This is a genomic window from Caballeronia cordobensis, from assembly GCF_001544575.2.
In the GTDB taxonomy this organism is placed as follows: domain Bacteria; phylum Pseudomonadota; class Gammaproteobacteria; order Burkholderiales; family Burkholderiaceae; genus Caballeronia; species Caballeronia cordobensis.
Genome location: NZ_FCNY02000033.1, coordinates 1 through 54,911 on the forward strand (window position 1 = coordinate 1; position 54,911 = coordinate 54,911).

The following is a 54,911-nucleotide window of genomic DNA, read 5'->3' on the forward strand; positions in this document are numbered from 1 at the left end:
TCGCCTAAAGAGTGCCCCCATAGGCCCAATCGGGCTTGGATCGCGCACGGTCCGTCACATCGCACCACACAACAAACAGGTACAGCCATTTCAAGTTCCAGCCCGCTTCGCGGCCGACCGGTCAATCAGCTTTGCGCGCGGCTTCCCTCGCATACCCAGCGGCAGCGCGCAGCGCTGTGCCGAAGCTATTTCGTGCTGAACCAGTGCCTTCTACGTACTAGCTTGTCAGACCGTGCGCGATCCAAGCCCGGTTGTTTCCTTGAGGGCACTCTTTAGGCGAGGGCCGTTCCCGGAGGAGAAGAGTGGCCAACGTGCGTGTGACCGCGGGCGGTGACAAAGCTGCTTTCTTTGGTGACTTTCTTTGCAGCAGCAAAGAAAGTTACCCCCGCCCCGGGGAGGGGCAGTGCTAATAGACCAACAAGAAATCAGGCAATCCACGAAAAACCCGAAGCAAAAACCCTCACCGCCCCAAATAAGACTCGATAACCGCATCATCCCGCTTGACCTCATCCAACGAGCCTTCAGCAAGCACCCGCCCCTCCGCCATCACAGTAACCTTCCCGGAAACACCAGCAAGCGCAGCAACAAACTCCATATCATGCTCGACAACCATCATCGAACACGAGCCGCGCAGCTTGTTCAGCAACTCCGCAAGCTCCATCGTTTCATGATCCGTCATCCCGGCGGCGGGCTCATCGAGCAAAAGCAACGCAGGCTGCTGCATCAGCAACATGCCGATTTCAAGCCGCTGCTTCTGTCCATGCGACAACTCGCCCGCAAGCCGCGTCGCCTGATGCTGCAGGCGAATCAACTCCAGCGTTTCTTCGATGCGCGCCTGCGCCTGCGCATCCAGCCTCGCACGCAGCGAAGCGAACCACCGCTTGTCGGTCTTCATCGCCAGTTCGAGGTTCTCCCACACGGGATGATTCTCGAACACGGTAGGCTTCTGAAACTTGCGGCCGATGCCGGTGCGCGCAATCACCGGCTCCGACATGCGCGTGAGATCGAACGTCTGCCCGAGAAACACACGGCCCGCATCAGGCCGCGTCTTGCCCGTGATGACGTCCATCATCGTGGTCTTGCCCGCGCCGTTCGGGCCGATCACGCAGCGCAGTTCGCCGACGTCGATGGACAGCGTGAGCTTGTTCAACGCGCGAAAGCCATCGAAGCTCACGGTGACATCCTCGAGATAGAGAATCGCGCCGTGCGATACATCGATCTCGCCGGGCGCGAGCACATGGCCCATGCCCGCGACGCCGCTCACATTGACACGCTCGTCGAAGGTCGGAAGCGGCGGCAAGTCCACGATCAATGCGTTGTGTGCAGTCATTGCGCTGCGTCTCCTTGAGTCTTCCTGCGCCGCGCGAGATCAATCAGTCCCATGATGCCGTTCGGTAAAAGCAAAGGCACGAGCGTGAAGATGAGGCCAAGGAAGAACAGCCAGTATTCAGCGAAATACGCCGTGAAAAAGCTCTTCGCGCCGTTCACCGCGAACGCGCCCACGATCGGCCCGATCAACGTGCCGCGTCCGCCGACAGCGACCCATATCGCCATTTCGATCGAGTTCGCAGGCGACATCTCGCTCGGATTGATGATGCCGACCTGCGGCACGTACAACGCACCGGCAATGCCGCACAGCACCGCCGACACCGTCCAGATGAAGAGCTTGTACGCAAGCGGGCTGTAGCCGAGAAACATGAGACGCGCTTCGCCGTCGCGCACGCCGGTGACGACGCGCCCGAGCTTCGACGTGACGATCCAGCGCGCCGCGAGGAACGCGAGCACCAGCACCGCGAACGTAATGAGGAAGAGGGCGGTGCGCGTACCCGCATGCGTGATCGGAAACCCCGCGATGCGCTTGAAATCCGTGAAGCCGTTGTTGCCGCCGAAACCTGTTTCGTTGCGATAGAAAAGCAGCATCGCGGCGAAGGTCATCGCCTGCGTGATGATCGACAGATACACGCCCTTCACGCGCGAGCGGAACGTGAAGAACCCGAAGACCCACGCGAGCACGCCAGGCACGAGCACGACGAGCAGCAACGCATACCAGAGATGTTCCGTGCCTTCCCAGTACCAGGGCAGCGCATGCCAGTCGAGGAACACCATGAAGTCGGGCAGATCGCTCTTGTACACGCCTTCCCGGCCGATCGAGCGCATCAGGTACATGCCCATCGCATAGCCGCCGAGCGCGAAGAAGAGCGCATGGCCTAGGCTCAGAATGCCGCAGTAGCCCCACACGAGATCGAGCGCGAGCGCGCCGATCGCGTAGCACATGAGCTTGGCCGTGAGCGTCATCGCGTACGCGGACAGATGGAACGTGCTCGTCTCCGGCAACGCGAGCGCGGAGACCGGCACGCAAATCCCCATCGCGATGACGAGCGCGAGCAGCGCGATCCAGCCGTTACGCGGCAGCAACGCGGCGCGCGGCGCAAGTCCGAGCGCAAAGCCGGCGCGCGCGGCGCTCGCATCGGCTTGCGGCGTGACGTCGAGGTTCGCGGAAAGATTGGTCGATGCGGTCATGACTCAGGCCTCGGCGCTTCGGCCCTTCAGGGCGAACATGCCCTGCGGACGCTTCTGGATGAACAGCACGATCAGCACGAGCACCGCGATCTTCGCGAGCACCGCGCCCCAGAACGGCTCGACCGTCTTGCTGACGAGCCCGAGCCCGAAGCCGCCGATCACCGTGCCCGCGAGCTGGCCGACGCCGCCCAGCACGACCGCCATGAACGAATCGATGATGTAGCTCTGCCCGAGATCCGGACCGACATTGCCGATCTGCGAGAGCGCGCACCCGCCGAGCCCCGCGATGCCCGCGCCGAACGCGAATGCATACGAATCGACGCGCGCCGTCTTCACGCCGACGCACGCGGCCATCCTGCGGTTTTGCGTCACCGCGCGCACGAAGAGACCGAGGCGCGTTTTCGTGAGCACGGCCCACGCGATCAGCACGACGACGAGCGAGAACGCGAGGATCGTCAGCCGGTTGTACGGCAGGATGAGGTTCTGCATCACCGCGACGCCGCCGCTCATCCATGATGGATTCGTCACCTGCACGTTCTGCGCGCCGAAGAGCGTGCGCGTCGCCTGAATGAGGATCAGGCTGATGCCGAAGGTCGTGAGCAGCGTTTCGAGCGGACGTCCATAGAGATGCTTCAGCACGAGCCGCTCCAGTACGATGCCGACGAGCGCCGCCGCGATGAACGACGCGGGCACCGCGAACAGCGGATACCAGTCGAACGCGGCGGGCGCGTAATGCTGCACGAGGTTTTGCACGACATACGTCGCATAGGCGCCGATCATCAGAAACTCGCCGTGCGCCATGTTGATGACGCCGATCAGCCCATACGTGATCGCAAGCCCGAGCGCGGCGAGCAGCAGCACACTGCCGAGTGACAGGCCCGCGAAGATCGTGCCGAAGATCTCGCTGCGGCGCTGAATCGAATCGAGCGCGTACAGACCGTCCTGCGCCGCGCCGCGCACGCGCGCATCGGGCTCGTTGAACACGCCGTCGGCGTTCTTCGCGACGATCGGGCGCAGCAGTTCATACATGTCGAGATCGTGCCGCGCGGCGACGAGTTGCGCGGCTTCGAGGCGCTTGTTCACGTCGGGATCGTGCAGCGCGGTCATCGCCCAGAGCGTGTCGAGGCGCTTCTTCAGATCGGGATCGCGTTCGATGGCGCGGGCGCGATCGATCATCGGCTTCATCGACGGGTCCGGGCTCTTCAATAACGCCGCGATCGCTTCGCGGCGTTTGGCGATATCGGTCGATGCGAGCTGCAGCCCCGACAGCGCGCCCGCCACTTTCGCGCGCAGGATATTCGAGAGCGTGATCTGCTGCGCATCCGGCGCGTCGACGGGTTTGCCCGTCACGGGGTCCTTGTTGCCGTCATCGGTTTGAATCGCGACGCGGCCCGCATCGGTCGCGACGAGCGAGCCGTCGGACAAGGCGTTCAGCACGGCGAGCGAAGGCGCATCGGCGTTGGCGATGAGCTTGTCGATGGCGGCGGACTTCGCTTCGAAATCGTCGCCGGCGAGCGGGGCGAGATCGTCGGCGGTGAGCGCATGCGCCGCAAGCGACGTCAACGCGATGCATAGCGCGAGCAGAACGCGCACGAAGGAACCGGTCATGATGGCTTTTGTTGTATGACTCAAAGGGCCGCGCGTCATCGATCGGCGCGCGGCCATGACTTCATGGCATCAATGCATCACGCCACGCGCACGCGTTGACGGCGCAGGAACGCGGGAATCGAGCTGACGATATCCGGCTTGCCCTGATTGCCCGCGATATACGGACTCCACGGCTGCGCGCGGACTGCGGTCTTGGTCTTCCAAACGACATTGAACTGGCCGTCGCCGCGAATCTCGCCGATCATCACCGGCTTGTGCAGATGATGGTTGCCGTCCATCGTCAGCGTGAAGCCCGAGGGCGCGGCGAAGGTCTGGCCGATCATCGCGGCGCGCACCTTGTCGACGTCGGCGCTCTTTGCCTTTTCGACGGCCTGCTTCCACATGTGGATGCCGACGAAGGTCGCTTCCATCGGATCGTTCGTGACGCGCTTGTCGCCGCCGGGGAGATTCTGCGCCTTGGCGTACGCGAAGAATTCCTTCTCGAACTTCGTGTTGTTCGCGTTCTTCACCGACATGAAGTAGTTCCATGCGGCGAGATGCCCGACGAGCGGTTTCGTATCGATGCCGCGCAGTTCTTCCTCGCCGACCGAGAATGCGACGACGGGCACGTCGGTCGCTTTCAGGCCCTGGTTGCCGAGTTCCTTGTAGAACGGTACGTTCGAATCGCCGTTGATCGTAGAGATGACGGTCGTCTTTCCCCCCTGGGCAAAGGTCTTGATGTTCGCGACGATGGTCTGATAGTCGCTGTGTCCGAACGGTGTGTAGACCTCTTGAATGTCCGCATCCTTGACGCCTTTGGAGTGGAGGAAGGCGCGCAGGATCTTGTTGGTCGTGCGCGGGTACACGTAGTCCGTGCCGAGCAGGAAGAAGCGCTTGGCGCTGCCGCCTTCGGCGCCCATCAGATATTCGACGGCGGGGATGGCCTGCTGATTCGGCGCCGCGCCCGTATAGAACACGTTGCGCGACATCTCTTCGCCTTCGTATTGCACGGGGTAGAAGAGCAGGCCGTTGAGCTCTTCGAACACGGGCAGCACGGACTTGCGCGACACCGACGTCCAGCAGCCGAAGACCACCGCGCACTTGTCCTGCGTGAGAAGCTGGCGCGCTTTCTCGGCGAAGAGCGGCCAGTTGGAAGCTGGATCGACGACCACGGGTTCGATCTTGCGGCCCATCACGCCGCCGTTCTTGTTGATATCGGCGATGGTCATGAGCGCCGTGTCTTTCAGCGACGTCTCGGAGATTGCCATCGTGCCCGAGAGCGAATGCAGGATGCCGACCTTGATAGGGCCGCTGTCGGCGGCGTGGGCTTTGGAGATCGGAAGCTGACCCGCGAGGGCGAGCGCGCCCGACATGGAGCCGAACTTCAGCAGACTGCGTCGTTTCATTTCTGTGTTCCCCTTGCCGGTGTGGTTTGTTTGAGCCTTTACGATTGCTCGGTTCGTTCTGCAAGGGGTATGCCAATTGTTGTGGAATGTACTAGTTGTGCGGGTTTGGGGCGGTTTTGATGGTTTGGTGGCTTGGGATTGCGGTGGGGTTTTGGTGCATGGCGGAGGCGGTGTGCATCGTTGCGGTGCGGGTTTGCTTTTCGCTCGCGCGGGGTTTTTTCGTGGATTGCCTGTTTTCGTGTCGGTCTATTTGCGCTGCCCCTCCCCGGGGCGGGGGTAACTTTCTTTGCTGCTGCAAAGAAAGTCACCAAAGAAAGCAGCTTTGTCACCGCCCGCGGTCACACGCAGTTTGGCCACTATTCTCCTCGGGGAACGGCCCTCGCCTAAAGAGTGCCCTCATAAACCCAATCGGGCTTGGATCGCGCACGGTCCGACAAACCATAACTTTGAACGCGCTGGTTCAGCACGAGATAGCTTCGGCACAGCGCTGCGCGCTGCCGCTGGGTATGCGAGGGAAACCAACGGAAGACGAGCGCGCACGCAAACCCGATTAGCCCATCGGCCGCGAAGCGGGCCGGAGCTTGAAATGGCTGTACCGGTTTGTTGTGTGGCGCGATGTGACGGATCGTGCGCGATCCAAGCCTGATTGGGCTTGTGAGGGCGACACTTAGGCGAGTGCCGCCTTGGGGGAGAAGAGTGGCCAAACTGCGTGTGACCGCGGGCGGTGACAAAGCTGCTTTCTTTGGTGACTTTCTTTGCAGCAGCAAAGAAAGTTACCCCCGCCCCGGGGAGGGGCAGTGCCAATAGACCGACGCGAATTCAGGCAATCCACGCCAAGCCCAAGCGCACCACCCCAACAACAAAAAAACCCCTCAACGATTAACCATCCGCGCCGGCACGCTCAACACCAACACCGCCCCAAGCACAAGAAAACCGGCAAGCATATACATCCCGCTAGAGGTGGAAGCAGTCGCCTGCCTCAACCACCCCACGAGATAAGGGCTAAGAAACCCCGCCAGATTCCCAAGCGAGTTGATCATCGCAATCCCGGCAGCCGCCCCCGTGCCGGCCAGAAACGCCGTCGGCAAGCTCCAGAACAAGGGCAGCGTCGTGAGAATACCCATCGTGGCAAGCGTGAGCCCGACCATCGCAAGCGTCGTGTTCGACGACCAGATCACCGACAACACCAGTCCCACCGCGCCCAGCAAGGCCGGAATCGCAATATGCCAGCGCCGCTCGCCGCTGCGATCCGCACTGCGCGCCGCGTACAACATGCCGATCACCGCCGCGCCATAAGGAATCGCGGACAGCAGGCCGACGTGCAGCGCATTGGATACGCCCATCGACTTGATGATGGTCGGCAGCCAGAAGCTCACGCCATACAGACCCATCACGAACGAGAAGTAGATCAGGCTCATCAGCCAGACCTTCGGGCTCGACAGGATCTGTCCGATCGAATGATCTTCCTTCTCGACGTTATCGGCCGCGATATTGCGCTCCAGCAGATCGCGCTCTTCCGCGGTCAGCCACTTCGCCTTCGCGATGCGGTCATCGAGCTTGATCAGCACGACGAGACCCACGATCACCGACGGAATGCCTTCGAGCAGCAGCAGCCATTGCCAGCCGTGCCAGCCGTTCTTCATGTGGAACGCATCCATGATCCAGCCGCTGATCGGCCCGCCGATCAAACCGGACAGCGCAATCGCGGTCATGAAGAGCGTCGTGATGCGCGCGCGCCGGCGCGCCGGAAACCAGTACGTCAGATAAAGAATGATGCCGGGGAAGAAGCCCGCTTCCGCCGCGCCGAGCAGAAAGCGCATCACGTAGAACATGGTCGGCGTCGTGATGAACATGGTCAGCGCGGAAATGATGCCCCACGTGATCATGATCCGCGCGATCCACACACGCGCGCCGACGCGATGCAGGATGATGTTGCTCGGAATCTCGAAGATGAAATAGCCGAAGAAGAAGATGCCCGCGCCGAAGCCGTACACGGCGTCGGAGAGTTGAAGGTCGGCGGCCATCTGCAATTTGGCGAAGCCGACGTTCACGCGATCCAGATACGCGACGATGTAGCAGATGAGCAGAAGCGGCGCGAGCCGCCAGACGACCTTGCGGTAAGTGGCTTCTTCGAATGCGGGATTGGCGCCTGCGGCGGGGCGTGGCGCCGGGTTGGCGGTGCTGGCCATGTTGCTTGTCTCCTCTAGTTTTAACGCACGAAGCCGAGCGGATGGGCCCGCTCACGATTACGGACGCGTAAGGATTCTAGCCCTTTGGCCACAGCGCCAAACGCTTGTTTTCGCTAGGGAAAGCACCGATGTTTAAGCGCACGCCGCACTCGCCGCGCGGCGTGCGCCCGAGGCTCAGACGCAGCGTCCGCCATCCACTTCGAGCGCGACGCCGGTGATGAATTCGGCCTCGTCGGAGGCGAGATAGAGCGCGGCGTTCGCGACATCCTGCGGCGTCGAGAAGCGGCCGAGCGGGATCGTCGCGAGAAACTTGCGGCGGTTTTCCGGCGTGTCGTCCATGCCCATGAATTCGGAGAGCAGGGCGGTTTCGCCCATCACCGGATTGATGCAGTTCACGCGGATGCGGTCCGCGCCCAGTTCGACCGCAAGCGCCTTGCTCGCGACGATCACCGCCGCCTTGCTGCCGTTGTACCAGACGAGGCCCGGGCGCGGCCGCACGCCCGCCGTCGATGCGATGTTGATGAACGCGCCGCCGCCGCGCTCCCGAAAATACGGCACGAACTGCTCGACGCTCCAGTAGATGCTCTTCACGTTCACCGCATAGACGCGGTCGAACTCGGCCTCGGTCACATCGAGCACGGGCTTGTTGCGATGCGTGGTGCCCGCGTTGTTGACGACGGCCTGCACGCTGCCGAAGTCCTGAATGGCCGCATCGAAGAGCGTTTGCCAGTCCTCGCGCTTCGTCACGTCGCCCGCCACGGCGATCGCGCGTCCATGCTTCACTTCCGGCGACGACGCCAGCGCGATCTCGCTCGCCACGCGCTCGGCGGCCGGCCCGTTCAGATCGTTGACGACGACATTCGCGCCCTCGCGCGCGAACGTCTTCGCGATGCCTTCGCCGAAACCCGAGCCGCCGCCCGTGACGATTACGGTCTTCCCTTGCAGTCGCATGACGTCTCCTTTATCCGTGCTTGATCGCGATGGTCTTGAGCGTCGTGAAGCCGTACAGCGCCTCGAAGCCTTTCTCGCGCCCGTGTCCCGAATGTTTCACGCCGCCGAACGGCAATTCGATGCCGCCGCCCGCGCCATAGTTGTTGATGAACACCTGACCCGAGCGCACGCGGCGCGCAAGACGCATCTGGCGCGCGCCGTCGCGGGTCCAGATGCCCGCCACCAGCCCGTAGTCGGTGCCGTTGGCGAGCTTCAGCGCCTCGGCTTCGTCCTCGAAAGGCATTGCGGCGAGCACCGGGCCGAAGACTTCCTCTCGCGCGAGCCGGTGCGCCGGCGGGACATCGCGCAGGAGCGTCGGCGCCTGATAGAAGCCGGCTTCCGGCGCATCGCCGACGACTTCGCCGTGCGCCGCCATCGGAATGCCGTCGTGCTGCGCATCGGAGAGGAAATCCCACACGCGCTGCTGCTGCTTCGCGCTGATGAGCGGTCCGCAGTCGAGATCGAGCTTGCTCGGGCCGACCTTCAACGCGGCGAACGCGTGCGAGAGACGTTCCAGCAAGGGCTCGTATGCCGCGCGCTCGATCAGCACGCGGCTGCCCGCCGAGCATGTCTGACCCGCGTTCTGCACGATCGCGGCGACGAGCACGGGTAGCGCGGCGTCGAGATCGGCATCGGCGAATACGATTTGCGGCGACTTGCCGCCCAGTTCCAGCGTGACGGGTACGTGGTTGTCGGCGGCCATTTTGGTGACGGCCGCGCCCGTCGCGGGCGAACCCGTAAACGAGATGTGATCGATGCCCGGATGCCGCGCGAGCGCCGCGCCCGCTTCGTGCCCGTAGCCGGTGACGACATTGAGCGCGCCGTCGGGCAAGCCGGCCTCCGCCGCCAGCTCCGCGATGCGCAACAGCGAGAGGCACGCGTCTTCGGCTGGCTTGACCACGCACGCGTTGCCGGTCGCGAGCGCCGCGCCGACACTGCGCCCGAAAATCTGCAGCGGATAGTTCCACGGCACGATGTGGCCGGTCACGCCATGCGCCTCGCGGATCGTCAGCACGGTGTAGCCGGACTGGTAGGGCAGGGTTTCGCCGTGCAGCTTGTCGGCGGCGCCCGCGTAGAACTCGAAATAGCGCGCGATGCCGGTCGCGTCGGCGCGCGCCTGCTTGAGCGGCTTGCCGGTGTCGCGCGCCTCGACCTGCGCGATCTCCTCGTGACACGCGGCGATCAGCATCGACAGGCGCGCGAGGATGCGTCCGCGCTCGGCTGCGCTCGTCGCGCCCCACGGGCCGTCGAAGGCGGCGCGCGCGGCGGCCACCGCGCGGTCGATGTCGCCCGCCGTGCCGCGCGCGATCTCCGCGAAAATCTGGCCGTCCGACGGATCGACGACTGGAATCGTCTCGCCGCCCGACGCCGCGACCCAGCGGTTGCCGATGAAATGCTTTGCGTCTTCCATGCATGTCTCCCGGAATTCGGTCTGGTCTTCCGATTATCGCGCCATAATCGGGCGTGCGCCTTGCGCGCAAAGGCGCGGGGCCCGATTGGCTATAATGACGTGATCACGCAAAAGCGGCGGCGGCGTCTCGCAGACCGTCCGTCCGTGCGATTCCCTCTTCCTTCTCAACTTCTCCAGAGAGTGCTCATGAGCTTCAATAACGTACCTCCCGGCAAGGATCTCCCGCAGGATTTCAACGTCATCATCGAAATTCCCGCGCAGAGCGATCCGGTCAAATACGAAGCCGACAAGGACATGGGCCTGCTCATCGTCGACCGTTTCATCGGTACCGGCATGCGCTATCCGGCCAACTACGGCTTCATTCCGCAGACGCTCTCGGGCGACGGCGACCCGGTCGACGTGCTTGTCATCACGCCGTATCCGCTGCTGGCGGGCTCGGTCGTGCGCGCGCGTGCGCTCGGCATGCTGCAAATGACGGACGAATCGGGCGTGGACGCGAAGCTCGTCGCCGTGGCGCACGACAAGGTCTGCCCGATGACGGCGAACCTCAAGTCGATCGACGACGTGCCGGAGTTCCTGAAGGACCAGATCAAGCACTTCTTCGAGAACTACAAGGCGCTCGAAAAGGGCAAGTGGGTGAAGGTCGAGGGCTGGGCGGGCATCGATGCCGCTCACAAGGAAATTTCGGAAGGCGTGGCGAACTACAAGAAGTAAGCGCGTTTTTCGATTGAGTTTTCGATGAAACGCCGCCGCGTTGACTGAAACGCGGCGGCGTTTTTTATTCTTCCTCGCTTGCCTCGCTCCTGGGCAACACCGATTCCAGCGTTCTTTCCCCCGCGATCAACGCGCGCTTTTGCATCGGCGACAAGCGCTTGACGCGATATTCCGCCCGCAACGCCTCCGATTTCCCCGCCAGTTCGAACGACGCCAGCACGCGCAACGGCTTCCTCGCACGCGTATAGCGCGCGCCCTTGCCGCTCGCATGCGCGCTGAAGCGCGCTTCGACGTCAGTCGCGATGCCCGTGTAGAGGCTGCCGTCGGCGCATTCGATCAGATAGAGGAACCAGGCCATGAGCGTGTGTCGATGATTTGCCGCGCATTATCGCTGAAAGCACCGCGGCGGGGCATCGGCGTGCGCGGGCGAGTTGCGCGAAAATAGCCGCTTTCGGGCGCGCTTCTTGAATGCGTCCATCGATATTTAGCGAGGTAGCCTGTTGAATCGCGAGATCGAAATTCATGTGGTCGATGCGCTCACCGATATCCCCGCCGCCGACTGGAACCGGCTCGCGGGCGACAATCCGTTCGTGCGTCACGCGTTCCTCTCGGCGTTGCAGGAGACGGGCTGCGCGGTGAAGCGCACCGGCTGGCGCGCGCAACATCTGATGCTCAGACGCGGCGGTGAATTCGCCGGGGCGATGCCGCTCTATCTGAAATCGCACTCACGCGGCGAGTACGTGTTCGATCACGCATGGGCCGATGCCTTCGAGCGCCACGGCCTGCGCTATTACCCGAAGGCGCTCTCGGCGGTGCCGTTCTCGCCCGTGACGGGGCCGCGCCTCATCGCCGCGCACCACGAGGATCGCGTACTGCTCGCGCGTGGTGCAATCGAGCTGACGCGCAGGCTCGAACTGTCGTCGCTGCACGTGTTGTTTGCGCATGCGCAGGACATCGAGGCGCTGACGGACGCGGGCTACATGCTGCGCGAAGGCGTGCAGTTCCACTGGGAGAATTTGCCCGGCGACGGCTTCGCGAGCTTCGACGCCTTCCTCGCGACGATGAGTCACGACAAGCGCAAGAAGGTGAAGCAGGACCGGCGGCGCGTGGCGGACGCGGGCGTCACGTACACCTGGCTGCGCGGCGCGCAGATCGACGATCGCGCGCTCGACTTCTTCTACGACTGCTACGAGAACACGTATCGCGAACACTGGAACGCGCCGTATCTCACGCGCGAGTTCTTCGGGCGGATTCACGCCGATGCGCCCGACAGCATCCTGCTCGTGATTGCCGAAGCGGACGGCGAGCGCCTCGCGTGCGCGCTCAACATGATCGGCGGCGACACCATGTACGGCCGCTATTGGGGCACGCGCGAGTTCGTCTCGGGGCTGCACTTCGAGACGTGCTACATGCAGGGCATCGCGTATTGCATCGAGCACGGGCTCGCGCGTTTCGAAGGCGGCGCGCAGGGTGTGCACAAGATGTCGCGCGGTCTCCTGCCGACGCCGACCTGGTCTGCGCACTGGATCGCGGACCAGCGTTTCGCGCACGCGATCGGCGAGTTTCTCGATGCCGAAACCGAAGCGATGGATCAGCATATCGGCGAACTGGAAGCGCATACGCCGTTCAGGAAGAAAGCGTGATGCGATAATCCCGCCGTCATCGCACCCTCAATTTTGCATCGACATGAAAACCCGCATCGCACTCGCCCAGATCAATGTCACCGTCGGCGATTTCGCCGGCAACGCCGCGCGGCTCGTCGATGCCGCGCGCGTCGCGCACGAAAACGGCGCACGGCTCATGATCGCGCCGGAACTGGCGCTGTCGGGTTATCCGCCGGAAGATCTGCTGCTGCGCCCGGCGTTTTATCGTGCGAGCGCGGCGGCGCTCGACGATCTCGCGGCGCAGTTGAAGGCGTTCGATGGTCTGCACGTGCTCGTCGGTCATCCGCATCGCGTGCGCGAAGAAGGCGTCGATCCGGATACGCCGATCGCGCGTGGCGTGCCGCCGCGCGATACGTACAACGCGGCTTCGCTGATCGCTAATGGTGCGATCGTCGGCACCTATCTGAAGCAGGATCTGCCCAACACCGAAGTCTTCGACGAGAAGCGCTACTTCGCCACCGATCCGCGTCCGTTCGTGTTCGAGCTCGACGGCGTGCGCTATGGCGTGGTGATCTGCGAGGATGCTTGGCACGCCTCGGCGGCGCAACTCGCGAAGGCGGCGGGCGCGCAAGTGCTGCTGATTCCGAACGGCTCGCCGTTCCACGTCAACAAGGAGTCGGTGCGCTTCGACATTCTGCGCGCGCGTATCCGCGAGACCGGCATACCGATGGTCTACGTGAATCTCGCGGGTGCGCAGGACGAGCTGATCTTCGACGGCGGCTCCTTCGTGCTCGATGCGCACGGCGCGCTCGTCACGAAGCTGGCCCAGTTCGATGAAACCGTCGGCTTCGTCGATTTCGAGGGCGCCATGCCGGTGCGCGGCGAACTCGCGCCGGACTTGCCGTTCGAGGCGCAGGTGTACAAGGCGCTCGTCGTCGGCGTGCGCGATTACATTGGCAAGAACGGCTTTCCGGGCGCGATCATCGGCTTGTCGGGCGGCGTGGATTCGGCGCTCGTGCTCGCGGTCGCGTGCGATGCGCTCGGGCCGGACCGCGTGCGCGCGGTGATGATGCCCTCGCGCTATACCGCCGACATCTCCACCACCGACGCGCGCGACATGGCGCAACGCGTCGGCGTGAAGTACGACGAGATCGCGATCGCGCCGATGTTCGAGGCGTTCCGCGGCGCGCTCGCCGAAGAGTTCGCGGGCCGCGCGGAAGATGCGACCGAAGAGAACATTCAGGCACGCATTCGGGGCACGCTGCTCATGGCGCTGTCGAACAAGTTCGGCTCGATCGTGCTCACGACGGGCAACAAGAGCGAGATGGCCGTCGGCTATTGCACGCTGTACGGCGACATGGCGGGCGGTTTCGCGGTCATCAAGGACATTGCGAAGACGCTCGTCTACAAGGTCTGCCACTATCGCAACGCGACCGATGCGTACGGACAGCGCGATGTGATTCCCGAGCGCATTCTCACGCGCGCGCCTTCCGCCGAGCTGCGCGAGAACCAGACCGATCAGGACAGCCTGCCGCCCTACGAAGTCCTCGACGCGATCATGCGCATGTACATGGAGGAAGACCGCCCGCTCGCGGAGATCGTCGCGGCGGGCTACCGCGCGGACGATGTGAAGCGCGTCACGCGGCTCATCAAGATCAACGAATACAAGCGGCGGCAGGCACCGATCGGCATTCGCGTCACGCATCGCGCGTTCGGCCGCGACTGGCGTTACCCGATCACTTCGCGCTTCGATGAACCGCTCGCCGAACCACTGGCGCGATGAAACGCGACTAGAATCGAAAGCATCTCTCCGAATCCGTCCATCCGGGACATCCATTCAACTCGAAGCGAGGCACGCCATGAAACGCATCACCGCCATCATCAAACCGTTCAAGCTCGACGAAGTCCGCGAAGCGCTGGCCGAAGTCGGTCTGACCGGGCTGACGGTCACGGAAGTGAAGGGCTTCGGACGCCAGAAAGGGCATACCGAGCTCTATCGTGGTGCAGAGTACGTGGTCGACTTTCTGCCGAAGGTGAAGATCGAAGTTGTTGTCGCGAACGATCAAACCGATCAGGTCATCGACGCGATCATCGGCGCGGCGCGCACGGGCAAGATCGGCGACGGCAAGATTTTCGTGGCCGACGTCGAACGCGTGATCCGCATCCGCACCGGCGAGGAAAACGAAGCGGCGGTCTGAGCGCCCGCGTTCTTCGCTTTTTTGCTCTCGGGCCCGCCGTTCGCGCGGGCCTTTCTTTCTCCCGCATCCGCGTGCACCGGCGCGATGCGCGCCTTTTTTTTCGACGTGACGCCGGCCTGAGCGCAGCATTCCACCGCCGTGCGGTAACATCGAATTCCAGTTAGATCATTGTAAGGAATCGTTTGATGCATCACGCGATCGGCTTCATTCAGGATCTTGCGGTGATCATGGCCATCGCGGGCGTCGTGACGGTGCTGTTTCACCGTTTGCGGCAGCCGGTCGTTCTCGGCTATATCGCCGCGGGCGTGATCATCGGGCCGTACACGCCGCCGTTCAATCTCATCCACGACGAAGTGACCATTCAGACGCTCGGCGAGCTCGGCGTCGTGTTCCTGATGTTCTCGCTCGGGCTCGAATTCAGCCTGCGCAAGCTGTTCCGGGTCGGCGCGACGGCGTTCGTCGCGGCGCTGTCGGAAATCGTGCTGATGATCTGGATCGGCTACGAGATCGGCCGCTGGTTCGACTGGACCGTGATGGACTCGCTTTTTCTCGGCGCGATGCTCGCGATCTCGTCGACGACGATCATCGTGAAGGCGCTCTCCGAGCTCGGCATGAAAGGCGAGCACTTCGCGCAGATCGTGTTCGGCATTCTGATCGTGGAGGACATTCTCGCCATCGCGATGCTCGTGCTGCTGTCCGGCATCGCGCAGACGGGGTCGGTAAGCGCGGGCGTCGCGGTGGTCACGCTCGGCAAGTTGCTGCTCTTCATGACGGTGTCGCTGGTCGTCGGCATTCTCACGGTGCCGCGCGCGCTCAATTACGTGGCGAAGGCGAAAAGCGACGAGATGCTGCTCGTCACCGTGCTCGGCTTCTGCTTCGGATTCTGCCTGCTCGTCGTGAAGCTCGATTATTCGATCGCGCTCGGCGCGTTCCTGATCGGCGCGATCATGGCGGAGTCGAAGCATCTCGCGCGCATCGAGCATCTGATCGCGCCGGTGCGCGACATGTTTTCGGCGATCTTCTTCGTCACCATCGGCCTGCTGCTCAATCCCACGGTGCTCGTCGATTACGCGTGGCCGATCGCCGTCATCACCATCGCGGTCGTGGCCGGCAAGATCGTGTCGTGCGGGCTCGGCACCTTTCTCGCGGGCAAGGACGGGCGCACCGCGATGCGCGTCGGCATGAGCGTCTCGCAGATTGGCGAGTTCTCGTTCATCATCGCCTCGCTCGGGTTGTCGCTGAAAGTGACGAGCCCCTTTCTCTACCCGATCGCGGTCGCCGTATCCGCGCTGACGACGCTGCTCACGCCGTATCTGATCCGCGCCGCCGACCCCGCCACGGTCCGCCTCGCGCGCGCGATGCCCGCGCCGCTCGCGCACACCTTCGGTCTCTATTCGCAGTGGCTCGCGAGCCTCACGCCCGCGTCCGGCGGACCGACGCTCTTTTCGATGACCCGGCGCATCGTGCTGCAGATCGCGGTGAATCTCGCGCTCGTCGCGGCGATTTTCCTAGGCGCGTCCTATGCGGCACCGTTCGCGTCGGGCTATCTCGCGCGCTGGCTCGACACCGACAACGCGCAGCGCGTCGTGCTGTGGAGCGCGGCGCTCCTCGTCGCGTTGCCGTTTCTGGTCGCGGTGTATCGCAAGCTCGAATCGCTCGCGCTGCTGCTCGCCGAAGTGAGCGTGCAGCCCGCGAAGGCGGGGCGCTTCACGCGCGCGATCCGTTCGGCGATTTCCGGGCTGATTCCGATCGTCGCGATGTTCGGCGTCTTTCTGCTCGTGGCCGCCTTGTCGGGCGGCATCCTGCCGCCGTTCGGCCTGATGGTCGGCGTGCTGGTGTGCGTGGCGCTCTTGCTGACGGTGTTGTGGCGCTGGTGCGTGAAAATCCACGCGACGATGCAGATCGCCCTGCGCGAGACGTTCGAGGAGCCGCGCGACCATTGATCCCGCATCGCGGGATAGCCCTGACAGCGGCGCAGCGCCCGATCTCGCGATAATGTGAGCAAATGTGTGCTGGTTTGCCCCGTCCTGACGAGAGGCGGATAATTGGGGCGTGTGCATTCTCCTTATGGCGCGCGAGCGCCTGAATCCGGAATGAGCGATAACAAAACGTCCAACGACGCAAGCAGCACCGACGCGCGCCGAAGCGGCGCCGATTCCTCCGCCGCGGGTCATTCGCAAGACGCGACATCCGCACAAAACGCCCAGCACGCAGCGCGCGGCGCGAATCCGACGGCGCCGCCCGAAGCGGCCGCGGCGGCTTCGGCGCCAGGGCCGCAGGCCAGCGCGACCGAACGGGCATCGACCGACGCGCCTTCGAGCGCGTCGAACGTCGAGGCGGTCGACGAATCGCAGGTCCGGCGCGACGCGGCACAGCAGGCGGCCCGCGAAGCGCGGGCATCGGCGGCGAGCGCGACTGCCGCGCAGGAAGCCTCGGTACGCGAGAGGCAGCGGGCATCGAACCCAAAGGCGAGCCTAGCGGAGAATCTCGAAGCCGCGACCGAAGCGGAGGCCGCGAGCACGGCCAACGCGCAATCCGCCTCGTCCGATTCGCCGACAGGCCGCGCCGCGCCGTCGCCCGCTGTCGGCATGCCGCCCAGCATCAGCGAGGCGCCGGACTTCGGCACGCTCAATCCGCCGCCCTTGCCGTCGCCCGAACAGGCGGCCGCGCCCGCGCCGCCCGCGTATCTCAAGCAGTCGGATTCGGCGTGGTCGGTGTTCGGCCGCATCGTCGCGGCGCGCGCGCGTCAGATTTTCGACCGCGCGGGGCAGCGCATTACGCAGCGCACGTTGCGCATCGGCGTGTCGGCGCGCATCTTTCACCCGGAGCCGGGCGCAAAGGGGCTGCGCGGCAAGACGCTGCAATATCTGGAGGAATCGATCGCGCACTGGGTCATGTCGCGCGACGTGCTCGTTTTCATGATTCCGACTGTCGGCCAGCAGGGGATGCTGCATCCGAGCAATATTCGCCTGCGCGACTACGCGAAGCATCTCGACGGCCTCCTGCTGCAAGGCGGCGCGGACGTTTCTCCGCAGTCTTACGAGGAGCGCACGACGCGGCCGGAATGGCCGGGCGACCGCGTGCGCGACATGTACGAGCTCGAACTGCTGCACGAGTTCGTCGAATCGGGCAAGCCGGTGCTCGGCGTGTGCCGGGGTTGTCAGCTGATCAACGTCGCGTTCGGTGGCACGCTCTACGGCGACATCGCCACGGATGTGCCCACGGCCGGCATTCACGTCAACGAGCATTACGACCAGCATCGGCATTCGATCCGGTTCCCCGAGGGCTCGACGCTCGTCAACATGTTCCCGCACCAGCGCGAGGCGATCGTCAATTCGATTCACCATCAGGCGGTGAAGACGCTCGGTCGCGATCTGAACATCGAGGCCGTGTCGGCGTCGGACGGGATCATCGAGGCGGTGCGGTATCGCAAGTCGCCGTTCGTCGTCGGTGTGCAGTGGCATCCGGAGTTTCATCGCGCGGGCGGGGCCGAGTTGCTCGACTGCACGCCGCTGCTCGATACGTTCCTGCGTGTCGCGCGCGAGACGCGCTTCTGATCGAAAGCGCGTCTCGGCAGGTCGCAAAAACGAGAAGGCCCGCTCGATTCGAGCGGGCCTTCTTGCTTCGGGATGCTTCAGGCGCGTGTGGCCTATATCAACGCAATGGCGCGGTGCTGACCGGCGCGAGTCCGGCTTCCGACTGCCGCTGAAGCTGTTCGACCTGCAATTGCAGCGCGCGCAGCTTGCGTTCGGCTTCGAGCTTGTCCGTCTGCAGGGCTTGCGACTCGGCTTGCAGTTGCTGCTGACGCTGCGTGACCTGCGAATCCTGCTGCTGTGCCAGCGCGAGATCGGCGGAGAGACGGTTTGCGCGGTCCGCCGATTTCGCGATCACGCGATCGAGCAGTTCCTTTTGCGCCTGCAGCTGCATGCGGCGGATTTCGCCATAGGCCAGTTCATAGCTCTTGCGCGAGAACTGCGCGTAGATCGATTCGGCGCGCGCCGCGTCCTGCGTCTTCACGACACGCCACCAGCGCGCATCCTGCGAAAGCGCGACGTAGTACAGCATGTCCTGCGCGAGAAAGAAGAGCTTCGCGCCGTAGCTGCCGTTGCGCGTTGCGCGCAATTCCGTGAGGCTGCCGGCCTGCACGAGATTCTGCAATTCGGCGATGTTGCCTTCGACGCGCGGCGCGTTCGAATCGGCGTTCAGATCGGACAGGTCTTCGGTGGCCGCCTGCGTCTGCGCATCGGTTTGCGCCTTCGCGGGAGCGGCAAACGCGCTCGAGAACGGCGCGAGGATGCCGAAGAGGGACAAGGCGAGCGTGAGCGTCGCGTAACGGATGGAGCGGAGGGGCGTCATGTTGGCATCTTGGCCGGAATGGGTTGATCGGGCGGTTCGTCGTTCAGCGTGCGTTCTGAGCTTGCGCGCCGCCGTGGCTGGATGCGCTGCCTGAATTGCTATCGAGTGTCGGCGAATGCTGGAGCATCGCGTAGAGCGCTTCGGGGCTCATCGGATTGGAAACCTGTGATGCGCGGGGTCCGTGAATGCTGGCCGATAGCGTGCGCATAGGTGCTGCGGGGGCATGGCTCGCGATGCGCTTCTCGGCTGCGGGCGCACGGAGGGCGAGGGCTCGCTGCGGGTGCGGCGACGACACGGTTCTGACGTGGCGGGTGTGCTTGCGGGCGGTCGATTCGGCGACGAGATGCGCGGCGGATGTCTTGTGCTTCGTTGTCGCGCTGGTGTTCGTGCTTGCGATGGTGCGGGTTTTTGCAGCGGCGGGCGTGCTGGCGATGGTGTGGGGCTTTGCAACGGCGGGTGCGCTCGGGATGGCGTCGACCTTTGCAACAGCGGGCGCACGCGGGATGGCATCGGCCTTCGCAACAGCGTCCGCGCGAGCGATGGTGCCGGCCTTCACAACAGCAGGCGCACTCGCGATAGCAATCGCAACCGGGGGCGTCGTCGCCGTTTGAGTCGTCTTCACAGGAGCCGGCTCGACAGCCGCGATCACCGCAGGCTCCGACGCTGGGAGGTCAGGTCGCGCGTTCGCATCGGCCTGAAGGCTTTGCGTGCCGACTTCCGCCGTCGTGGCAGCCGATGAATTGTCCGATGCGCCGGGCTTGTATTCGAACAGCAGCCACGTGATGAGCGCCGCGCATGCCACGGCGGTGAGCGCCATGACGGGCTTGCTGAAGTAGCGCTTGGCCGCGACTTGCGCCGCCGGCGCGACGACATTCAGATGCACGGGCTCAACAGGCTCAACAGGTCCAACGGGTTCAACGCGATCGGCGTGATCGATGGCGGCGGCGTTCGGAGTTTGCTCGCCTTGCATCAAATGCAGCATCGCGCGGGGAACGTACTCCTTCGCGTAGACACCCCAGAGGCTCGTCGCGCGGTAGGGCGAGGTCGTGTCGGACAGGCTCAGGGCGGCGACGTAGGCAGTCTCGAAGCGCGCGGCGAAGAGCGGAACTTCGGACCGGGACTGAACAGGGCGTGTGGCTGCGGACGACCACTCGCTACCGTAGTTCAAGGACGGGTCTGTCAGCGCGCGTTGCGTCGGCAGACGCAGATAGCCTTCCACTACGATCAAGTCTTCGGTCATGAGGATTCCACATGCATGCGTCCGGGCCCGGACAATGAGACAGCGCGCCCGGACCTCCGTGGAGCAGCAGACGGCACCGGGTCGGCGCGAGATGGCCGAAATTGCGACCTGCGATCATACGAAACGCTAACGAGTCCGACGACAAGACAATTCTTATTATTGATTTTTAACAGGAACGAATATTGACAAACTCTGTTTTCTTGCGGTCACTCAAGTGAGAAAACGTAGAGCAACGAAAACAGATCGATACCCGCCATATGGTCCGTTTCGCGCGCAGCGAATGTCCAGCCGCGCGATTCGTAGAACCCGATGGCCGCCGCGTTCTGCTCCAGCACGGAAAGATGCATTCGCCGCGCGCCGCGCGAGCGGGCCCAGCGCGCGGCTTCGTCGAGCATCGCGGTGCCGGTGCCGAGACCGCGATGACCCGGCAGCGCATGCAGATTGTCGACGAGCACGCTGCCCGTCTCGTCCGGCTCGACCAGACACATGAACCCGACCGGCTCGCCCGCATGCTCGGCGATCAGCACGCTTCCCGCGCCGTCGACGATGTCCCTCATGCGCGCTTCCCAAAAGGCGGCGCGCTCGGTCGGCAATGCGTCGAGATAGGTGTCCGGCAGGATGCCGCGATAGGCGGACGCCCAGCTTCGCGCGTGCATCGACGCGACGAGCGCCGTGTCGTTGAGATCCGCGATGCGCAGCGATACTTTTCCTTTCATCGCGGGAGTGTCCGTTAGCTTTAAGTTAGACATATGTAAGTGTATTTTAATCTGAATTGAGCGAAATTAGACGAAGTTCGGTGCAGCCGTCAGTCGGGAAGCGCTAAAATCAAAGGCATTGCAATGAGCGCTCCGATATCGGGAAAGTCATGTCCACGACCCACGCGGCACCCGCCAACGAATCCAAATTCAAGACCGTCTTTCGCGTCGTCAGCGGAAACTTTCTTGAAATGTACGACTTCATGGTCTACGGCTATTACGCTTCAGCGATCGCCAAGACCTATTTCCCGAGCGGCAACGAATTCGCCTCGCTGATGCTCGCGCTGTCCGTGTTCGGCGCGGGCTTCCTGATGCGGCCGGTCGGCGCGATCGTGCTCGGCGCGTATATCGACCATCACGGGCGGCGCAAGGGCCTCATCCTCACGCTCGCGCTGATGGCGGTCGGCACCGCGTGCGTCGCGCTCGTGCCGGGTTACGCGACCATCGGCGCGCTCGCCCCGGTCATCGTGCTGGGCGGGCGTCTTTTGCAAGGCTTTTCGGCGGGCGTCGAACTGGGCGGTGTCTCGGTGTATCTGTCCGAGATCGCGACGAAGGGCAACAAGGGCTTTTATTGTTCCTGGCAGTCCGGCAGCCAGCAAGTCGCGGTGGTGTTCGCGGCGCTCATCGGCGTCGTCATGAACCGCCTGCTGCCGCCCGAGCAGATGACCGCCTGGGGCTGGCGGGTGCCGTTTCTCATCGGCTGCCTGATCGTGCCGTTCCTCTTCATCATCCGCCGGTCGCTGCGTGAGACGGACGAGTTCCTCGCGAAGAAGCATCGGCCGGGCATGGGCGAAATCGCGCGCTCGATCGCGCAGAACTGGGGCATCGTGCTCGCAGGCATGGGCATGGTCATCATGACGACCGTGTCGTTCTACATGATCACCGCGTACACGCCGACTTTCGGCAAGGAAGTGCTGAAGCTCTCGTCCATCGACGCGCTCGTGGTCACGGTCTGCGTCGGCCTCTCGAATCTGGTCTGGCTGCCGCTGATGGGCGCGGTGTCCGATCGCGTCGGGCGTCGCCCGGTGCTGCTCGTGTTCACGATCCTCACCATTCTGACGTCGTATCCGGCGGTGCAGTGGCTCGTCGCGGACCCGTCGTTCGTGCGCCTGCTGATGTGCGAGCTGTGGCTCTCGTTCCTGTACGGCAGCTATAACGGCGCGATGGTGGTTGCGCTCACCGAAGTCATGCCGGCCGACGTGCGCACCACCGGTTTCTCGATGGCCTACAGTCTCGCGACGACGATCGGCGGCTTCACGCCCGCGATCTCGACGTATCTGATCCACACGACTGGAAACAAGGCGGCACCCGGCCTGTGGATGGGGCTGGCGGCGATCTGCGGCCTGATCGCGACGCTCGTCCTGTATCGCTCGCCCGAGGCGCGCAATCAGTACAAGGCGGCCTGACGCGCTTCGCGTGTCTACGCCGGAAGCGAAACCAGCATCGCCGCCGTTTCTTCGATGACTTCGCGCCACTGGCCCGGCGCGCGCTGACGCACGAGCCGCGCGCCGGGATACCAGACGGTTTCGCTCGAATCGGCGCCCCAGCGCCAGTCGGCGGCGAAGGGCAGCATGACCCAGAGCGGTTTGCCGAGCGCGCCCGCGAGATGCGCGACGGACGTATCGACGGACACCACCGCGTCGAGACGGTCGACGATCGCGCCCGTGTCCGCGAAATTCTGCAGGCGTCCGTCGATCAGATGAATCGACTTCGCGTTCGGATACGCGCGCAGCACGTCGCGCTCGCGGTCGGTGACGAACGGCTGAAGCGCCACCCAGTCGATGCCTTCGAGCGCAAAGAGCGGCCCCAGTTCGGTGATCGGTACCGAGCGGGTTTCACCCGGCTGCATGCGCCCCGACCACGTGATGCCGATCTTGCGCCGCGCCTGGCCGCCGATCGAGCCGCGCCATTTGCGCCGATGCTCGGCGGGCACGACGAGATAGGGCGAGCGCGCCGGAATTGCCTCGGGCGACGTCATGCCGAGTGCGAGCGGCAGGCTGAGCAGCGGGCAAAAGGCGTCCGCGGGCGTCGGGACGCCTTCCGACTTGCTCTTCAGTTCGACCCGCGCGGCGTGCGCGGCAGGCGCGAGCAGCGGCACCAGCGCGGGCTGCACTTCCAGAATCAGCTTGCCGACGCGCTTCGCCGCGAAAGGCACGAAGCGCGCGAATTGCAGCGTGTCGCCGAAACCCTGTTCCGCGCGCACGACCAGGGTGCGGCCCGGCATCGGCTCGCCGTTCCAGCGCGGCAGGCGCGGCGCGGGTTCGCTGCCCGGCGTTTGCAGACGCCATTCGTAGGCGGGAAGCCCGCGCGCATAGTCGCCCACGGTCAGCAAGGCGAGGGCGCGGTTCAGGTGCGCGGCAGGCATCTCGGGATCGATGCGCAAGGCCTGATCGAACGCGCGCAGTGCCGCGCGGTGCCCGCCGAGCGCGAGATGCGTATTGCCCAGACAGAGCCACGCGACGCCGTATTTCGGATCGAGCCCCACCGCGCGCTCGAAGTGCGGCACGGCTTCGTCGTGACGGCCGAGCTTGGCGAGCGCGTGCCCGAGCCCGAAATGCCCCGGCGCGAAATGCGGCTGCAGCCCCACGGCCTGACGCAATACGGGCAGCGCGTCGTCGGGGTGGCCGTTTGCGTCGAGCAGATTGCCGAGATTGAAATGCGCGGCGGCGTAGTTCGGTTCGACGTCGAGCGCCGCGCGAAAATGCGCGATCGCGCCGAGGGTGTCGCCGAGCGCGTTGAGCGCCATGCCGAGGTTGTTGTGCGCGCCGGCATGGCCCGGGCGTAGCGCGAGCGTGCGCCTGAATGCGCCCGCGGCATCCTTGAAACGGCGCAGCGCGGAGAGCGCATTGCCGAAATTGTTCCACGCGGCCGGATCGTTGGGCTGCAGGCGCAGCGCCTTCTCGAACGCGTCGGCGGCGTCTTCGTGACGGCCCGCCGCCGTGTACGCGTTGCCGAGGTTGTACTGCGCGAGCGGAAAGCCCGGCGCGAGCGTCAGCGCGTTGCGAAAGCGTTCGATTGCGTCGTCGAGGCGGCCGAGCGCCTTCAGCGCGTTGCCGAGGTTCAGTTGCAGGCCGGCATCAGTCGGACGCAGATCGACGGCGCGGCGCACGAGCTCAGCCGCCTCGGCGTGCTGGCCCTGTTGGTGGCGCAGCACGCCGAGGTAGTGCAGTGCATCGACGTGAAGAGGTTCGGCGGCGAGCGCGGCCTGATAGTCGCGCTCCGCGTCGGTCAGGCGGCCGTCGCGATGGGCCGCGAAACCGCGGGCGAATACGGTGTCCATGACGGAAAAAACTTCTGGCCCGGAAAAGCAAACCCCGCATTTTCCCATACCGGCGCGACCGGTCCTCCGAAAAGCGCGTTCGACCCGTTGCGGCGAAGGCACGCTTCGCGACGATGAAGACATCAACGAGGGCGACGATTCGCGGGCGTACACTAGCGGCGTGACGCTTCAGGGAGGAACGATCGCATGTTCGCGCCAAAGCTGAATCCGAACGACAAGCTGGACGTCGCGCCCGTTCTGATCGCAGGCGCCGGTCCGACGGGCCTCGCCGCCGCGATGAGCCTGGCGCGCGCGCACATTCCGGTCAGGCTCATTGACCGTGCGCGCGAGCCGTCGCCGCATTCGCGCGCAATCGGCATTCAGGCGCGCACGCTCGAACTCTTCGAGCAGCATCGCGTGGTCAAGCCGTTTCTCGAACTCGGACATCGCGCGCGCGTCGCGAATCTCTATTCGAACGGGCAGCGTCTCGCGCGCCTCGACTTCGATCCGCTGCAAACACGCTATCCGTATTTGCTCTTTCTCGAACAATCGCAGACCGAACGCCTGCTCACGGCGCATCTCGCGGGCTATCGCGTGGACGTGGAGCGCGGTGTCGAGCTGGTCGATCTTTCGCAAGGCTCGGCCGGTTTGCAGGCGACGCTGCGCCATCCGAGCGGACGCGACGAACTATTGCGGCCGTCGTATCTGATCGCGGCGGACGGCGCGCATAGCTTCGTGCGGCATCGGCTCGGCATTGGCTTCGACGGCAAGACCTTCGAGCAGACCTTTCTGCTCGCCGATCTCGACGTCGACACCGACTGGCCCGACGACGAATTCCACATCTTCGCGTCGGGCGAAGGCCTGACCGCGCTGTTTCCGATGGGCGGCGACCGCGCGCGCCTGATCGCCGATCTCCCCGCGCCGGTCGCGAGCGCAGTCAATGCGGGCGATGCCAAGAGCGGCCCGACGCTCGACGAATGCCGCGAGCTCGTGGCGCGGCGCGTGCATCACAAGATGGCGTTGTCGAACATGACGTGGTCGTCGTACTTTCATCTCAACAGCCGCATGGTCGACAGGTTGCGCATCGAGCGGGTGTTTCTCGCCGGCGATGCGGCGCATGTGCACAGTCCCGCCGGCGCGCAGGGCATGAACACCGGCATTCAGGAAGCGTTCAATCTGGGCTGGAAGATCGCGCGCATGCTCGCGGGCAGCGCGCCCGAGCGCCTGCTCGATACGTACCATGCGGAGCGGCATCCGATTGAGCGCGACGTGCTCAGGCAATCCAGCATGCTCACGCAGATGGCCGCCGCCGAGCACGGCCCGATGAAGCTGATGCGCGAGCACGTGATGCCCGCGCTCGCGGCGATCGGCCCGCTGCGCGACGCCATGCGGCGCACGGTGAGCGAACTGTCGATCAACTATCGCAAGAGCCCGCTTACGCTGGAGCGCCTGCTCGACGGCGGCCCGCGCGCCGGCGAGCGCGCGCCCGATGCGCGCGTGCATGTCATCGACGGGCCGCTCGGGCGTCTGCCCGGCGTCGGCTGTCTCTTCGATCTGCACGATCCCGGCTGCTTCTCGCTCTTTCTGCTCGAGAACCCGTCGGGCGAAGACGATATCGCGCTCGCACCCGCGACCATCACCGTCGCGCACGCGATCCGCGAGCCGAATCTCGACGGGCTCGCGGCTTCCCTCGATGCGATCATGCCGAACGCCGTGCGCGTGTGGCGCATCACCGATACGCGCGGCGAGGGAGCGAATTCGCTCACCGACAACTACGGCCGCACGCGCCCCGCGTTCTATCTCGTGCGTCCCGATGGCTATATCGCGGCGCGCGGGCGTGCGCCGTCGGACGTGCATGCGCTCCTGCGTCACTGCGAAACGTGGTTCGGCGCGCAGGAAACGAGCACGGAGCGGCACGTCGAACGCGAATATCGCGAAGATTGAAAAAAGCCCCGCGGTGCGGGGCTTCGGTTCAAGGCGATGCGATGAACGACGTCAGGCGTGCGCCGTCTTCGGCTGAAGATCCGCCTTGTGCAGGTTCAGCGCCTCGCGCACGATCGGCTCCATCGACGCGCTCGCTTCCGGATTGTCCAGCGCGGCGAGGATCGCGAGCCGCATGCGCGGCTCCCAGAAGCGGCGGATATGATCCGCGACGCTATCGACGGCTTCGGCGCGGTCCGGCATCGAATCGAAGAATTCGCCGATGCGGTTCGCCATCTCGATCAGGTTATCGACATCCATGAGTTATTTTCCCGAAGAAGTCGTGGCGAGATTGAGCAGTTCGAGCTGCTGCGAATTGAAGCGCGAGTAGTCCTGCTGCCATTGCGACGGCTGTTCGACCGGCATCACCTGCACCGCCGTCACCTTGTACTCCGGACAGTTGGTCGCCCAGTCGGACGAATCCGTCGTGATGACGTTCGCGCCCGATTCCGGGAAGTGGAAGGTCGTGTAGACGACGCCCGGCTGCATGCGCTCCGAAATCTTCGCCCGCAACACGGTTTGCCCCGCGCGCGATTCGATGCCGACCCAGTCGTTCATCTTGATGCCGCGATCTTCCGCGTCCACCGGATGAATCTCCAGCCGGTCTTCGTCGTGCCACTGCGAGTTCTCGGTGCGGCGCGTCTGCGCGCCCACGTTGTACTGCGACAGGATGCGGCCGGTCGTGAGCAGGAGCGGATACTTGCGCGTGACCTTCTCCGGCGTCGCGACGAACTTCGTGATGACGAAGCGTCCCTTGCCGCGCACGAATTCGTCGATGTGCATCGTCGGCGTGCCGTCCGGCGCTTTCTCGTTGCACGGCCACTGAATGCTGCCGAGCTCGTCGATGCGATCGTAGGAGACGCCGTGGAACGTCGGCGTGAGACGCGCGATTTCGTCCATGATTTCCGACGGATTCGCGTAATTCATCTCGTAGCCGAGCGCGCGCGCGAGCTTGATCGTCACTTCCCAGTCGGAAAAGCCCGCGAGCGGCGGCATCACCTTGCGCACGCGCGAGATGCGGCGCTCGGCGTTGGTGAAGGTGCCATCCTTCTCGAGGAAGGTCGAGCCCGGCAGCAGCACGTGCGCGTACTTTGCCGTTTCGTTGAGGAAGATGTCCTGCACGACGATGCATTCCATCGCCGCGAGCGCCGCGCCGACATGCTGCGTGTTCGGGTCCGACTGGACGATGTCCTCGCCCTGGCAGTAGAGGCCCATGAAGCTGCCGTGCAGCGCGGCGTCGAACATGTTCGGAATGCGCAGGCCCGGTTCCGGCTGGAGCTTCACGTCCCACGCTTCTTCGAAGAGCGAGCGCGTGGCGGCATCGCTGATATGGCGATAGCCCGGCAGTTCGTGCGGGAACGAGCCCATGTCGCACGAGCCCTGCACGTTGTTCTGGCCGCGCAGCGGATTCACGCCGACGCCTTCGCGGCCGACGTTGCCGGTGGCCATCGCCAGGTTCGCAATGCCGATGACGGCAGTCGAGCCTTGCGCGTGTTCCGTGACGCCGAGGCCGTAGTAGATCGCGCCGTTGCCGCCCGTCGCATAGACGCGCGCGGCCTCGCGGACCGCCTGCGCGGGCACGCCGGTGGTCGCTTCCATCGCTTCGGGCGAATTTTCTTCGAGCGCGACGAACTCGCGCCATTGACCGAAGGCGCGCGTCTCGCAGCGTTCCGCGATGAAGTCTTCCTTCAGCAAGCCTTCCGTGACGATCACGTGCGCGAGCGAATTGAGCATCGCGACGTTCGTGCCGGGGCGCAGCGGCAGGTGATACTGCGCCTTCACGTGCGGTGTATCGACGATATCGATGCGGCGCGGATCGATCACGATGAGCTTCGCGCCTTCACGCACGCGGCGCTTCAAACGCGAGCCGAAGACCGGATGGCCGTCGGTCGGATTCGCGCCGATCACGATGATGACATCCGACTGCTCGACCGATGCGAAGGTCTGCGTGCCGGCGGATTCGCCGAGCGTCGTCTTGAGGCCGTAACCCGTCGGCGAGTGGCACACGCGCGCGCAGGTATCGACGTTGTTGTTGCCGAACGCGGCGCGCACGAGCTTCTGCACGAGATACGTTTCTTCGTTCGTGCAGCGCGACGACGTGATGCCGCCGATCGAATCGCGTCCGTATTTATCCTGAATGCGGCGGAATTCGCTTGCCGCGTAGTTGATCGCTTCGTCCCACGACACTTCGCGCCACGGGTCGGTGATCTTCGCGCGGATCATCGGCTTCTTGATGCGGTCCTTGTGCGTCGCGTAACCCCATGCGAAGCGGCCCTTCACGCACGCGTGGCCTTCGTTCGCCTGGCCGTTCTTGTTCGGCGTCATGCGCACGACGGTGTTGCCCTTCATCTCGGCCTTGAGCGAGCAGCCGACGCCGCAATAGGCGCAGGTCGTCACGGCCGAATGTTCCGCCTGGCCGAGCATGATGACGGTCTTTTCCTGCAGCGTCGCGGTCGGGCACGCGGCAACGCACGCGCCGCACGACACGCATTCCGATTCCATGAACGGCACGTTCTCGCTCGCCGCCACGCGCGATTCGAAACCGCGTCCGGCGATGGTCAGCGCGAAGGTGCCTTGCGTCTCTTCGCACGCGCGCACGCAGCGGTTGCAGACGATGCACTTGGACGGATCGTAGGTGAAGTACGGATTCGATTCGTCCTTCTTGTCCTTCAGATGGTTCTCGCCTTCATAGCCGTAACGCACTTCGCGCAAGCCGACGACGCCCGCCATATCCTGCAGTTCGCAGTCGCCGTTGGCGGGGCAGGTGAGGCAGTCGAGCGGGTGATCGGAGATGTAGAGCTCCATCACGTTCTTGCGCAATGACTGCAGCTTGTCGCTTTGCGTGCGCACTTTCATGCCCGCTTCGACGGGCGTCGTGCACGAAGCCGGATAGCCGCGCTTGCCTTCGATCTCGACGAGGCACAGGCGGCACGAGCCCCACGGTTCCAGCGAATCGGTGGCGCAGAGCTTCGGCACGTTGACGCCGGCTTCGATCGCGGCGCGCATCACCGACGTGCCCGCGGGCACGGTCACGCTTTCGCCGTCGATCTCGAGCGTCACGTCGATATCGGCGTGGCGCAGCGGCGTGCCGTAGTCGGTATCGTCGAACGGATCGCGGCGCTGCACGGATGCCGCGCTCTTGCACGCGCAGTTGCCGGAGCCGCAGCCGTTGATGGTGTTGGACATTTTTCGTCTCCTTCTATTCTCTTAGGCGGCTTTTTGCGCCGGCGTGCGGGGCAAACCGAAGTCTTCCGGGAAGTGATCGAGCGCTGAGACCACCGGGAACGGCGTCATGCCGCCCATCGCGCACAGCGAGCCCGCGATCATCGTGTCGCACAACTCGCGCAGCAGCGTGATCTGCTTCACCGAGGTATCGCCCTCGCGAATCTTCGCGATGACTTCCTCGCCGCGCGTCGAGCCGATCCGGCACGGCGTGCACTTTCCGCACGATTCGATCGCGCAGAAGTGCATTGCGTATTGCGCGAGTTCGGCGAGATTCGAGGTGTCGTCGTGAATCACGAGACCGCCGTGGCCGACCACCGCGCCGACCTTCGCGTATTCCTCGTAGTCGAGCGGAATGTCCCACTGGCTTTCCGGCAGATACGTGCCGAGCGGGCCGCCCACCTGCACCGCGCGCGCGGGACGTCCGCTCGCGGTGCCGTCGCCATAGGTGTAGATCAGTTCGCGCAGCGTCACGCCGAACGCCAGTTCGACGAGCCCGCCTTGCTTCACGTTGCCCGCGATCTGGAAGGGCAGCGTGCCGCGCGAACGGCCCATGCCGTAGTCGCGATAGAACGCGGCGCCCTTCGCGAAGATCACCGGCACCGTCGCGAGCGTGATGACGTTGTTGATGACCGTGGGCTTGCCATACAGACCGACGAGCGCCGGCACCGGCGGCTTTGCGCGCACGATGCCGCGCTTGCCTTCGAGCGATTCGAGCAGCGCCGTTTCCTCGCCGCACACATATGAGCCCGCGCCCTTGGCGACATAGAGATCGAACGCATGCGACGTGCCGAGCACGCTCGCGCCCAGCCAGCCCGCGTCGCGCGCCTTGTCGATGGCGCGGTTCAACGTGTCGATCGAATGCGGATACTCGCTGCGCACGTAGATGTAGCCCTTGGTCGCGCCCGTCGCCACGCCGGCGATGATCATGCCTTCGATCAGCATGTACGGATCGCTTTCCATCACGAGGCGGTCGGAGAACGTGCCGGAGTCGCCTTCGTCGGCGTTGCAGACGATGTACTTCTGGTCCGCCAGCGCCGCGCGCACGGTCTTCCACTTGATGCCCGCGGGGAACGCCGCGCCGCCGCGGCCGCGCAGGCCGGAATCGAGCAGCGCTTCGCAGACCGCGTCGCCGTTCATCTCGAGCACGTTGCGCAGGCCTTGCAGGCCGCCGAGCGCGGTGTAATCGTCGATGGACAGCGGATCCGTGATGCCGATGCGCGAGAACGTCAGGCGCTGCTGGTTCTTGAGATACGGAATCTCGTCGACCACGCCGACGTTCTTGTCGTGCGGCTTGCCTTCGTGGAAACCGGCGTCGAACAATGCGGCGACGTCTTCCGCTTCGACGTTCGAATAGCCGACGCGTCCGCCGGGCGTCTCGACTTCGACGAGCGGTTCGAGATAGAAGAGACCGCGCGAGCCGTTGCGCACGATCTGCACGTCGAGGCCGCGCTTTTGCGCTTCGCTCGCGACGGCTTCGGCCACGGCGTTGGCGCCGAGCGCGAGCGCCGCGGAATCGATGGGAACGTAAATGCGCGTCATGCCGTCACCTCCGCGACTTTCGTTTGCGCGGCGGCAAAGAGCCGATCAAACTTCGCGGGCGTCACACGCGCGTGAAGTTCACCGTTGATCATCATCGACGGCGACAGGGCGCACTGGCCGAGGCAATACACCGATTCGAGTTCCGTGTCTTCCGCGTGGCCATTGTCGAAGCGGCAGCCCGTGTGCCCTTCGATATGATCCTTCAACGCTTCCGTGCCCATGCTGCGGCACGCTTCCGCGCGGCAAAGCTGCACGGTCACGCGCGCGGGCGGCGCGCTGCGGAAGTGATGGTAGTAGGTGATCACGCCATGCACCTCGGCGCGCGACAGCGAAAGCGTCTGCGCGAGCGGCGCGACGACTTCGGCCGGCACATAGCCGGTTTCGTCCTGGATGGCGTGAAGAATGGACATCAACGTCGCGCCCTGTACCGCGTGGCGACGCACGAGTTCAACGGATGCAGCGGCGGAAAGCTGCGAATGTGTCATGGGGCTCCTCCAACACTCGGCATATGTTTTGGCGGTACATATTTGAGTCGATATAATTACGGGTGCCGAGCCTGTAAAAGAACAATAGGCGTCGTGATATATCTTGGCAATAGGAAGGGGGAGTTCATATGGTAGACGTCGAATGCCGGGCCGAGCTGGTTCTGCGCGACGCCGATGGCCGGGAAACCAGTCTCAGCGCGGTTGTGCCGCTTTTGCAGCTCGTCGCGCAGACGGGCAGCATCGCGAATGCCGCGAGCGCTAAGGGTTTGTCCTATCGGCACGCATGGGGTTTGTTGCGCGAAATCGAAGTGCGTCTGGGCGGCGCGCTCATCACCAAATCGCGCGGGCGCGGCTCGGTGTTGTCCGAGCTGGGTGAGTCGGTGCTGCGCGCGCAGCGCGTCTGTGGCGACCGGCTCGAAGCGCCGCTGCAGGCGGTCGCGAACGATGTCGCCATCGAGTTGAACCGTCGTCTTTCGGGCGGGATTTCGCAGGTGCGGATTCACGCGTCGCACGGATATGCGGTCGCGACGCTCGTGCGCGCGCTCGGCGATCAGCGCGTGCCGGTCGACATCAAGTATCGCGAAAGCGCCGAAGCGGTCAGCGCCCTCGCGCGCGGCGAGTGCGAACTGGCGGGCTTTCACCTGCCGATCGGTGAATTTCGCTCGACCTGCGCGGATATCTACCGGCCGTATCTGGACCGCAACAAGCATCAGCTGATCCGCCTGACGCGCCGCACCCAGGGCCTCTTTTTGCCGAAGGGCAATCCGAAGCACATCTCCGGTTTGCGCGATCTCGCGCGCAGCGACGTGCGCTTCGTCAACCGGCAGCCGGGCTCGGGCACGCGCATGCTGCTCGATCTGTCTCTGCGGCGCGTGGGCGTGGACCCGGACCAGATCAACGGCTATGCGACCACCGAACTCACGCATTCGGCGATCGCCGCGTTCGTCGCGAGCGGCATGGCCGATCTCGGTTTCGGCGTGCAGCCGGCCGCGCAGCATTTCGCACTCGACTTCATTCCGATCATCGACGAGGACTATTTTTTCGCCTGCGAGCGCGCACGGCTCGACGAGGCGCGGCTTGCGTCGGTGCTGCGTATTCTTCGCAGCGCGGGATTTACCGACAGCGTCGCCCATCTGGAGGGCTACGATCCGGCGAGTTGCGGCTCGCTGGTCGATATCGACGAAGGATTGCGGGGGTGAAACGCGCGGTAAGACGGCGGGGAGGGCATAAGACTGCCGTCGGCGGCAATTTGGGATAACCTAACGGTTTGCTGTCGACTTTCTCCGCTCTACGCGCGATATACCGTCATGAAACTTCCGTTGCTCGCTTGTTCTTCCGCCGCGCTCATCGCCGGCGCGATGTATCTGGTTCCTGTCGCTTTCGCCCAGAATTCCCCGGGCATGCCGGGCGGGATTCTGCAGGATCAGTTTCGACTCAACGAACATCCGCAGATGCAGTTCGCCGCGTCCGCGCCGTCGGAAAAATTTCAGAACGGCAAGTCGGCGATGCGTCGCCGAGGCGACGCCGGCGATCCGGACGGCTGCAATCTGAAGTGTCCGAAAGACGGCTCGAACTGATACGTTCGAAAGCGGCAAAAAAAGACCTCGCGTGAAGCGAGGTCAAAGTACTTGGAATGGCGCCTCAACTCGCGGCCAGTTGGCATCGATTCAAAGCGCGATGTCAGATTAGCCCCTCGGGTTGCTCGAAAAAATCGGAGCTTTCTTAGTCGGGCGTTCCAAACGGATCGTTGCAGCCGCAATATGAAGGGCAGTTGATTATTGACATAAGGCAGCGGTATTGGGACCGCTCTGATATGAACGATGATCTGCCCGACCTATTCTCAGACGTGTAGTGGAGGTTGTCTCTGTCCTCGCTACGTCTCTCAAGGATGTTTGCCCCGCCTCGCGCGGGGCTTTTTTTTGCCTGGCGCGTTCGCCAAGAAAAAACCCGCGATGCTTGCGCAATCGCGGGTTCCTGGGGGTGTTTTGGTGGAGGCGGCGGGAATCGAACCCGCGTCCAGAAGCGCTCTACGACCAGTTCTACATACTTAGTTCTGTCATTTGATTTAACCGCAACGACGCGGACGAACACGCTGCGTTACGGCGATTCACTAAATTTTCGACCTCGGCGTCGTGACACCGCAAAGGCTTATCTGACGTATATGACCTCTCGTGGTATTGCTACCCTAACCCGTCAGCGAATTAGTGAGAGGACGGCTAGCCCTTAGGCTGCCAGTGCGAACGTATCGTCGTTTGCAGTTACGTTTTTCCCATTGATTAACGAGGTGACGGGTCCTCGGTATGCCCTGACCGCTTCACAACCCCTGTCGAAACCAGGTCGCCCCCGAAACGGAACTGAAATTATCCCACGAAAATCCAGATGAGGCGAATGGCGCGCTTTTTCAAGGCGCCGCTTCCGCCTCCCGGTTCAGGCGATGTCGCGAAGCAGATGCTGCAGCTCTTCGGTCGAATCGACGACGTGATTGGCGTGCCAGCGGCGCGGCGGAATGTCGTCGCCGCAATAGCCGTAGGCGGCGGCCACGGTGATCATGCCCGCCGCGAAGCCGGCCTGCACGTCGCGCAGATCGTCGCCGACATAGACGATGCGCTCCGGCGCGACATCCAGCAATTCCGCCGCATGCAGCAGCGGCGCCGGATGCGGCTTCGAATGCGGCGTGGTGTCGCCGCAGACGAGACAGCCCGCGCGCGTATCGAGACCAAGCAGGCCGACGAGCGGGGCGGCGAGACGCGTCACCTTGTTCGTGACGATGCCCCAGCGTACGCCGCGCGCATCGAGCTGATCGAGTATCTCGGCGATGCCCGGAAAGAGCGTCGTCTCGATGCACAGATCGGCTTCGTAGTTGGCGAGGAATTCGTCGCGCATCGACGCGAAGTCGTGATGCTCCGGACCGATCTCGAAAGCGCCGCCCAGCAGTCCGCGCGCGCCTGCCGACGCATGCGGCCGCAGCATCTCGAGCGGACGCATTTCCAGGCCGCGGTCATGCCGCATCTTGTTCACCGCGGCGACGAGGTCGGGCGCGGTATCGGCGATCGTGCCGTCCAGATCGAACAGCACCGCCTGACACAGCCCGATGCCGTCGCGCTCGGCCACGCGCTGCGGCAGAGGCGTCGTTTCTTCGGGAAGGGGCTTGGTGTCGAGGGTGCCCGTGGACAAGGGGTCGTCGTTGATCATGGCGTCAGGCTTCGCGGCGGCAAGCCATCATGTAATTGATGCTCGTGTCGTTCGACAGGCCGAAGTGCTTGGAAATCGGCCGATAGGTGATGCCCTTGATATCGACGGGCGAGAGCGACGCCATGCGCGCGAACGTCGCCAGTTCCGATGGCTTGATGAAGCGCGCGTAATCGTGCGTGCCGCGCGGCAGCATGCGCGCGATGTATTCCGCGCCAATGACCGCGAACAGGTAGGCCTTGGCGTTGCGGTTCAGCGTGGAGAAAAACACCCAGCCGCCCGGTTTCACGAGCGCGGCGCACGCGGCGACCGTTCCTGCGGGATTCGGCACGTGTTCGAGCATTTCCATGCACGTCACGACGTCGTACGAGCCGGGCTCGCGCGCGGCGAGCGCTTCGGCGGAAATTTCCTCGTAGGCGACGTCGACGCCGCTCTCGAGGCTATGCAGATCCGCCACGCCAAGGGCGCTCGACGACAGATCGATGCCTTTCACGTCCGCGCCGCGCGTCGCCATCGACTCGGAAAGAATGCCGCCGCCGCAGCCGATGTCGAGCACGCGTTTGGCACTCAAATGCGCATGGGCATCGATCCAGTCGAGCCGCACGGGGTTCAGCTCGTGCAGCGGCTTGAACTCGGCGTTCGGGTCCCACCAGCGATGCGCGAGCTCGCTGAATTTCTGCAGTTCGTGGGGATCGACATTGGTCATGTTCGGAAGTGTGCCTTGTTTGAGTCGTGAATCGATTAGGACCGAGTATATAGGCGCCGCAAAGGGCGGGCAAAAACTGGAATGCGTTGAGGCTACCCGAGGCGTGGTCCGTCAATCGGATGCCGGAAGTGCTTCGGGCATAAAAAAACCCCCGCCGAGGCGGGGGTTCGATCTGCGGCAATCCAACTCGCGATTACTGCTGCGGCTGACGCGTCGTGCCGACAACTTCGACTTCCACGCGACGATCCGGCGCGAGGCAGGCGATGAGTTGCTTGCGGTTCTTCTGCGTGCACTTGCCGCCCGTGACCGGGTCGCGCTTGCCCTTGCCTTCCGTGTAGATACGGTTGGCTTCGATGCCCTTGCTGACCAGGTAAGCCTTCACAGCTTGCGCACGGCGCAGCGACAGACGGTTGTTGTACGCGTCCGAACCGATGCGGTCCGTGTAACCCGTTGCAACCACGACTTCGAGGTTCAGCGCGCCGATCTTCGATGCGAGATCGTCAAGCTTTTCCTTACCAGCCGGCTTCAGGACTGCCTTGTCGAAGTCGAACAGAGCGTCAGCCTGGTACGTGACCTTCTGGCTCGAGATGACCGGCGGCGGCGGAGCGACCGGTGCCGGCGGCGTCGGTGCTTGCGCGACCAGCGCGCCATCGCACTTTGCGTTTGCCGTAGCCGGCGTCCAGAACGCGTCGCGCCAGCACAGTTCGTTCGTGCCGTTCATCCACACGTACTCGCCCGTACCGTTCACCCAGTTGTCATTCACGGCTTGTCGCGAGGCCGGCACCGACTGTGCCGAGGCCGATGCAGCCATAACTGCGGTAGCTGCAATGAACGCGAGCTTTGAAAGTTTATTCATATTTCTCCTCTCGAAATTGAGATTACCGCAGGTTTACTGCGAGCCTGTAGACGAAGACAAGTCATACATTGCTCGGAGTATAACATTCCCGCGGAACAAAACGCGCTGTATAGACTTCGAGCAGTGTCTAACTTTGTGCGTTGGCATTTTGCCATATCGTTCCCTTGCAACGATAAAAATATCCCCGCACGCTGTACGCCCGCAACCTTATGTGGTGCATGCGCAACAAGAAGGGGACAGGAGAAAGTCCGGGCGCAAAGAAGGCGCGAAACGTGCGCACATTGCGTGCCCGAGAGCGATTTCCTGCGTGTTTTTATCGCGGGTACTCTTCGCGTCTGGCAAAACGGCGAGGCGGCATGATAGCCCGGCGAGATGACGAATTGACGGAATGCGTTCCCCGGTTTTTGTAAATAATTGGTACAGCGTTGCGCATTACGAAGTCCGCATGCGCATTCCGGGTCGGCGAAGCTTTGCCGGCGGCTTCATCGGCATGCACTGTATGTATACAGTGTGTGCCGGGCGGGAATGTCGCACATGGTAGAATCTCTTGATGTGTTGCGTTCGCAGCACATGAAAAAGGCATGCGCTGCACATGCAGCGCGCAGCGTACGGCGGCTACGCGCCAGGCCGGCGCATGTCGCGCGGCTGGCGGGCGAATCCCGCCGAATCGCTGCGCGTGTTGCCGTGTCGCCGCTGCAAAGTTCAAGACACGGATAATGGATCAATTCGCCAAAGAGACTCTGCCAATCTCCCTCGAGGAGGAAATGCGCCGCTCGTATCTCGATTACGCGATGAGCGTGATCGTCGGGCGCGCGCTTCCCGATGTCCGCGATGGCCTGAAGCCGGTGCATCGCCGGGCGCTCTACTCGATGCACGAGCTGAACAACGACTGGAACCGCCCGTACAAGAAATCGGCGCGTATCGTCGGCGACGTCATCGGTAAATACCATCCTCACGGCGACGCGTCCGTCTACGAGACGATCGTTCGCATGGCGCAGCCGTTCTCGCTGCGCTACATGCTCGTGGACGGCCAGGGCAACTTCGGTTCGGTCGACGGCGACAACGCCGCAGCCATGCGCTACACCGAAATCCGCATGGCGAAGATCGGTCACGAACTGCTGGCCGACATCGACAAGGAAACCGTCGACTTCGGTCCGAACTACGACGGCAGCGAAAGCGAGCCACTCGTCCTACCGGCGCGCATTCCCAATCTGCTGATCAATGGCTCGGCCGGCATCGCGGTCGGCATGGCGACCAACATTCCGCCGCACAACCTGCGCGAAATCGTCGACGCCTGTCTGCATCTGCTGAACACGCCCGAAGCGACCGTCGACGAACTGATCGAGATCGTGCCGGCGCCGGATTTCCCGACGGCGGGCATCATCTACGGCGTCGCGGGCGTGCGCGACGGCTATCGCACGGGGCGCGGGCGCGTCGTGATGCGCGCGGCCACGCACTTCGAGGAGATCGACCGCGGCCAGCGCATGGCGATCATCGTCGACGAGATTCCGTATCAGGTGAACAAGCGCACGCTGCTCGAGCGCATCGCCGAACTCGTCAACGAGAAGAAGCTGGAAGGCATTTCCGATATCCGCGACGAATCCGACAAGTCGGGCATGCGCGTCGTGATCGAGCTGAAGCGCGGCGAAGTGCCGGAAGTCATTCTGAACAACCTGTACAAGCAGACGCAGCTTCAGGACACGTTCGGCATGAACATGGTCGCGCTCGTCGACGGCCAGCCCAAGCTGCTGAACCTGAAGGAGATGATCGAGTGCTTCCTGTCGCATCGACGGGAAGTGCTCACGCGGCGCACGGTGTACGAACTGCGCAAGGCGCGCGATCGCGGGCACGTGCTCGAAGGTCTCGCCGTCGCGCTCGCGAACATCGACGATTTCATCGCGATCATCAAGGCCGCGCCGACGCCGCCCATCGCCAAGCAGGAGTTGATGGCGAAGCCGTGGGATTCGTCGCTCGTGCGCGAGATGCTGACGCGCGCCGAGACCGAGGCTTCGGGCGGGCGCCTGGCGTATCGTCCGGAAGGGCTGAATCCGGCGTACGGTCTCCAGGCGGACGGCCTGTATAAATTGTCGGACGTCCAGGCGCAGGAAATCCTGCAGATGCGCCTGCAACGCTTGACCGGGCTCGAACAGGACAAGATCGTCAGCGAGTATCGCGACGTGATGGCGCAGATCGCCGACCTGCTCGACATCCTCGCTCGGCCGGAGCGTATCCGCCAGATGATCGTCGAGGAACTCGGCCAGATTCGCGCCGAGTTCGGCGACGACCGCCGCTCGCGCATCGAGATGAACGCGACGGAGCTCAACACCGAAGACCTGATCACGCCGACGGACATGGTCGTGACCATGTCGCACTCCGGCTACGTGAAGTCGCAACCGCTCTCCGAATACCGCGCGCAAAAACGCGGCGGTCGCGGCAAGCAGGCGACGCAGATGAAGGAAGACGACTGGATCGACACGCTCTTCATCGCGAACACGCACGATCACATGCTGTGCTTCTCGAACCGTGGCCGCGTGTACTGGATCAAGGTCTACGAAGTGCCGCAGGGCTCGCGCAATTCGCGCGGCCGCCCCATCGTCAACATGTTCCCGCTGCAGGATGGCGAGAAGATCAACGTCGTGCTGCCGATCAAGGAATTCTCGGCGGACAAATACGTGTTCATGACGACCGCGCTCGGCACGGTCAAGAAGACGCCGCTCGAAGCCTTCAGCCGTCCGATGAAGAAGGGCATCATCGCGGTCGGTCTGGACGAGGGCGATTACCTGATCGGCGCGGCCATCACCGACGGCGAGCACGACGTCATGCTGTTCTCGGACGCGGGCAAGGCCGTGCGCTTCGACGAGAACGACGTGCGCGCGATGGGCCGCGAGGCGCGCGGCGTGCGCGGCATGCAACTCGAAGACGGACAGCAGGTCATCGCGATGCTGGTCGCGGGCGGCGAGAACCAGTCGGTGCTCACGGCCACCGAGAACGGCTATGGCAAGCGCACGCCGATCAACGAGTACACGCGTCACGGCCGCGGCACGAAGGGCATGATCGCGATCCAGACTTCAGAGCGCAACGGCCGCGTGGTCGCGGCGACGCTCGTCGAGCCGGAAAGCGAAATCATGCTGATCACGACCTCGGGCGTGCTCATCCGCACGCGGGTTTCGGAAATCCGCGAGATGGGCCGTGCAACTCAAGGTGTTACACTCATCAGCCTTGACGAGGGAACCAAGTTGTCGGGACTGCAGCATATCGCCGAGGCGGAAGCCGAGGCCGAGCTCGAAGGCGACGCCGGTCCGGACGATACTGCGGGCAAGAACGGTGGCACGGAGAATGGTGAAGGCGGAGAAAGCGCCTGATATTTTTTGTGACACGGGACGCTCGTTATCGCTTTTGAAAGCCTGAATTGGTTAAGCTGCGCGACCTGAGCCCGTAGTTGACGTTCGCACTTCGCAGCAGACGAGGTCTGCACCGGACGGACACGCAAAGCTCGTCGCCAGTGCCGAACTGGATATTTTTTACAGGGAGTAATAATGCAAGGACGTTTCAAGCAGTGGATGTTGCTGGCCGCTTTCGTGCCGACTTTCGCGATGGCTCAGTCGCTTCAGAACCAGGCGCCTGCACAGTCGGCCGCGCCGGCGGCCGCAGCAGCACCGGTTGATCCGGCCAAGCAAGCCGCGATCAAGGATCTGCTCGACGCAATCGACGCGCAGAAGCTGGTCGGTGCGATCGGTAACAGCGCGCAGATGCAGTCGAAGCAACTCGTGCCGGCGATCCTTTCGGACGCGCTGTCCGAGAACAAGACGCTGAACGACAAGCAGAAGCAGGCTGCCGTTCCGGCGCTGCAGAAGAACGCAGTGCCGAAGCTGGTCGATTCCGCTGGCCAGGTTTTCGCGACCGACGCATTCCGCAAGGACGCGATGCAGGCTCAGTACGACGCGTACGCGAAGTACTACTCGACCGACGAGATCAAGGACCTGACTAACTTCTACAAGAGCCCGACCGGCCGCAAGTTCATCCAGGTTCAGGACCAGGTTGGCCGCGACGTCGTGAACGGTCTGATGCAGAAGTACATGCCGCAAGCCATCAAGGCGACGCGCACGCAAGCCGATCAGGAAGTGGCGAGCGTCAAGCCGGGCAAGTAAGCACGGCGCTATCGTCCTGGCGCACATGCGCTGACGGGGCTCGCCGCCCCGTGCATTGGCGGGTTTTCAGGACAGTGCGATAATGGCTGTTTGCGCGCGAGCGCAAGCAGCCATTTCTTTTTCGGGCGTGAAAACGCGGCGATCTTCCATTCGCCGTTCGTTGCGCGCCTGCCAAATCGGAATTCCGGGATCTCCAGATGCGCGTGTTCAATTTCTCCGCCGGCCCCGCCGCCATGCCAGAAGCAGTCCTCAAGCAGGCTGCCGAGGAAATGCTCGACTGGCAAGGCAGCGGCATGAGCGTGATGGAAATGAGCCACCGCGGCGCGGAATTCATGTCGATTCACGAGGCGGCCCTGACCGATCTGCGCGAGCTGCTGAACGTGCCCGCGTCGCATCGCATTCTGTTTTTGCAAGGCGGCGGCATCGGCGAAAACGCCATCGTGCCGATGAACCTGCTCGGCAGGAAGCAAACCGCCGATTTCGTCGTGACCGGTTCGTGGTCGACGAAATCGTTCAAGGAAGCGCAGAAATACGGCACGCCGCATCTCGCGGCGAACGGCAAGACCGAAGCAGGTTTCACGCGCGTGCCGGGCTTCGACGAATGGCAACTGTCGGACGATCCGGCGTATGTGCATCTGTGCTCGAACGAGACCATCGATGGCGTCGAAGCCTTCGAGATTCCCGATCTCGGCGACATCCCGCTCGTCGCGGACGCCTCGTCGCACATCCTCTCGCGCCCGATGGACATCGCCAAATACGGCGTGCTCTTCGGCGGCGCGCAGAAGAACATCGGCATGGCGGGCGTGACCGTGGTGATCGTGCGTGAAGATCTGCTCGACCGCGCGCTGCCCATTTGTCCGTCGGCGTTCGAATGGAAGATCGTCGCCGAGAACAACTCGATGTACAACACGCCGCCCACCTACGCGATCTACATCGCCGGGCTCGTCTTCAAGTGGCTGAAGCAGCAGGGCGGCCTGGAAGCGATCGAGGCGCGCAACGTCGAGAAGGCGAAGCTGCTGTACGACACCATCGATTCCAGCGATTTCTACGTCAACAAGGTCGAGCGGGCAAACCGTTCGCGCATGAACGTGCCGTTCTTCCTTGCCGACGAATCGCGCAATCTGGATTTCCTGGCCGGCGCGAAGGCGCGCGGGCTGTTGCAACTGAAGGGCCACAAGTCCGTCGGCGGCATGCGGGCATCGATCTACAACGCGGTGCCGGTCGAGGGGGTCAAAGCTCTCGTCGAATACATGAAGGAATTCGAGCGTTCGGCTGCCTAAGCGCCGTTGCTCTCTCAACCGCACAAGCTCAACCGCATGGACGACGATCTCAATTCAAGACTCAAACCGCTGCGCGAGCGCATCGACGTGCTCGACGCGCAACTCATCGCGCTGCTGAATCAGCGTGCTTCCGTCGCGCTCGAAGTCGGCGAGGTGAAGAAGCATTTCAACGCGCCGGTGTTCCGTCCCGAGCGCGAGATGCAGGTCATCGCGCGGCTGCAGGAGATGAGCGAAGGACCACTCGCCGACGAACACATCGCGTCGATCTGGCGCGAGATCATGGCCGCGAGCCGCGCGCTCGAACAGACCATTCGCGCGGCCTTCCTCGGGCCGGTCGGCACGTACAGCGAGCAGGCGATGTTCGAATACTTCGGACATTCGATCGAAGGGCTGCCGTGTCCGTCCATCGACGAAGTGTTCCGTTCGGTCGAAGCGGGCGCGGCGCAGTACGGTGTCGTGCCGGTCGAGAATTCGGCGGAAGGGGCGGTGTCGCGCACGCTCGATCTGCTGCTGCAGACGTCGCTTCTGATTGGCGGCGAGCTCGCATTGCCCATCCATCACAATCTGCTGACGGCGTCCGGCGCGCTCGATGGCGTCAAGCGCGTGTGCGCGCATCCGCAGGCACTTGCGCAGTGTCAGCGCTGGCTGACGGCGAACGCGCCGCATCTGGAGCGCCAGGCCGTGTCGAGCAATGCCGAAGCGGCGCGCATGGCGGTGAACGATCCGACCGTCGCGGCCATCGCGGGCGATCGCGCCGCGACGCACTACGGCCTCGGCATCGTGTTCTCGCAGATTCAGGACGACCCGCACAATCGCACGCGCTTCGTGATCGTCGGCAAGCAGCCGACCGATTCGAGCGGCCACGACCAGACTTCGCTCATCGTGTCGGTGACGAACGAAGCGGGCGCGGTGTTCAAGCTGCTGGAGCCGCTCGCGAAGCACGGCGTCTCGATGACGCGCTTCGAGTCGCGTCCGGCGCGCTCGGGCGCGTGGGAGTACTACTTTTATATCGACATCGAAGGGCATCGCGACGATTCCTCGGTTGCCGCCGCCCTCGAAGAACTCGGGCGCAAGGCCGCGTTCCTGAAGATTCTCGGTTCGTATCCGCGGGCGCGTTGAGCGGCCGTTTCGTTTTCAGCTTCAGGCCGCATCGATGTTCTCTTTCAACAAACTGGTTATCTTCGGCGTCGGCCTGATCGGCGGGTCGCTCGCGCGGGCGCTGCGTGAGCGCGCGGGGCTTGGCGGCCGCGTCGTCGGCGTCGGCCGCTCGGCGGCGTCGGTTGCGCGCGCCATCGAACTCGGCGTGATCGACGAAGCCGCCGCGCTCGGCGACGACACCGGGCTCGCTGGCGCGCTCGCGGGCGCGGACGTGGTGCTGCTTGCCGCGCCGGTCGCGCAGACCGAGCCGCTGCTCGCGCGCATCGCCCCTTTTCTCGATGCGCGCACGATCGTCACCGACGCCGGCAGCACGAAGAGCGACGTCGTCGCGGCGGCGCGGCGCGCGCTCGGTGCGCGCGTCGCGCAGTTCGTGCCGGGCCATCCGATCGCCGGGCGCGAGTCGAGCGGCGTCGATGCGGCGCTGCCGGAGCTTTACGTCGATCGCAATGTGGTGTTGTGTCCGCTGCCCGAAAACGCGGCAGACGACGTGGAGCGTATCGCCTCGATGTGGCGTGCAACGGGCGCCTGCGTGCGTCAGATGAGCGAGGCGCAGCACGATCGCGTGTTCGCGTCGGTCAGTCATTTGCCGCATGTGCTGTCGTTCGCGCTCGTCGACCAGATTCTCGACACGCCCGATGCCGAGCTGAAGTTTTCATTTGCCGCGGGCGGGTTTCGCGATTTCACGCGCATCGCGGCCTCGAGCCCGGAAATGTGGCGCGATATCTGTCTCGCGAACCGCGCCGCGCTGCTCGCCGAACTCGATGATTACACCGCCGTGCTTGCGCGCTTTCGCGCGGCGATCGAAGCATCGGATGGCGCAGCGCTCGAAGCCGCGTTCGCGCGCTCGCGCGTGGCGCGCAAGGAATGGCAGGAACGCGGGGGCATCAAGCCCTCCGGCGACGTCGCCGCGAAATAAGGAAAGAACACTATGGAACATCTCGACCTCGGACCTTTTTCCCGCGCGTCCGGTACGGTGCGCTTGCCCGGCTCGAAGAGCATCTCGAACCGCGTGCTGCTGCTCGCGGCTTTATCGAAGGGCGAAACGTCAATCACCAATCTGCTCGATTCCGACGACACCCGCGTCATGCTCGCGGCGCTCGGGAATCTCGGCGTCGAGGTGCGTGAAGACGGCGAACGCGTGATCGTTGGCGGCACGGGCGGCGCGTTTCCGTCGAAATCGGCGGAGCTGTTTCTCGGCAACGCAGGCACGGCGGTGCGTCCGCTGACCGCGGCGCTCGCGGTGAACGGCGGCGAATATCGCGTGCACGGCGTGCCGCGCATGCACGAGCGGCCGATTGGCGATCTCGTGGACGGATTGCGGCAGATCGGCGCGAGCATCGATTACGAACTGAACGACGGCTATCCGCCGCTCAGGATTCACCCGGCGAAGATCGCCATCGACAAGCCCATTCGCGTGCGCGGCGACGTGTCGAGCCAGTTTCTGACCGCGCTTCTGATGAGCCTGCCGGTGATCGAAGGCCGCACTGCTCCGGTCACGGTCGAGGTCGAGGGCGAGCTGATCTCGAAGCCGTACATCGACATCACCATTCGGTTGATGGAGCGCTTCGGCGTGACGGTCGAGCGCGACGGCTGGGCGCGCTTCACGGTCGCGGCGGGCGCGAGCTACACGTCGCCGGGCGCGATCATGGTGGAAGGCGATGCGTCGTCGGCGTCGTACTTTCTCGCGGCGGGCGCGATCGGCCACGGGCCGGTGCGCGTGGAAGGCGTCGGGCGCGCGAGCATCCAGGGCGACGTCGGTTTTGCCGACGCGCTCAATCGCATGGGCGCGAACGTGATGATGGGCGAGGACTGGATCGAAGTGCGCGGCGTGGAGTCCGACGACGGCAAGCTCGCGCCCATCGACATGGATTTCAACCTGATTCCCGATGCCGCGATGACGATCGCCGTGGCCGCGCTCTTTGCCAGCGGCACGACCACGCTCCGTAACATCGCGAGCTGGCGCGTGAAGGAAACCGACCGCATCGCCGCGATGGCGACCGAACTGCGCAAGGTCGGCGCGACGGTCGAAGAGGGCGCCGACTATCTCGTCGTCACGCCGCCGGCGCAGCTCACGCCGAACGCCGCCATCGACACCTACGACGATCACCGCATGGCGATGTGCTTTTCGCTCGTGAGCCTCGGGCAAGTGCCGGTGCGCATCAATGATCCGAAGTGCGTGAACAAGACGTTTCCGGACTACTTCGAGCGCTTTGCCACGCTCGTGAAGGCCTGACGTGAAACGCGATGCCATCGACTTCAACAACCGTAATAACGGGCCAGAACGCCCGGACTCAATGAAACCGACCCGTCCATTCGACCCCACTCCAGTGATCACCATCGACGGGCCGACGGCGTCGGGCAAGGGCACCGTCGCGGCGATCGTCGCGGCGTCGCTCGGCTTCCATCTGCTCGACAGCGGCGCGCTCTACCGGCTCGCGGCGCTGGCCAGTATCCGCTACGACGTGGCGAACGACGACGCAGCCGGCCTTGCAAAACTCATCGAGGCGCTCCATATCACCTTCCGCGAAGGATGCGCGCAGCTCGACGGCGTCGATGTTTCCGGTGAAATCCGCCAGGAACAGGTGGGCAACCGCGCCTCCGCGATCGCCGTGCATCCGGCAGTGCGTCAGGCGCTCGTCGCGCGCCAGCGGGCCTTTCGCAAGCGCCCCGGCCTCGTCGCCGACGGCCGCGACATGGGCACCGTCATCTTCCCCGACGCCACGCTGAAGGTCTTTCTGACCGCGAGCGTCGAGGCGCGCGCCGCCAGACGGTATAAGCAATTGATGCAAAAAGGTTTTTCTGCTAATATGGATGACTTGCTGCGAGATTTGCGTGCGCGCGACGACCGGGACATGAACCGGAGCGCCGCGCCCCTCAAGCCCGCGGCAGACGCGAAGACGCTGGACACCTCCGGTTTGTCGATCGATCAAGCGGTCGAACAGATCATCGGCTGGTACAGCGAGGTTCGCGTGTAGGGCGTTTGTGTAGTGAAGTAAGGTGCTCTGCCGGGAGGCAGGGCGTGTGTTAAACCTCTTAACCCCGTATGGCGTTGCGCCTCACCGGTCTCAATACCGAGACCACCGCGCAAAGGCCGTGCAAATATCGATTTTTATGTCCGACCTGCAAACCTCCACCCCGAATACCGAATCCTTTGCGGCTCTGTTCGAAGAGTCGCTGACCAAGCAGGACATGCGCGCCGGCGAAGTGATCTCCGCCGAAGTCGTGCGTGTCGACCACAACTTCGTGGTCGTCAACGCTGGTCTCAAGTCCGAAGCCTATATTCCGCTCGAAGAATTCCTGAACGACGCGGGTGAAGTGGAAGTGCAGGCGGGCGACTTCGTTTCCGTCGCGATCGACGCGCTGGAAAACGGCTATGGCGACACCATCCTGTCGCGGGACAAGGCGAAGCGCCTCGCTTCGTGGCTGTCGCTGGAAAAGGCGCTGGACAACAACGAACTCGTGACCGGCACGATCACCGGCAAGGTCAAGGGCGGCATGACCGTGATGGTCAACGGCATCCGCGCGTTCCTGCCGGGTTCGCTCGTCGACACGCGTCCGGTCAAGGACACGACGCCGTACGAAGGCAAGACGCTCGAATTCCGCGTCATCAAGCTCGACCGCAAGCGTAACAACGTGGTGCTGTCGCGCCGCGCCGTGATCGAAGCGACGCAGGGCGAAGAGCGCGCGAAGCTGCTCGAGACGCTGAAGGAAGGCGCGATCGTCGAAGGCGTGGTCAAGAACATCACCGACTACGGCGCGTTCGTGGACCTCGGCGGCATCGACGGCCTGCTGCACATCACCGACATCGCATGGCGCCGCGTGCGTCACCCGTCGGAAGTGCTGTCGGTCGGCCAGGAAGTCACCGCCAAGATCCTCAAGTTCGACCAAGAGAAGAACCGCGTTTCGCTCGGCATCAAGCAACTGGGCGACGATCCGTGGGAAGGCATCTCGCGCCGTTACCCGTCGGGCACGCGCCTGTTCGGCAAGGTCACGAACATCACCGACTACGGCGCATTCGTCGAAGTGGAATCGGGCATCGAAGGCCTCGTCCACGTGTCGGAAATGGACTGGACCAACAAGAACGTTGCTCCGTCGAAGGTTGTTCAGCTCGGTGACGAAGTCGAAGTCATGGTTCTCGAAATCGACGAAGACCGCCGCCGTATCTCCCTCGGCATGAAGCAGTGCAAGCCGAATCCGTGGGATGACTTCAGCCGCAACTTCAAGAAGGGCGACAAGATCAGCGGCGCCATCAAGTCGATCACCGACTTCGGCGTGTTCATCGGTCTGCCTGGCGGCATCGACGGTCTGGTTCACCTGTCGGACCTGTCGTGGTCGGAAACCGGCGAAGAAGCCGTCCGCAAGTACAAGAAGGGCGACGAAGTCGAAGCCGTGGTTCTGGGCATCGACGTCGAGAAGGAACGCATTTCGCTCGGCATCAAGCAGCTCGAAGGCGATCCGTTCAACAACTTCGTCGCGATCAACGACAAGGGCGCTATCGTCGACGGCGTCGTGAAGTCGGTGGACCCGAAGGGTGCCGTCGTCGCGCTGAACGCGGACGTCGAAGGCTACCTGCGTGCTTCGGAAATCGCGCAAGACCGCGTGGAAGATGCGCGCAATGTGCTGAAGGAAGGCGACAAGGTCAACGCGATGATCATCAACATCGATCGCAAGTCGCGTGGCATCAACCTGTCGATCAAGGCGAAGGATTCGGCCGAACAGCAGGAAGCCATGCGCAGCCTGCAGGGCGACTCGAACGCCGCCGCGACGGGCACGACCAACCTCGGCGCGCTGCTCAAGGCCAAGCTCGACGGCCAGAACAGCTAAGCCTTTAACGGCACTGCTGCAGAATGACCAAAAGTGAATTGGTCGCCCAGTTGGCGTCGCGATTTCCGCAACTTGTCCTCAAGGATGCGGATTTCGCGGTGAAGACGATGCTCGATGCGATGTCGGAGGCCCTGGCCAACGGTCATCGTATCGAGATTCGCGGCTTCGGCAGCTTTGGGCTCAATCGTCGTCCGTCGCGCGTCGGGCGTAATCCCAAGTCGGGCGAGAAAGTGCTGGTGCCGGAGAAATTCGTGCCGCACTTCAAGCCGGGCAAGGAATTGCGCGAACGCGTCGACGGCCGCGCGGGCGAGCCGCTCAAAGCTTCGAATGACGACGATGCGGACGATCTCTGATCGGCGCATCGCTACCGAAGAGATGTTTCGGTTCGCGGCGTCCGGCCACGAGGCAATCGACCAGGAAAGCACCCCTCGGGGTGCTTTTTTTATGCGCATCGCGCGGGCGGGCACGGGTGCGCGACTTGCTTAAAACGCTGCGGGAAGCAGGCGGGTGTCTGCGCCCATGAGCATCAATTACAATACCGGTCACTTTGACCTGGGTGTTCGACCGCGCAGGCCGGCTGGAATGGCTTGGCCTCTGGTGCAACCGCTCTTGCGAGACCGTACATGAAATTCCTCGTCTGGCTGATCCGCGTTCTGGTTTTCGTGCTGCTCCTGGTGCTGGCGCTCGCCAACACCCAGACCGCGACACTGAACTTCCTCGCAGGCTATGCCTGGACCGCGCCGCTGATCCTGATCGGTCTTGCGTTTTTCGTCGTGGGATTGCTGGCGGGTCTCGTGTCCGGCCTGCCCGCGAAGCTGCGCCTGCGCATGGAAAACGGCCGTCTGAAGCGCGAACTGCGCGTTGCGCGCGAAACGCCGGTCGTGAAAGAAGAGCCGCCGATGCCGCCGCTCATCTGACGCGGCGTCAGAGCGGACACCCAACAATCAACGACTAATCGCATGGATCTAGACTTCTGGTGGCTGCTCGTCATTCCCGTCGCGTTCGCGCTGGGGTGGATGACGTCCCGCTATGACCTGAAAACGCTGCTGTCCGAGAATGCGAACCTGCCGCGCTCGTACTTTCGCGGCCTCAATTTTCTGCTCAACGAGCAACACGACAAGGCGATCGATGCGTTCATCGAGGTCGCCAAGCTCGATCCCGAGACCATCGAACTCCACTTCGCGCTCGGCAACCTGTTCCGCCGTCGCGGTGAGACCGATCGCGCCATCCGCGTGCATCAAAATTTGCTGAGCCGCGCCGATTTGCCGGTCGCCGAGCGCGACCACGCGCTGTATGAACTCGGACAGGACTTCCTGAAGGCGGGCTTGCTCGATCGCGCGGAGGAAACGTTCAAGTCGCTGGACGCGGGCGAATATTCGCTCGGCGCGCAGCGTGCGCTTTTGACCATCTATGAAATCGAGAAGGATTGGCCCAAGTCGATCACGACGGCCGAGCAGATCGAAAAGATGGGTGCGCCGTCGCTGCACATGGAAATCGCGCATTTCCATTGCGAACTCGCGCAGGAAGCGTTGCAGCGCAAGAATCCCGATGGCGCGCGCGCTGAACTGAAGCTCGCGCTGGCGTCGAACCCGGACAACGTGCGCGCGACGATTCTCGCGGGCGACGTCGAAGCCGCCGCGGGCAATGTCGAAGCCGCGATTGCGAACTGGAAGCGTGTCGAGGAGCAGAACGAAGCGTACCTGCCGCTCGTGGCCGAAAAGTTGATGAAGGCGTACGCCGCGCTCGGACGCAAGGAAGAGGGCGTCGCGCTGCTGACCGATTACACGAGCCGCTATCCGTCCAACGATCTGCTGGATGTCGCCTACAAGCACGTGCAGGAATTGCGCGGGCTGGAGGCGGCGCACGCGCTCGCGCGTCAGCAGATGCAGAGCGCGCCGAACCTCGCGGGAATGACGCGCCTGCTCGAAGCCCAGGAAGCGACGGCCGAGGAGCCGCGCCGGGGCGAGCTGGAACTGATGCGCAATCTGGTGAAACAGCGCACCAAGAATCTGCCACGCTATACCTGTCAAACCTGCGGATTCCGCGCGCGACTATTCTATTGGCAATGTCCCGGCTGCAGCGGCTGGGAGACGTACGCGCCGCGCCGCGTCGAGCCGATCACGAGTTCGGCCTGACCGGCACGCGGCGAGCATGAGTTCAGGCGGCGCGCGAGCGCCGCTTCCGCCACCGGCATTTCAAATACCTCCGGAAAGCGTATGAAAGTAACCATCGTCGGCACGGGTTACGTCGGTCTTGTGACCGGCGCGTGCCTTGCCGAAATCGGCAATGACGTGTTTTGCGTGGACGTCGATCCGCGCAAGATCGAAATTCTCAACAATGGCGGCGTGCCCATCCACGAGCCGGGCCTTCAGGAAATGCTGAGGCGCACGCGCGCGGCAGGCCGCATCCAGTTCTCGACCGACGTCAAGGCGAGCGTCGAGCACGGCGACATTCAATTCATCGCGGTGGGCACGCCGCCCGACGAAGACGGCTCCGCCGACCTGCAATACGTGCTCGCGGCGGCGCGCAACATCGGCAAGTATTCGAACGGCTTCAAGGTGATCGTCGATAAATCGACGGTGCCGGTCGGCACGGCGCAGCAGGTGAAAAACGTCGTCGAGGAAGAACTGAAGGCGCGCGGGCTCGGATCGGAGTCGCACGGTTTCTCGGTCGTGTCGAACCCGGAGTTCCTGAAGGAAGGCGCGGCGGTGGACGACTTCATGCGCCCGGACCGCATTGTCATCGGCATCGACGACGACCACGCGGGCAACCGCGCGCGCGAGAAGATGAAGCGCCTCTACGTGCCGTTCAACCGCAATCACGAGCGCACGCTGTACATGGACGTGCGCTCCGCCGAATTCACGAAGTACGCGGCCAACGCGATGCTCGCCACCCGCATCTCGTTCATGAACGATCTGTCGAATCTGGCCGATACGGTCGGCGCGGATATCGAGTCGGTGCGTCGCGGGATCGGCTCGGACCCGCGCATCGGCTATCACTTCCTCTATGCGGGCTGCGGCTACGGCGGTTCGTGCTTCCCGAAGGACGTGCAGGCGCTCGCGCAGACTGCCCGCGAAAACGGCCACACGCTGCGCGTGCTCGAAGCGGTCGAAGCGGTGAATCGCGATCAGAAGGACGTGCTCGTCAACAAGATCGTGAAGCGCATGGGCGAAGACCTGCGCGGGCGCACCTTCGCCGTGTGGGGCCTCGCGTTCAAGCCCAACACCGACGACATGCGCGAGGCATCGAGCCGGCGCATCATCGAGGCGCTGCTTGCGCGCGGCGCCACCGTGCGCGGATACGATCCGGTCGCGATGCAGGAAGCCGAACGCGTGCTGGCGCTCGATCTGGCGGAGCGGCCCGAGGACATGAAGCGCCTGCATCTGGTCGGCACGCAGCACGAAGCGCTGCGGGGCGCGGATGCGCTCATCATCGTGACCGAATGGAAGGAGTTCAAGAGCCCGGATTTCGGGTACTTGAAGAGCGCGCTGAAGACGCCGGTGGTCTTCGATGGCCGCAATCTGTACGAACCGGAATCGATGGCCGAAATGGGCATCGACTATTACGCAATAGGACGTCCCCATGTCGAACTCGACCGCAACGGAAGTAACAACTAAGACCGATATGCCCGTCGTGCCGCGCGCGCGCATTGCGGCGGCGCGCGTGCTCGTGGTCGGCGATGTGATGCTCGACCGCTACTGGTTCGGCGACGTGAACCGCATCTCGCCGGAAGCGCCCGTGCCGGTCGTGCACGTGCAGAAGAAGGAAGATCGGCTGGGCGGGGCCGCGAACGTTGCGCGCAACGCGGCGGCGCTCGGCGCGCAGGCGGGACTTCTATGCGTGGTCGGGCACGACGAGCCGGGCGAGCGCGTGGTCGAGCTGCTCGGCGAGAGCAAGGTCGCGGCGCATCTCGAACGCGATCCCGAACTGCTCACGACCATCAAGCTGCGCGTGCTGTCGCGGCAGCAGCAATTGCTGCGTGTCGATTTCGAGAACACGCCGAATCACGAAGTGCTGCGCGCGTGCCTCGCGCGCTTCGCGGAAATCCTGCCGCAGCACGACGTGATCCTCATGTCCGACTACGCGAAGGGCGGCCTGACGCACGTCACGCAGATGATCGCCGATGCGAAACGCGCCGGAAAGCCGGTGCTCGTCGATCCGAAGGGCGACGACTGGGACCGTTATCGTGGGGCGACGCTCATCACGCCGAATCGCGCCGAACTGCGCGAAGTGATCGGACAATGGAAGTCGGAGGAAGACCTGCAGGAGCGCGTGAGCAGGCTGCGCACCGAACTCGATCTCTCGGCGCTCCTGCTGACGCGCTCGGAAGAGGGCATGACGCTCTTCACCGAGAACCAGGTGCTGCATACGTCGGCCGAAGCACGCGAAGTGTATGATGTGTCGGGCGCCGGCGACACCGTCATCGCGACGGTCGCGACCATGCTGGGCGCGGGCGTGCCGCTCGTCGACTCGATCGTCTATGCCAACCGCGCCGCGGGCATCGTGGTCGGCAAGCTCGGTACGGCCACTGTCGATTACAACGAACTCTTCGCCTGAATTCACCATGACCATCATCGTTACCGGTGCGGCCGGGTTCATCGGCAGCAATATCGTCAAGGCGCTCAACGAGCGCGGTGAACATCGCGTGATCGCGGTGGACAATCTGACCAAAGCCGACAAGTTCAAGAATCTCGTCGATTGCGAGATCGACGATTATCTCGACAAGACCGAGTTCGTCGCGCGTTTCCAGCGCGGCGATTTCGGCCGCGTGCGCGCGGTGTTTCATGAAGGCGCCTGTTCGGACACGATGGAAACCGACGGCCGCTACATGATGGACAACAACTTCCGCTACAGCCGGGACGTGATGGACGCGTGTCTCGCGCAGGGCGCGCAGTTCCTGTATGCGTCGTCGGCGGCGACGTACGGCGGATCGAGCCGTTTCGTAGAGGAGCGCGAAGTCGAAAAGCCGCTCAACGTCTACGGCTATTCGAAGTTTCTCTTCGATCAGATCGTGCGGCAAACGCTGCCGAAGGCGCAGAGCCAGATCGTTGGCTTTCGCTATTTCAACGTGTACGGCCCGCGCGAGACGCACAAGGGGCGTATGGCGTCGGTCGCGTTCCACAACTTCAATCAGTTTCGCTCGGAAGGCAAGGTCAAGCTCTTCGGCGAATACAACGGCTATGCGGCGGGCGAGCAGACACGCGACTTCATTTCCGTGGAAGACGTCGTGAAGGTGAACCTGTTCTTCTTCGATCATCCGGAGAAGTCGGGCATTTTCAATCTCGGCACCGGACGCGCACAGCCGTTCAACGATATCGCGTCGACGGTCGTGAACTCGCTGCGGGCGCTTGATGGCGAAGCTTCGCTATCGCTCGCGGAGTTGGTTCAGCGCGGGCTCATCGAGTACATTCCGTTCCCCGACGCACTGCGCGGCAAGTATCAATGCTTCACGCAGGCGGACCCGTCGCGCCTGCGTGCGGCGGGCTATGACGCTCCGTTCCTGACGGTTCAGGAAGGCGTCGATCGCTACGTGCGTTGGCTATTCGGCCAGCTATAAACGCGCGTCGAGCCTCTCTACACTGGGTCTTGCGGTCGGCACTCCCGCCGGCCGGTTCCTTACGGAGACTCAGTCATGTTCAAGCAAGTTCTTTCGTCGATCGCCGCATTCGCGCTCCTCTTTTCCATCGGTAGCGCGTTCGCGGCCGTCGACGTCAATACCGCCAATTCCGACGCACTGCGCGGCATCAAGGGCATCGGCCCGGCGAAGGCGAAAGCCATTCTCGACGAGCGTCAGGCGCATGGCCCGTTCAAGGACGCCAGCGATCTCGGCACGCGCGTGAAGGGCATGGGCGGCAAAACCGTTCAGCGTCTCGAAGCGGAAGGGCTGACCATCGGCTCGGCGCCGAAGACCGCGGCGATCGCGCCGGGCAATGCGGCGCCGCCTGGCACGGCGAACTCCGCGGTCGCAACGCCGGTTTCGGCGTCGGCATCGAACAAACCGGTCGTCGTGAAAAAATAAGGACAGCATGACGGCGCGCCCGAATTGCGGCGCGCCAACATCTCCTTCAGCCTTTGGATGTTTGGGCTACCCCGCGATCCGCCTCGTCGCGGGGCTTTTTGCGCTTGTGCGCCACGAGCTTGCTTACAGTTCGATTCGGCAATCCATCCGCGCAACAGGGGTGCGCCGGCATCGGGAGAACCGCTGGGCTACAATCGACGTATCCCCTATATCAAAATCCCACCGCAGCCGGTTTTCCGTGGGACACGAATCCGCTCCGCATATGGCTTACATGACTATCGAAGACACGGTCGGCAACACGCCGCTCGTGCAACTCGTCCGCGTCGTGGACGATGAAATCCGCAGCCGCAACAACGTCGTGCTGGGCAAGCTCGAAGGCAACAACCCGGCGGGCTCGGTGAAGGACCGCCCGGCTTTGTCGATGATCAGGAAAGCTGAAGAGCGCGGACGCATCAAGCCGGGCGATACGCTGATCGAAGCGACGAGCGGCAACACTGGCATTGCGCTCGCCATGGCCGCCGCGATGCGCGGCTACAAGATGGTGCTGCTGATGCCCGAGGATCTTTCGATCGAGCGCCGTCAGAGCATGGCCGCGTACGGCGCGGAAATCGTGCTCACACCGGTGACGGGCGGCATGGAATACGCGCGCGATCTCGCCGATCAGATGCAGCGCGATGGCCGCGGCATCATCCTCGACCAGTTCGCGAATCCCGACAATCCGCTCGCGCATTACGAAAGCACCGGCCCGGAATTGTGGAAGCAGACCGAGGGCCGCATCACGCACTTCGTCTCGTCGATGGGCACGACCGGCACGATCATGGGCGTGTCGAAGTATCTGAAAGAGGTGAACCAGAAGATCGAGATCATCGGCGCGCAGCCCGAAGAAGGTTCGCGCATTCCGGGCATCCGCAAGTGGCCGGAGGCGTATCTGCCGAAGATTTTCGACCGCAGCCGCGTGGATCGCGTCGAGAACGTGAGCCAGGCTGCATCGGAAGCGATGGCCCGGCGGCTCGCATCGGTCGAAGGCATTTTCGCCGGCATTTCGTCGGGCGGCGCATGCGAAGTCGCGCTGCGCATCGCGCGTCAGGTCGAGAACGCGACGATCGTGTTCGTGGTCTGCGACCGCGGCGACCGGTATCTGTCGACAGGCGTGTTTCCCGCGTAAGGCGCGTGGGAGCGATAAAAAACCCCGGCGTGTGAACTGCACCCCAAAAGTTGGACACCCGTTCAACGATTTGGGGTGTTTTTTCATGAGCAAGTACAGCGCACGACT

The 54,911-nt window shown here is 63.7% G+C and carries 45 protein-coding genes and 1 other RNA gene; 26 read left to right on the top strand and 20 right to left on the bottom strand.

Features of this window, described 5'->3' with window-relative positions; translation table 11 throughout:
* Positions 1-460: 460 nt before the first annotated feature.
* The 7 genes from urtD to AWB70_RS35535 form a co-directional block, all read right to left on the bottom strand.
* Positions 461-1,330, bottom strand: a complete 870-nt coding sequence (gene urtD, locus AWB70_RS35500) for an urea ABC transporter ATP-binding protein UrtD (protein ID WP_053568637.1) — start codon at positions 1,328-1,330, stop codon at positions 461-463.
* Positions 1,327-2,520 (bottom strand): urea ABC transporter permease subunit UrtC, encoded by a 1,194-nt coding sequence (urtC, locus tag AWB70_RS35505; RefSeq protein WP_053568636.1) that lies wholly within the window; start codon positions 2,518-2,520, stop codon positions 1,327-1,329. Before urtC ends, urtD begins: the two co-directional genes overlap by 4 nt.
* 3 nt (positions 2,521-2,523) lie before the next feature.
* Positions 2,524-4,128 (bottom strand): urea ABC transporter permease subunit UrtB, encoded by a 1,605-nt coding sequence (gene urtB / locus AWB70_RS35510; protein ID WP_053568670.1) that lies wholly within the window; start codon positions 4,126-4,128, stop codon positions 2,524-2,526.
* Between the two features lie 77 nt (positions 4,129-4,205).
* Positions 4,206-5,513 carry an urea ABC transporter substrate-binding protein gene (urtA, locus tag AWB70_RS35515; protein ID WP_014192070.1) on the bottom strand — a complete coding sequence of 436 codons (1,308 nt, stop codon included), beginning with the start codon at positions 5,511-5,513 and terminating at the stop codon, positions 4,206-4,208.
* Between the two features lie 872 nt (positions 5,514-6,385).
* Positions 6,386-7,702, bottom strand: a complete 1,317-nt coding sequence (locus tag AWB70_RS35525; protein ID WP_014192069.1) for an MFS transporter — start codon at positions 7,700-7,702, stop codon at positions 6,386-6,388.
* A gap of 174 nt (positions 7,703-7,876) precedes the next feature.
* Positions 7,877-8,653 (bottom strand): SDR family oxidoreductase, encoded by a 777-nt coding sequence (locus tag AWB70_RS35530; RefSeq protein WP_053568635.1) that lies wholly within the window; start codon positions 8,651-8,653, stop codon positions 7,877-7,879.
* Between the two features lie 10 nt (positions 8,654-8,663).
* Complete coding sequence (locus AWB70_RS35535; RefSeq protein WP_053568634.1) at positions 8,664-10,103, bottom strand: aldehyde dehydrogenase family protein; 1,440 nt, start codon at positions 10,101-10,103, stop codon at positions 8,664-8,666.
* A gap of 186 nt (positions 10,104-10,289) precedes the next feature.
* Here AWB70_RS35535 and ppa point away from each other — a divergent pair, with 186 nt between their 5' ends.
* Positions 10,290-10,817 carry an inorganic diphosphatase gene (gene ppa, locus AWB70_RS35540; protein WP_014192066.1) on the top strand — a complete coding sequence of 176 codons (528 nt, stop codon included), beginning with the start codon at positions 10,290-10,292 and terminating at the stop codon, positions 10,815-10,817.
* 64 nt (positions 10,818-10,881) lie between these two features.
* Here ppa and AWB70_RS35545 read toward each other — a convergent pair whose 3' ends face one another.
* Positions 10,882-11,175 (bottom strand): GIY-YIG nuclease family protein, encoded by a 294-nt coding sequence (locus AWB70_RS35545; protein WP_014192065.1) that lies wholly within the window; start codon positions 11,173-11,175, stop codon positions 10,882-10,884.
* A gap of 142 nt (positions 11,176-11,317) precedes the next feature.
* On the opposite strand from AWB70_RS35545, the gene AWB70_RS35550 reads away from it, so the two are divergent.
* The 5 genes from AWB70_RS35550 to AWB70_RS35570 all read left to right on the top strand — a co-directional run bounded on the left by AWB70_RS35550 (position 11,318) and on the right by AWB70_RS35570 (position 18,176).
* Positions 11,318-12,460, top strand: coding sequence for a GNAT family N-acetyltransferase (locus AWB70_RS35550; protein WP_053568633.1), 1,143 nt, complete (start codon positions 11,318-11,320; stop codon positions 12,458-12,460).
* A gap of 43 nt (positions 12,461-12,503) precedes the next feature.
* The gene (locus AWB70_RS35555) at positions 12,504-14,204 is read left to right on the top strand and encodes an NAD+ synthase (protein ID WP_053568632.1); all 1,701 of its coding nucleotides are present in this window, start codon (positions 12,504-12,506) and stop codon (positions 14,202-14,204) included.
* A gap of 76 nt (positions 14,205-14,280) precedes the next feature.
* Positions 14,281-14,619, top strand: coding sequence for a P-II family nitrogen regulator (gene glnK, locus AWB70_RS35560; protein WP_008342452.1), 339 nt, complete (start codon positions 14,281-14,283; stop codon positions 14,617-14,619).
* Between the two features lie 185 nt (positions 14,620-14,804).
* Complete coding sequence (locus AWB70_RS35565; protein WP_014192062.1) at positions 14,805-16,562, top strand: cation:proton antiporter; 1,758 nt, start codon at positions 14,805-14,807, stop codon at positions 16,560-16,562.
* Between the two features lie 150 nt (positions 16,563-16,712).
* Positions 16,713-18,176 (top strand): gamma-glutamyl-gamma-aminobutyrate hydrolase family protein, encoded by a 1,464-nt coding sequence (locus AWB70_RS35570; RefSeq protein WP_053568631.1) that lies wholly within the window; start codon positions 16,713-16,715, stop codon positions 18,174-18,176.
* A 97-nt stretch (positions 18,177-18,273) separates the two neighbouring features.
* Here the strand turns inward: AWB70_RS35570 and AWB70_RS35575 are convergent, their stop codons facing one another.
* The 3 genes from AWB70_RS35575 to AWB70_RS35585 form a co-directional block, all read right to left on the bottom strand.
* Positions 18,274-18,975 (bottom strand): DUF2968 domain-containing protein, encoded by a 702-nt coding sequence (locus tag AWB70_RS35575; protein ID WP_053568630.1) that lies wholly within the window; start codon positions 18,973-18,975, stop codon positions 18,274-18,276.
* A 43-nt stretch (positions 18,976-19,018) separates the two neighbouring features.
* On the bottom strand, positions 19,019-20,215 hold the full coding sequence (locus AWB70_RS35580; RefSeq protein ID WP_053568629.1) for a hypothetical protein: 1,197 nt from the start codon (positions 20,213-20,215) through the stop codon (positions 19,019-19,021).
* A 206-nt stretch (positions 20,216-20,421) separates the two neighbouring features.
* The gene (locus AWB70_RS35585) at positions 20,422-20,931 is read right to left on the bottom strand and encodes a GNAT family N-acetyltransferase (RefSeq protein ID WP_082378067.1); all 510 of its coding nucleotides are present in this window, start codon (positions 20,929-20,931) and stop codon (positions 20,422-20,424) included.
* Between the two features lie 149 nt (positions 20,932-21,080).
* Between AWB70_RS35585 and AWB70_RS35590 the strand changes: the two genes are divergently transcribed.
* Complete coding sequence (locus AWB70_RS35590; protein ID WP_053568627.1) at positions 21,081-22,376, top strand: MFS transporter; 1,296 nt, start codon at positions 21,081-21,083, stop codon at positions 22,374-22,376.
* Positions 22,377-22,390: 14 nt separating this feature from the next.
* Here AWB70_RS35590 and AWB70_RS35595 read toward each other — a convergent pair whose 3' ends face one another.
* The gene (locus AWB70_RS35595; RefSeq protein ID WP_053568626.1) at positions 22,391-24,250 is read right to left on the bottom strand and encodes a tetratricopeptide repeat protein; all 1,860 of its coding nucleotides are present in this window, start codon (positions 24,248-24,250) and stop codon (positions 22,391-22,393) included.
* A gap of 186 nt (positions 24,251-24,436) precedes the next feature.
* Between AWB70_RS35595 and AWB70_RS35600 the strand changes: the two genes are divergently transcribed.
* Positions 24,437-26,173 carry an FAD-dependent monooxygenase gene (locus AWB70_RS35600; protein WP_053568625.1) on the top strand — a complete coding sequence of 579 codons (1,737 nt, stop codon included), beginning with the start codon at positions 24,437-24,439 and terminating at the stop codon, positions 26,171-26,173.
* A 51-nt stretch (positions 26,174-26,224) separates the two neighbouring features.
* Here AWB70_RS35600 and AWB70_RS35605 read toward each other — a convergent pair whose 3' ends face one another.
* From AWB70_RS35605 to AWB70_RS35620, 4 genes are read right to left on the bottom strand one after another with little or no spacing between them, the layout of a single operon-like run.
* On the bottom strand, positions 26,225-26,470 hold the full coding sequence (locus AWB70_RS35605; RefSeq protein ID WP_014192054.1) for a formate dehydrogenase subunit delta: 246 nt from the start codon (positions 26,468-26,470) through the stop codon (positions 26,225-26,227).
* Positions 26,471-26,473: 3 nt separating this feature from the next.
* On the bottom strand, positions 26,474-29,395 hold the full coding sequence (gene fdhF / locus AWB70_RS35610; protein ID WP_053568624.1) for a formate dehydrogenase subunit alpha: 2,922 nt from the start codon (positions 29,393-29,395) through the stop codon (positions 26,474-26,476).
* Positions 29,396-29,416: 21 nt separating this feature from the next.
* A complete protein-coding gene (locus AWB70_RS35615) occupies positions 29,417-30,973 on the bottom strand; it encodes a formate dehydrogenase beta subunit (protein WP_053568623.1) in 1,557 nt (518 codons plus the stop codon).
* Complete coding sequence (locus AWB70_RS35620) at positions 30,970-31,458, bottom strand: NAD(P)H-dependent oxidoreductase subunit E (RefSeq protein ID WP_014192051.1); 489 nt, start codon at positions 31,456-31,458, stop codon at positions 30,970-30,972. The genes AWB70_RS35615 and AWB70_RS35620 overlap by 4 nt, the downstream gene beginning before the upstream one ends.
* A 128-nt stretch (positions 31,459-31,586) precedes the next feature.
* Here AWB70_RS35620 and AWB70_RS35625 point away from each other — a divergent pair, with 128 nt between their 5' ends.
* On the top strand, positions 31,587-32,657 hold the full coding sequence (locus AWB70_RS35625; protein ID WP_053568622.1) for a substrate-binding domain-containing protein: 1,071 nt from the start codon (positions 31,587-31,589) through the stop codon (positions 32,655-32,657).
* Positions 32,658-32,765: 108 nt separating this feature from the next.
* Positions 32,766-33,035: a hypothetical protein gene (locus AWB70_RS35630; RefSeq protein ID WP_045450910.1), complete on the top strand. Its 270-nt coding sequence runs from the start codon at positions 32,766-32,768 to the stop codon at positions 33,033-33,035.
* A gap of 409 nt (positions 33,036-33,444) precedes the next feature.
* Here AWB70_RS35630 and ssrA read toward each other — a convergent pair.
* The 4 genes from ssrA to ompA form a co-directional block, all read right to left on the bottom strand.
* Positions 33,445-33,803, bottom strand: a transfer-messenger RNA (tmRNA) gene (gene ssrA, locus AWB70_RS35635).
* A gap of 82 nt (positions 33,804-33,885) precedes the next feature.
* Entirely contained in the window at positions 33,886-34,650 is a 765-nt protein-coding gene (gene gph / locus AWB70_RS35640; RefSeq protein WP_053568621.1) for a phosphoglycolate phosphatase, read from the bottom strand.
* A 4-nt stretch (positions 34,651-34,654) separates the two neighbouring features.
* Entirely contained in the window at positions 34,655-35,353 is a 699-nt protein-coding gene (gene ubiG / locus AWB70_RS35645) for a bifunctional 2-polyprenyl-6-hydroxyphenol methylase/3-demethylubiquinol 3-O-methyltransferase UbiG (protein ID WP_014192047.1), read from the bottom strand.
* A 193-nt stretch (positions 35,354-35,546) separates the two neighbouring features.
* Positions 35,547-36,209 (bottom strand): outer membrane protein OmpA, encoded by a 663-nt coding sequence (ompA, locus tag AWB70_RS35650; RefSeq protein ID WP_014192046.1) that lies wholly within the window; start codon positions 36,207-36,209, stop codon positions 35,547-35,549.
* 716 nt (positions 36,210-36,925) lie between these two features.
* On the opposite strand from ompA, the gene gyrA reads away from it, so the two are divergent.
* The 16 genes from gyrA to cysM all read left to right on the top strand — a co-directional run bounded on the left by gyrA (position 36,926) and on the right by cysM (position 54,803).
* Positions 36,926-39,571 (top strand): DNA gyrase subunit A, encoded by a 2,646-nt coding sequence (gene gyrA, locus AWB70_RS35655; protein WP_041730568.1) that lies wholly within the window; start codon positions 36,926-36,928, stop codon positions 39,569-39,571.
* A gap of 174 nt (positions 39,572-39,745) precedes the next feature.
* Positions 39,746-40,357 carry a DUF2059 domain-containing protein gene (locus AWB70_RS35660; RefSeq protein ID WP_014192044.1) on the top strand — a complete coding sequence of 204 codons (612 nt, stop codon included), beginning with the start codon at positions 39,746-39,748 and terminating at the stop codon, positions 40,355-40,357.
* Between the two features lie 197 nt (positions 40,358-40,554).
* Positions 40,555-41,637 carry a 3-phosphoserine/phosphohydroxythreonine transaminase gene (gene serC / locus AWB70_RS35665; protein WP_014192043.1) on the top strand — a complete coding sequence of 361 codons (1,083 nt, stop codon included), beginning with the start codon at positions 40,555-40,557 and terminating at the stop codon, positions 41,635-41,637.
* A 36-nt stretch (positions 41,638-41,673) separates the two neighbouring features.
* Positions 41,674-42,756: a prephenate dehydratase gene (gene pheA / locus AWB70_RS35670; protein WP_014192042.1), complete on the top strand. Its 1,083-nt coding sequence runs from the start codon at positions 41,674-41,676 to the stop codon at positions 42,754-42,756.
* Positions 42,757-42,790: 34 nt separating this feature from the next.
* Positions 42,791-43,711 carry a prephenate dehydrogenase gene (locus AWB70_RS35675; protein WP_053568620.1) on the top strand — a complete coding sequence of 307 codons (921 nt, stop codon included), beginning with the start codon at positions 42,791-42,793 and terminating at the stop codon, positions 43,709-43,711.
* 12 nt (positions 43,712-43,723) lie between these two features.
* Positions 43,724-45,028: a 3-phosphoshikimate 1-carboxyvinyltransferase gene (gene aroA, locus AWB70_RS35680; protein WP_053568619.1), complete on the top strand. Its 1,305-nt coding sequence runs from the start codon at positions 43,724-43,726 to the stop codon at positions 45,026-45,028.
* Between the two features lie 61 nt (positions 45,029-45,089).
* Complete coding sequence (gene cmk, locus AWB70_RS35685) at positions 45,090-45,770, top strand: (d)CMP kinase (protein ID WP_014192039.1); 681 nt, start codon at positions 45,090-45,092, stop codon at positions 45,768-45,770.
* Positions 45,771-45,888: 118 nt separating this feature from the next.
* Positions 45,889-47,619 (top strand): 30S ribosomal protein S1, encoded by a 1,731-nt coding sequence (gene rpsA, locus AWB70_RS35690; RefSeq protein WP_175582469.1) that lies wholly within the window; start codon positions 45,889-45,891, stop codon positions 47,617-47,619.
* Between the two features lie 23 nt (positions 47,620-47,642).
* The gene (locus tag AWB70_RS35695; RefSeq protein ID WP_008342376.1) at positions 47,643-47,972 is read left to right on the top strand and encodes an integration host factor subunit beta; all 330 of its coding nucleotides are present in this window, start codon (positions 47,643-47,645) and stop codon (positions 47,970-47,972) included.
* Positions 47,973-48,242: 270 nt separating this feature from the next.
* A complete protein-coding gene (locus tag AWB70_RS35700; protein WP_014192037.1) occupies positions 48,243-48,536 on the top strand; it encodes a LapA family protein in 294 nt (97 codons plus the stop codon).
* A gap of 42 nt (positions 48,537-48,578) precedes the next feature.
* Positions 48,579-49,754 carry a lipopolysaccharide assembly protein LapB gene (lapB, locus tag AWB70_RS35705; protein ID WP_053568618.1) on the top strand — a complete coding sequence of 392 codons (1,176 nt, stop codon included), beginning with the start codon at positions 48,579-48,581 and terminating at the stop codon, positions 49,752-49,754.
* Positions 49,755-49,835: 81 nt separating this feature from the next.
* Complete coding sequence (locus AWB70_RS35710) at positions 49,836-51,236, top strand: UDP-glucose dehydrogenase family protein (RefSeq protein ID WP_053568617.1); 1,401 nt, start codon at positions 49,836-49,838, stop codon at positions 51,234-51,236.
* Positions 51,202-52,176: a D-glycero-beta-D-manno-heptose-7-phosphate kinase gene (gene rfaE1, locus AWB70_RS35715; RefSeq protein WP_075644233.1), complete on the top strand. Its 975-nt coding sequence runs from the start codon at positions 51,202-51,204 to the stop codon at positions 52,174-52,176. The genes AWB70_RS35710 and rfaE1 overlap by 35 nt, the downstream gene beginning before the upstream one ends.
* Before the next feature lie 7 nt (positions 52,177-52,183).
* Positions 52,184-53,176, top strand: a complete 993-nt coding sequence (gene rfaD / locus AWB70_RS35720; protein ID WP_014192033.1) for an ADP-glyceromanno-heptose 6-epimerase — start codon at positions 52,184-52,186, stop codon at positions 53,174-53,176.
* Between the two features lie 75 nt (positions 53,177-53,251).
* On the top strand, positions 53,252-53,638 hold the full coding sequence (locus AWB70_RS35725) for a ComEA family DNA-binding protein (RefSeq protein ID WP_053568615.1): 387 nt from the start codon (positions 53,252-53,254) through the stop codon (positions 53,636-53,638).
* Between the two features lie 262 nt (positions 53,639-53,900).
* Complete coding sequence (gene cysM, locus AWB70_RS35730; protein WP_053568614.1) at positions 53,901-54,803, top strand: cysteine synthase CysM; 903 nt, start codon at positions 53,901-53,903, stop codon at positions 54,801-54,803.
* The last annotated feature ends 108 nt before the right edge of the window (positions 54,804-54,911 follow it).

Excerpts from the sequence above, each read along its gene's own strand:
- urtD (WP_053568637.1), bottom strand. The coding sequence starts at position 1,330 with ATGACTGCACACAACGCATTGATCGTGGACTTGCCGCCGCTTCCGACC.
- urtC (WP_053568636.1), bottom strand. The coding sequence starts at position 2,520 with ATGACCGCATCGACCAATCTTTCCGCGAACCTCGACGTCACGCCGCAA.
- urtB (WP_053568670.1), bottom strand. The coding sequence starts at position 4,128 with ATGACCGGTTCCTTCGTGCGCGTTCTGCTCGCGCTATGCATCGCGTTG.
- urtA (WP_014192070.1), bottom strand. The coding sequence starts at position 5,513 with ATGAAACGACGCAGTCTGCTGAAGTTCGGCTCCATGTCGGGCGCGCTC.
- AWB70_RS35525 (WP_014192069.1), bottom strand. The coding sequence starts at position 7,702 with ATGGCCAGCACCGCCAACCCGGCGCCACGCCCCGCCGCAGGCGCCAAT.
- AWB70_RS35530 (WP_053568635.1), bottom strand. The coding sequence starts at position 8,653 with ATGCGACTGCAAGGGAAGACCGTAATCGTCACGGGCGGCGGCTCGGGT.
- AWB70_RS35535 (WP_053568634.1), bottom strand. The coding sequence starts at position 10,103 with ATGGAAGACGCAAAGCATTTCATCGGCAACCGCTGGGTCGCGGCGTCG.
- ppa (WP_014192066.1), top strand. The coding sequence starts at position 10,290 with ATGAGCTTCAATAACGTACCTCCCGGCAAGGATCTCCCGCAGGATTTC.
- AWB70_RS35545 (WP_014192065.1), bottom strand. The coding sequence starts at position 11,175 with ATGGCCTGGTTCCTCTATCTGATCGAATGCGCCGACGGCAGCCTCTAC.
- AWB70_RS35555 (WP_053568632.1), top strand. The coding sequence starts at position 12,504 with ATGAAAACCCGCATCGCACTCGCCCAGATCAATGTCACCGTCGGCGAT.
- glnK (WP_008342452.1), top strand. The coding sequence starts at position 14,281 with ATGAAACGCATCACCGCCATCATCAAACCGTTCAAGCTCGACGAAGTC.
- AWB70_RS35565 (WP_014192062.1), top strand. The coding sequence starts at position 14,805 with ATGCATCACGCGATCGGCTTCATTCAGGATCTTGCGGTGATCATGGCC.
- AWB70_RS35570 (WP_053568631.1), top strand. The coding sequence starts at position 16,713 with ATGAGCGATAACAAAACGTCCAACGACGCAAGCAGCACCGACGCGCGC.
- AWB70_RS35575 (WP_053568630.1), bottom strand. The coding sequence starts at position 18,975 with ATGACGCCCCTCCGCTCCATCCGTTACGCGACGCTCACGCTCGCCTTG.
- AWB70_RS35580 (WP_053568629.1), bottom strand. The coding sequence starts at position 20,215 with ATGACCGAAGACTTGATCGTAGTGGAAGGCTATCTGCGTCTGCCGACG.
- AWB70_RS35585 (WP_082378067.1), bottom strand. The coding sequence starts at position 20,931 with ATGAAAGGAAAAGTATCGCTGCGCATCGCGGATCTCAACGACACGGCG.
- AWB70_RS35590 (WP_053568627.1), top strand. The coding sequence starts at position 21,081 with ATGTCCACGACCCACGCGGCACCCGCCAACGAATCCAAATTCAAGACC.
- AWB70_RS35595 (WP_053568626.1), bottom strand. The coding sequence starts at position 24,250 with ATGGACACCGTATTCGCCCGCGGTTTCGCGGCCCATCGCGACGGCCGC.
- AWB70_RS35600 (WP_053568625.1), top strand. The coding sequence starts at position 24,437 with ATGTTCGCGCCAAAGCTGAATCCGAACGACAAGCTGGACGTCGCGCCC.
- AWB70_RS35605 (WP_014192054.1), bottom strand. The coding sequence starts at position 26,470 with ATGGATGTCGATAACCTGATCGAGATGGCGAACCGCATCGGCGAATTC.
- fdhF (WP_053568624.1), bottom strand. The coding sequence starts at position 29,395 with ATGTCCAACACCATCAACGGCTGCGGCTCCGGCAACTGCGCGTGCAAG.
- AWB70_RS35615 (WP_053568623.1), bottom strand. The coding sequence starts at position 30,973 with ATGACGCGCATTTACGTTCCCATCGATTCCGCGGCGCTCGCGCTCGGC.
- AWB70_RS35620 (WP_014192051.1), bottom strand. The coding sequence starts at position 31,458 with ATGACACATTCGCAGCTTTCCGCCGCTGCATCCGTTGAACTCGTGCGT.
- AWB70_RS35625 (WP_053568622.1), top strand. The coding sequence starts at position 31,587 with ATGGTAGACGTCGAATGCCGGGCCGAGCTGGTTCTGCGCGACGCCGAT.
- AWB70_RS35630 (WP_045450910.1), top strand. The coding sequence starts at position 32,766 with ATGAAACTTCCGTTGCTCGCTTGTTCTTCCGCCGCGCTCATCGCCGGC.
- gph (WP_053568621.1), bottom strand. The coding sequence starts at position 34,650 with ATGATCAACGACGACCCCTTGTCCACGGGCACCCTCGACACCAAGCCC.
- ubiG (WP_014192047.1), bottom strand. The coding sequence starts at position 35,353 with ATGACCAATGTCGATCCCCACGAACTGCAGAAATTCAGCGAGCTCGCG.
- ompA (WP_014192046.1), bottom strand. The coding sequence starts at position 36,209 with ATGAATAAACTTTCAAAGCTCGCGTTCATTGCAGCTACCGCAGTTATG.
- gyrA (WP_041730568.1), top strand. The coding sequence starts at position 36,926 with ATGGATCAATTCGCCAAAGAGACTCTGCCAATCTCCCTCGAGGAGGAA.
- AWB70_RS35660 (WP_014192044.1), top strand. The coding sequence starts at position 39,746 with ATGCAAGGACGTTTCAAGCAGTGGATGTTGCTGGCCGCTTTCGTGCCG.
- serC (WP_014192043.1), top strand. The coding sequence starts at position 40,555 with ATGCGCGTGTTCAATTTCTCCGCCGGCCCCGCCGCCATGCCAGAAGCA.
- pheA (WP_014192042.1), top strand. The coding sequence starts at position 41,674 with ATGGACGACGATCTCAATTCAAGACTCAAACCGCTGCGCGAGCGCATC.
- AWB70_RS35675 (WP_053568620.1), top strand. The coding sequence starts at position 42,791 with ATGTTCTCTTTCAACAAACTGGTTATCTTCGGCGTCGGCCTGATCGGC.
- aroA (WP_053568619.1), top strand. The coding sequence starts at position 43,724 with ATGGAACATCTCGACCTCGGACCTTTTTCCCGCGCGTCCGGTACGGTG.
- cmk (WP_014192039.1), top strand. The coding sequence starts at position 45,090 with ATGAAACCGACCCGTCCATTCGACCCCACTCCAGTGATCACCATCGAC.
- AWB70_RS35695 (WP_008342376.1), top strand. The coding sequence starts at position 47,643 with ATGACCAAAAGTGAATTGGTCGCCCAGTTGGCGTCGCGATTTCCGCAA.
- AWB70_RS35700 (WP_014192037.1), top strand. The coding sequence starts at position 48,243 with ATGAAATTCCTCGTCTGGCTGATCCGCGTTCTGGTTTTCGTGCTGCTC.
- lapB (WP_053568618.1), top strand. The coding sequence starts at position 48,579 with ATGGATCTAGACTTCTGGTGGCTGCTCGTCATTCCCGTCGCGTTCGCG.
- AWB70_RS35710 (WP_053568617.1), top strand. The coding sequence starts at position 49,836 with ATGAAAGTAACCATCGTCGGCACGGGTTACGTCGGTCTTGTGACCGGC.
- rfaE1 (WP_075644233.1), top strand. The coding sequence starts at position 51,202 with ATGTCGAACTCGACCGCAACGGAAGTAACAACTAAGACCGATATGCCC.
- rfaD (WP_014192033.1), top strand. The coding sequence starts at position 52,184 with ATGACCATCATCGTTACCGGTGCGGCCGGGTTCATCGGCAGCAATATC.
- AWB70_RS35725 (WP_053568615.1), top strand. The coding sequence starts at position 53,252 with ATGTTCAAGCAAGTTCTTTCGTCGATCGCCGCATTCGCGCTCCTCTTT.
- cysM (WP_053568614.1), top strand. The coding sequence starts at position 53,901 with ATGGCTTACATGACTATCGAAGACACGGTCGGCAACACGCCGCTCGTG.